At 58.8% G+C, this 55183-nt stretch carries 60 protein-coding genes; 31 read left to right on the plus strand and 29 right to left on the minus strand.

What is annotated here, in order from left to right; genetic code table 11:
* A partial coding sequence (locus QTL94_RS23975) for a cbb3-type cytochrome c oxidase subunit II (RefSeq protein ID WP_289803278.1) occupies window positions 1–135 on the minus strand: 135 nt, incomplete at its 3' end.
* A gap of 8 nt (window positions 136–143) precedes the next feature.
* Window positions 144–1766 carry a cytochrome-c oxidase, cbb3-type subunit I gene (gene ccoN, locus QTL94_RS23980; RefSeq protein WP_289803271.1) on the minus strand — a complete coding sequence of 541 codons (1623 nt, stop codon included), beginning with the start codon at window positions 1764–1766 and terminating at the stop codon, window positions 144–146.
* Window positions 1767–1999: 233 nt separating this feature from the next.
* On the opposite strand from ccoN, the gene QTL94_RS23985 reads away from it, so the two are divergent.
* The 7 genes from QTL94_RS23985 to QTL94_RS24015 all read left to right on the plus strand — a co-directional run bounded on the left by QTL94_RS23985 (window position 2000) and on the right by QTL94_RS24015 (window position 8692).
* Window positions 2000–2725, plus strand: a complete 726-nt coding sequence (locus tag QTL94_RS23985) for a cyclic nucleotide-binding domain-containing protein (RefSeq protein ID WP_065691370.1) — start codon at window positions 2000–2002, stop codon at window positions 2723–2725.
* A gap of 14 nt (window positions 2726–2739) precedes the next feature.
* Window positions 2740–4662 (plus strand): hybrid sensor histidine kinase/response regulator, encoded by a 1923-nt coding sequence (locus QTL94_RS23990; protein ID WP_065691369.1) that lies wholly within the window; start codon window positions 2740–2742, stop codon window positions 4660–4662.
* A 129-nt stretch (window positions 4663–4791) separates the two neighbouring features.
* Entirely contained in the window at window positions 4792–5100 is a 309-nt protein-coding gene (locus tag QTL94_RS23995; protein ID WP_065691368.1) for a hypothetical protein, read from the plus strand.
* A 634-nt stretch (window positions 5101–5734) separates the two neighbouring features.
* A complete protein-coding gene (locus tag QTL94_RS24000) occupies window positions 5735–6178 on the plus strand; it encodes a pseudoazurin (RefSeq protein WP_065691366.1) in 444 nt (147 codons plus the stop codon).
* Window positions 6179–6232: 54 nt separating this feature from the next.
* Window positions 6233–6760: a YcnI family copper-binding membrane protein gene (locus QTL94_RS24005; RefSeq protein WP_065691365.1), complete on the plus strand. Its 528-nt coding sequence runs from the start codon at window positions 6233–6235 to the stop codon at window positions 6758–6760.
* A 53-nt stretch (window positions 6761–6813) separates the two neighbouring features.
* Complete coding sequence (locus QTL94_RS24010; protein WP_141683940.1) at window positions 6814–8448, plus strand: copper resistance CopC/CopD family protein; 1635 nt, start codon at window positions 6814–6816, stop codon at window positions 8446–8448.
* Window positions 8449–8458: 10 nt separating this feature from the next.
* Complete coding sequence (locus QTL94_RS24015) at window positions 8459–8692, plus strand: hypothetical protein (RefSeq protein WP_065691364.1); 234 nt, start codon at window positions 8459–8461, stop codon at window positions 8690–8692.
* A 366-nt stretch (window positions 8693–9058) separates the two neighbouring features.
* Here the strand turns inward: QTL94_RS24015 and QTL94_RS24020 are convergent, their stop codons facing one another.
* The 14 genes from QTL94_RS24020 to QTL94_RS24085 form a co-directional block, all read right to left on the minus strand.
* Window positions 9059–9940, minus strand: coding sequence for a cytochrome c1 (locus QTL94_RS24020; RefSeq protein ID WP_065691363.1), 882 nt, complete (start codon window positions 9938–9940; stop codon window positions 9059–9061).
* Window positions 9941–9943: 3 nt separating this feature from the next.
* Window positions 9944–11239 carry a cytochrome b gene (locus QTL94_RS24025; protein ID WP_289803272.1) on the minus strand — a complete coding sequence of 432 codons (1296 nt, stop codon included), beginning with the start codon at window positions 11237–11239 and terminating at the stop codon, window positions 9944–9946.
* 13 nt (window positions 11240–11252) lie between these two features.
* Entirely contained in the window at window positions 11253–11825 is a 573-nt protein-coding gene (gene petA, locus QTL94_RS24030) for a ubiquinol-cytochrome c reductase iron-sulfur subunit (protein WP_065692419.1), read from the minus strand.
* A 471-nt stretch (window positions 11826–12296) separates the two neighbouring features.
* Window positions 12297–14183: a nitric oxide reductase activation protein NorD gene (locus tag QTL94_RS24035; RefSeq protein ID WP_065692418.1), complete on the minus strand. Its 1887-nt coding sequence runs from the start codon at window positions 14181–14183 to the stop codon at window positions 12297–12299.
* 9 nt (window positions 14184–14192) lie between these two features.
* The gene (locus tag QTL94_RS24040) at window positions 14193–15005 is read right to left on the minus strand and encodes a CbbQ/NirQ/NorQ/GpvN family protein (protein WP_065692417.1); all 813 of its coding nucleotides are present in this window, start codon (window positions 15003–15005) and stop codon (window positions 14193–14195) included.
* A gap of 28 nt (window positions 15006–15033) precedes the next feature.
* Entirely contained in the window at window positions 15034–16374 is a 1341-nt protein-coding gene (locus QTL94_RS24045) for a cbb3-type cytochrome c oxidase subunit I (RefSeq protein WP_065692416.1), read from the minus strand.
* Window positions 16375–16396: 22 nt separating this feature from the next.
* Entirely contained in the window at window positions 16397–16849 is a 453-nt protein-coding gene (locus QTL94_RS24050; protein WP_065692415.1) for a c-type cytochrome, read from the minus strand.
* A 314-nt stretch (window positions 16850–17163) separates the two neighbouring features.
* Window positions 17164–17976 carry a c-type cytochrome gene (locus QTL94_RS24055; protein WP_065692414.1) on the minus strand — a complete coding sequence of 271 codons (813 nt, stop codon included), beginning with the start codon at window positions 17974–17976 and terminating at the stop codon, window positions 17164–17166.
* A complete protein-coding gene (locus tag QTL94_RS24060; protein ID WP_065692413.1) occupies window positions 17976–19598 on the minus strand; it encodes a b(o/a)3-type cytochrome-c oxidase subunit 1 in 1623 nt (540 codons plus the stop codon). Before QTL94_RS24060 ends, QTL94_RS24055 begins: the two co-directional genes overlap by 1 nt.
* The gene (locus QTL94_RS24065; protein WP_065692412.1) at window positions 19588–20142 is read right to left on the minus strand and encodes a cupredoxin domain-containing protein; all 555 of its coding nucleotides are present in this window, start codon (window positions 20140–20142) and stop codon (window positions 19588–19590) included. Before QTL94_RS24065 ends, QTL94_RS24060 begins: the two co-directional genes overlap by 11 nt.
* A complete protein-coding gene (locus QTL94_RS24070) occupies window positions 20142–20309 on the minus strand; it encodes a hypothetical protein (protein WP_198928719.1) in 168 nt (55 codons plus the stop codon). The genes QTL94_RS24065 and QTL94_RS24070 overlap by 1 nt, the downstream gene beginning before the upstream one ends.
* Before the next feature lie 8 nt (window positions 20310–20317).
* Window positions 20318–21583 (minus strand): c-type cytochrome, encoded by a 1266-nt coding sequence (locus QTL94_RS24075; RefSeq protein ID WP_065692411.1) that lies wholly within the window; start codon window positions 21581–21583, stop codon window positions 20318–20320.
* On the minus strand, window positions 21583–22293 hold the full coding sequence (locus QTL94_RS24080; protein WP_065692410.1) for a c-type cytochrome: 711 nt from the start codon (window positions 22291–22293) through the stop codon (window positions 21583–21585). Before QTL94_RS24080 ends, QTL94_RS24075 begins: the two co-directional genes overlap by 1 nt.
* Window positions 22294–22875: 582 nt before the next feature.
* A complete protein-coding gene (locus QTL94_RS24085) occupies window positions 22876–23253 on the minus strand; it encodes a cytochrome c oxidase subunit 3 (RefSeq protein ID WP_354666075.1) in 378 nt (125 codons plus the stop codon).
* Window positions 23254–23680: 427 nt separating this feature from the next.
* On the opposite strand from QTL94_RS24085, the gene QTL94_RS24090 reads away from it, so the two are divergent.
* The 4 genes from QTL94_RS24090 (at window position 23681) to QTL94_RS24105 (ending at window position 25861) form a co-directional block, all read left to right on the plus strand.
* Complete coding sequence (locus QTL94_RS24090) at window positions 23681–23836, plus strand: hypothetical protein (RefSeq protein ID WP_198928718.1); 156 nt, start codon at window positions 23681–23683, stop codon at window positions 23834–23836.
* A 3-nt stretch (window positions 23837–23839) separates the two neighbouring features.
* Window positions 23840–24334: a hypothetical protein gene (locus QTL94_RS24095; protein WP_065692407.1), complete on the plus strand. Its 495-nt coding sequence runs from the start codon at window positions 23840–23842 to the stop codon at window positions 24332–24334.
* 10 nt (window positions 24335–24344) lie between these two features.
* Window positions 24345–25373: a uroporphyrinogen decarboxylase gene (hemE, locus tag QTL94_RS24100; protein WP_289803273.1), complete on the plus strand. Its 1029-nt coding sequence runs from the start codon at window positions 24345–24347 to the stop codon at window positions 25371–25373.
* 218 nt (window positions 25374–25591) lie between these two features.
* Window positions 25592–25861, plus strand: coding sequence for a BON domain-containing protein (locus QTL94_RS24105; protein ID WP_083199500.1), 270 nt, complete (start codon window positions 25592–25594; stop codon window positions 25859–25861).
* A gap of 504 nt (window positions 25862–26365) precedes the next feature.
* On the opposite strand, the gene hemN is transcribed toward QTL94_RS24105, so the two are convergent.
* The gene (gene hemN / locus QTL94_RS24110; RefSeq protein WP_065692421.1) at window positions 26366–27718 is read right to left on the minus strand and encodes an oxygen-independent coproporphyrinogen III oxidase; all 1353 of its coding nucleotides are present in this window, start codon (window positions 27716–27718) and stop codon (window positions 26366–26368) included.
* A 226-nt stretch (window positions 27719–27944) separates the two neighbouring features.
* On the opposite strand from hemN, the gene QTL94_RS24115 reads away from it, so the two are divergent.
* Genes QTL94_RS24115 through QTL94_RS24135 form a run of 5 tightly spaced genes read left to right on the plus strand, consistent with a single transcriptional unit; the run spans window position 27945 to window position 30681 of the window.
* A complete protein-coding gene (locus QTL94_RS24115) occupies window positions 27945–28229 on the plus strand; it encodes a DUF2249 domain-containing protein (RefSeq protein ID WP_065692405.1) in 285 nt (94 codons plus the stop codon).
* Window positions 28230–28244: 15 nt separating this feature from the next.
* Window positions 28245–29618, plus strand: coding sequence for a hypothetical protein (locus tag QTL94_RS24120; RefSeq protein WP_065692404.1), 1374 nt, complete (start codon window positions 28245–28247; stop codon window positions 29616–29618).
* Complete coding sequence (locus tag QTL94_RS24125) at window positions 29602–30117, plus strand: DUF2249 domain-containing protein (RefSeq protein WP_065692403.1); 516 nt, start codon at window positions 29602–29604, stop codon at window positions 30115–30117. The genes QTL94_RS24120 and QTL94_RS24125 overlap by 17 nt, the downstream gene beginning before the upstream one ends.
* Window positions 30104–30415, plus strand: coding sequence for a metal-sulfur cluster assembly factor (locus QTL94_RS24130; protein WP_065692402.1), 312 nt, complete (start codon window positions 30104–30106; stop codon window positions 30413–30415). The genes QTL94_RS24125 and QTL94_RS24130 overlap by 14 nt, the downstream gene beginning before the upstream one ends.
* Before the next feature lie 11 nt (window positions 30416–30426).
* Entirely contained in the window at window positions 30427–30681 is a 255-nt protein-coding gene (locus QTL94_RS24135; RefSeq protein WP_065692401.1) for a DUF6522 family protein, read from the plus strand.
* A gap of 144 nt (window positions 30682–30825) precedes the next feature.
* On the opposite strand, the gene QTL94_RS24140 is transcribed toward QTL94_RS24135, so the two are convergent.
* The gene (locus QTL94_RS24140) at window positions 30826–31206 is read right to left on the minus strand and encodes a LysE family translocator (RefSeq protein WP_244499520.1); all 381 of its coding nucleotides are present in this window, start codon (window positions 31204–31206) and stop codon (window positions 30826–30828) included.
* A gap of 269 nt (window positions 31207–31475) precedes the next feature.
* Between QTL94_RS24140 and QTL94_RS24145 the strand changes: the two genes are divergently transcribed.
* From QTL94_RS24145 to QTL94_RS24155, 3 genes are read left to right on the plus strand one after another with little or no spacing between them, the layout of a single operon-like run.
* A complete protein-coding gene (locus QTL94_RS24145; protein WP_065692400.1) occupies window positions 31476–31994 on the plus strand; it encodes a DUF4142 domain-containing protein in 519 nt (172 codons plus the stop codon).
* Between the two features lie 31 nt (window positions 31995–32025).
* Window positions 32026–32325 (plus strand): cupredoxin domain-containing protein, encoded by a 300-nt coding sequence (locus QTL94_RS24150; protein WP_083199498.1) that lies wholly within the window; start codon window positions 32026–32028, stop codon window positions 32323–32325.
* Window positions 32326–32359: 34 nt separating this feature from the next.
* Window positions 32360–33082: an RNA polymerase sigma factor gene (locus QTL94_RS24155; protein ID WP_065692398.1), complete on the plus strand. Its 723-nt coding sequence runs from the start codon at window positions 32360–32362 to the stop codon at window positions 33080–33082.
* Between the two features lie 154 nt (window positions 33083–33236).
* Here QTL94_RS24155 and QTL94_RS24160 read toward each other — a convergent pair whose 3' ends face one another.
* Entirely contained in the window at window positions 33237–34451 is a 1215-nt protein-coding gene (locus QTL94_RS24160; RefSeq protein WP_065692420.1) for an NnrS family protein, read from the minus strand.
* A 201-nt stretch (window positions 34452–34652) separates the two neighbouring features.
* Between QTL94_RS24160 and nirK the strand changes: the two genes are divergently transcribed.
* The 4 genes from nirK (at window position 34653) to QTL94_RS24180 (ending at window position 37896) form a co-directional block, all read left to right on the plus strand.
* Complete coding sequence (gene nirK / locus QTL94_RS24165; RefSeq protein WP_289803274.1) at window positions 34653–35801, plus strand: copper-containing nitrite reductase; 1149 nt, start codon at window positions 34653–34655, stop codon at window positions 35799–35801.
* Window positions 35802–35877: 76 nt separating this feature from the next.
* On the plus strand, window positions 35878–36840 hold the full coding sequence (locus QTL94_RS24170; RefSeq protein WP_065692396.1) for an SUMF1/EgtB/PvdO family nonheme iron enzyme: 963 nt from the start codon (window positions 35878–35880) through the stop codon (window positions 36838–36840).
* Window positions 36830–37525, plus strand: a complete 696-nt coding sequence (locus QTL94_RS24175; RefSeq protein WP_065692395.1) for a Crp/Fnr family transcriptional regulator — start codon at window positions 36830–36832, stop codon at window positions 37523–37525. The genes QTL94_RS24170 and QTL94_RS24175 overlap by 11 nt, the downstream gene beginning before the upstream one ends.
* Before the next feature lie 11 nt (window positions 37526–37536).
* Window positions 37537–37896, plus strand: coding sequence for an RrF2 family transcriptional regulator (locus QTL94_RS24180; protein ID WP_065692394.1), 360 nt, complete (start codon window positions 37537–37539; stop codon window positions 37894–37896).
* Window positions 37897–38370: 474 nt separating this feature from the next.
* Here the strand turns inward: QTL94_RS24180 and QTL94_RS24185 are convergent, their stop codons facing one another.
* Window positions 38371–38658: a hypothetical protein gene (locus QTL94_RS24185; RefSeq protein ID WP_065692393.1), complete on the minus strand. Its 288-nt coding sequence runs from the start codon at window positions 38656–38658 to the stop codon at window positions 38371–38373.
* A 120-nt stretch (window positions 38659–38778) separates the two neighbouring features.
* Here QTL94_RS24185 and QTL94_RS24190 point away from each other — a divergent pair, with 120 nt between their 5' ends.
* Window positions 38779–39132 (plus strand): YbaN family protein, encoded by a 354-nt coding sequence (locus QTL94_RS24190; RefSeq protein ID WP_065692392.1) that lies wholly within the window; start codon window positions 38779–38781, stop codon window positions 39130–39132.
* Window positions 39133–39299: 167 nt separating this feature from the next.
* On the opposite strand, the gene QTL94_RS24195 is transcribed toward QTL94_RS24190, so the two are convergent.
* The 4 genes from QTL94_RS24195 to QTL94_RS24210 form a co-directional block, all read right to left on the minus strand.
* Window positions 39300–40598, minus strand: a complete 1299-nt coding sequence (locus tag QTL94_RS24195) for a 4Fe-4S binding protein (RefSeq protein WP_289803275.1) — start codon at window positions 40596–40598, stop codon at window positions 39300–39302.
* Between the two features lie 80 nt (window positions 40599–40678).
* Complete coding sequence (locus QTL94_RS24200; protein WP_065692390.1) at window positions 40679–41533, minus strand: FTR1 family protein; 855 nt, start codon at window positions 41531–41533, stop codon at window positions 40679–40681.
* Window positions 41530–41871, minus strand: coding sequence for a cupredoxin domain-containing protein (locus QTL94_RS24205; protein WP_065692389.1), 342 nt, complete (start codon window positions 41869–41871; stop codon window positions 41530–41532). Before QTL94_RS24205 ends, QTL94_RS24200 begins: the two co-directional genes overlap by 4 nt.
* Window positions 41871–42413: an iron transporter gene (locus QTL94_RS24210; RefSeq protein WP_065692388.1), complete on the minus strand. Its 543-nt coding sequence runs from the start codon at window positions 42411–42413 to the stop codon at window positions 41871–41873. Before QTL94_RS24210 ends, QTL94_RS24205 begins: the two co-directional genes overlap by 1 nt.
* Before the next feature lie 217 nt (window positions 42414–42630).
* Here QTL94_RS24210 and QTL94_RS24215 point away from each other — a divergent pair, with 217 nt between their 5' ends.
* Window positions 42631–43311, plus strand: coding sequence for an NnrU family protein (locus QTL94_RS24215; protein ID WP_065692387.1), 681 nt, complete (start codon window positions 42631–42633; stop codon window positions 43309–43311).
* On the opposite strand, the gene QTL94_RS24220 is transcribed toward QTL94_RS24215, so the two are convergent.
* Entirely contained in the window at window positions 43266–43904 is a 639-nt protein-coding gene (locus QTL94_RS24220) for a UbiX family flavin prenyltransferase (protein ID WP_065692386.1), read from the minus strand. The two genes, QTL94_RS24215 and QTL94_RS24220, sit on opposite strands and share 46 nt — an antisense overlap.
* Window positions 43888–45396, minus strand: a complete 1509-nt coding sequence (locus QTL94_RS24225; RefSeq protein ID WP_065692385.1) for a UbiD family decarboxylase — start codon at window positions 45394–45396, stop codon at window positions 43888–43890. Before QTL94_RS24225 ends, QTL94_RS24220 begins: the two co-directional genes overlap by 17 nt.
* A gap of 102 nt (window positions 45397–45498) precedes the next feature.
* On the opposite strand from QTL94_RS24225, the gene ubiT reads away from it, so the two are divergent.
* From ubiT to QTL94_RS24250, 5 genes are all read left to right on the plus strand, one after another.
* Window positions 45499–46005, plus strand: a complete 507-nt coding sequence (ubiT, locus tag QTL94_RS24230) for a ubiquinone anaerobic biosynthesis accessory factor UbiT (protein WP_065692384.1) — start codon at window positions 45499–45501, stop codon at window positions 46003–46005.
* A complete protein-coding gene (gene ubiU, locus QTL94_RS24235) occupies window positions 45996–46973 on the plus strand; it encodes a ubiquinone anaerobic biosynthesis protein UbiU (RefSeq protein ID WP_065692383.1) in 978 nt (325 codons plus the stop codon). Before ubiT ends, ubiU begins: the two co-directional genes overlap by 10 nt.
* Window positions 46970–47905 (plus strand): ubiquinone anaerobic biosynthesis protein UbiV, encoded by a 936-nt coding sequence (gene ubiV, locus QTL94_RS24240; protein WP_502944178.1) that lies wholly within the window; start codon window positions 46970–46972, stop codon window positions 47903–47905. Before ubiU ends, ubiV begins: the two co-directional genes overlap by 4 nt.
* On the plus strand, window positions 47863–48315 hold the full coding sequence (locus QTL94_RS24245) for a hypothetical protein (RefSeq protein ID WP_289803276.1): 453 nt from the start codon (window positions 47863–47865) through the stop codon (window positions 48313–48315). Before ubiV ends, QTL94_RS24245 begins: the two co-directional genes overlap by 43 nt.
* A gap of 438 nt (window positions 48316–48753) precedes the next feature.
* Window positions 48754–48933 carry a twin-arginine translocase TatA/TatE family subunit gene (locus QTL94_RS24250; protein ID WP_065692380.1) on the plus strand — a complete coding sequence of 60 codons (180 nt, stop codon included), beginning with the start codon at window positions 48754–48756 and terminating at the stop codon, window positions 48931–48933.
* 484 nt (window positions 48934–49417) lie between these two features.
* Here QTL94_RS24250 and QTL94_RS24255 read toward each other — a convergent pair whose 3' ends face one another.
* Window positions 49418–49936, minus strand: a complete 519-nt coding sequence (locus tag QTL94_RS24255) for an LLM class oxidoreductase (protein WP_244499517.1) — start codon at window positions 49934–49936, stop codon at window positions 49418–49420.
* 341 nt (window positions 49937–50277) lie between these two features.
* Between QTL94_RS24255 and QTL94_RS24260 the strand changes: the two genes are divergently transcribed.
* Window positions 50278–52149 carry an adenylate/guanylate cyclase domain-containing protein gene (locus tag QTL94_RS24260; protein ID WP_065692377.1) on the plus strand — a complete coding sequence of 624 codons (1872 nt, stop codon included), beginning with the start codon at window positions 50278–50280 and terminating at the stop codon, window positions 52147–52149.
* A gap of 232 nt (window positions 52150–52381) precedes the next feature.
* Here QTL94_RS24260 and QTL94_RS24265 read toward each other — a convergent pair whose 3' ends face one another.
* Together QTL94_RS24265 and QTL94_RS28405 are read right to left on the minus strand one after the other, a co-directional pair.
* Complete coding sequence (locus tag QTL94_RS24265) at window positions 52382–52651, minus strand: hypothetical protein (protein WP_065692376.1); 270 nt, start codon at window positions 52649–52651, stop codon at window positions 52382–52384.
* Between the two features lie 1184 nt (window positions 52652–53835).
* Complete coding sequence (locus QTL94_RS28405) at window positions 53836–53991, minus strand: DUF982 domain-containing protein (protein WP_083199496.1); 156 nt, start codon at window positions 53989–53991, stop codon at window positions 53836–53838.
* Between the last annotated feature and the right edge of the window lie 1192 nt (window positions 53992–55183).

The following is a 55183-nucleotide window of genomic DNA, read 5'->3' on the forward strand; positions in this document are numbered from 1 at the left end:
CTCGATGGTGTTTTGGAGATAGAACAGCGGAGCAATCTCGACGATGCCGCCGATGCTGACGACGAGCAGCGAGCCGACCAGAAGCAGCGTGGCGTTCTTCTCGAGGATATGATGTTTGTCTAGTATCGATGCCATGTCTCACCTCACTCGGCAGGCTGTGCCTGGGGCACATATGCGGTCGGAATAGCGGCTTCCGCACGCTGGTGACCCTTGATCGTCATGAACACGTTCCAGGCCATGACGAGCCCGCCCGCCAGGTAGAGCGCTCCACCCACCGTGCGCAGTACGTAGTAGGGGAACATGGCGGCGACGGTCTCGGCGAAGGAATAGACGAGGAAGCCCTGCGAATTGTATTCGCGCCACATCAGGCCCTGCTGGATACCGGCGACCCAGAGAACGGCCGCGTAGATGACGATGCCGAGCGTGGCGAGCCAGAAATGCCAGTTGACCATGCGCAGGCTGTAGAGGCGTTCGCGCCCCCAAAGCTTCGGCGTCAGGTAGTAGACTGCACCGAAGGTGATCATGCCGACCCATCCAAGCGCGCCCGAGTGAACGTGGCCGATGGTCCATTCCGTGTAGTGGCTGAGCGAGTTCACCGTCTTCACCGACATCATCGGGCCTTCGAAGGTCGACATGCCGTAGAATGCGATGGCGATGACCATCATGCGGATGATCGGATCGGTGCGGATCTTGTCCCACGCGCCCGACAGCGTCATCAGGCCGTTGATCATGCCGCCCCAAGACGGCATCCACAGCATGACCGAGAAGACCATGCCGAGCGTCTGGGCCCAGTCCGGCAGCGCGGTGTAGTGCAGGTGATGCGGGCCCGCCCAGATGTACATGAAGATCAGTGCCCAGAAGTGGATGATCGACAGGCGGTACGAATAGACAGGGCGGTTCGCCTGCTTCGGCACGAAGTAGTACATCATGCCGAGGAACCCGGCAGTCAGGAAGAAGCCGACGGCGTTATGGCCGTACCACCATTGCGTCAGCGCATCCTGGACACCCGAGAAGACCGAATAGCTCTTCGAACCCAGGAAGGAGACCGGGACTGCCAGGTTGTTCACAACATGCAGCATGGCGATCGTCACGATGAAGGCGAGATAGAACCAGTTCGCGACGTAGATGTGCGGTTCCTTGCGCTTCAGGATCGTGCCCAGATACACCGCGAGATAGGCGACCCAGACGACCGTGAGCCAGAGGTCGACGTACCATTCCGGTTCCGCATATTCGCGGCCCTGCGAGATGCCGAGAAGATAGCCGGTCGCCGCCATGATGATGAACAGCTGGTAGCCCCAGAACACGAACCAGGCCAAGCTACCGCCGAACAAGCGAGCGCGGCAGGTACGCTGGACCACATAGAACGACGTCATGATCAGCGCGTTGCCGCCGAAGGCGAAGATCACCGCCGAGGTGTGGACCGGGCGCAGGCGGCCAAAATTGAACCAGGGCGCGATGTTCAGGTCTGGACATGCCAGCTGGGCGGCGGCGACCACTCCGACGAGGAAGCCCACAACGCCCCACCCCACAGTGGCGATCAGTCCGTAGCGAATGACTTCGTCGAAGTAACCTGAGGCCTCGACCTTCGGCAACCGCCCGGCCGGCGAGAAGTCGATCCGCCGTACGAGCAGTACCGTACCAGCGGTCAGGCAAAAACAGAGGATGCCCATATGGACAGCAAAAAGATGGTCATGGGCAAGCCCTGCCCCGACCAAGGCCAGAAACGCAGCCGCCGCGACCAAGATTGTTTCAATTGTGTAATTCATGACTGAGTCCCCGTGCGCAGACGACTGGCGAACAGCCGCCTGCTCGTACTTTGAGGGTACGACTGTCATGGGGCCGACAACGGCTCCTTGATCTACATCAACGAAATCACACAAAGACGGCGAGGCCCAAGCCGTTACAAACTGTTACAAAAACGCACCAAATCGCACGCCGCGCTCATCGTGGTGTGACTCGCGCAGTTTCTATTGGGTTCACTCAACGAGGGGACACGACGATGCTGATGCAGGGCAAAAACGCTTTCACGAATGCACAACCAACCAAACACGCGGTTGCTACTCGGCCCCTTTCTTCGATCTTTCATGCCAGCGCGCTGGAATCGATCGCCGCTGGCGACGCCATCTGTTGGGAAGGCGACGATGCTACGCACCTGTTCCAGGTGGTCGAAGGTGTGGTCCGGCTTCATCGAATCATCGGTGAAGGTCGGCGGGCAATCACAGCTTTCCACTTTGCCGGTGACGTGATCGGCGCTTCCCTCATGGAGACTTTCTCCTTTACCGCCGAGGCCGTTAGCGACTGCAAGATTCGTCGCGTCTCGCGTCGCAGCTTCCAGCAGGAAGTGTCGCGTTGCGACGATATTCGTCCTGCGTATATCGAACTTCTCTGCCGCGAGAACGCAGCAGCCAACGACCAGATGGTACTCCTTTCCAAGAAGAACGCCGAGGAACGTCTCTGCAGCTTCATCATCAAGCTTGCCTCATGGCCTGGGACGCGCCGCATGAATGTTCTGAGTGTTCCGATGAACCGGCAGGACATTGCGGACTATCTCGGCCTGACCATCGAAACCGTGTCTCGGACGATAACAAAGCTTGCCGCACGCGCTGTCCTGGCCGCCGAAGGACGCCACGACCTGAAGATCATCAGCATGGACAAGCTCGTCCGGCTTTCCGGCGGGTCTGATGATTTTTCTGAGAAAACCTGCCATAGGGTCAATCTACACTGATCCAAGGAGCGGCCATGCCCCATCGTCTAATCTCGCCGCGCACCGCGTCTTCGCAGGAACTTGACGCGCTCGTGCATGTTCTTGATGGGGCGGACATCATCATACACCGGCTCGAAGGCGCGATCACCCACTGGTCAATCGGCTGCGAGAACATGTACGGGTGGACGCGCGAGGAGGCGGTCGATGAACCGATCTTCGATCTCCTCGCAACGCGCTACCCAGCACCGCGAGAGGAAATCCTGGCTCAGTTGAAGACACGCGGCTTCTGGCAGGGCGAGGTCGTCCATCGTCACAAGAACGGCCATGACGTGGACGTGGCGTCCCGGTGCGTCCTCGTGAATCTGCCAGACGGACAGATGGCCGTCATCCAGGCGAACAGCGACATTAGTGCATTGAAGAAGGCGGAACGAGCTGTCAAATCCCGCGAGGCTCATCTGAGTTCCATCCTTGAGACCGTTCCGGACGCGATGATCGTCATCGACCAAAAGGGCATCGTGATGTCCTTTAGCAAGGCGGCCGAAGAACTCTTCGGGATGAGCGCGGATCGGATCTGCGGGAAGAATGTCAGCAACCTGATGCCGAATCCCTATCGGGATGCCCACGACGGCTATATCGACCATTATCTCGATACCGGCGAGAAGCGCATTATCGGTTATGGCCGCGTCGTCACGGGCCAGCGGGCCGACGGATCTCATTTCCCGATGGAACTACATGTCGGCGAGGCAACGGCAAATGGCGAACGTATCTTCACCGGGTTCGTCCGCGATCTGACCAGCCGCCTGAAAGTCGAAGAAGATTTGCGCCAGGCGCAAAAGATGGAAGCGGTCGGCCAGTTGACCGGCGGACTGGCACACGACTTCAACAATCTCCTGACCGTCATCAGCGGTAATCTGGAGATGGTGGAGGACAAGCTACCGGAAGGCTCACTGCGCGACATGCTCCGCGAGGCGCAGGATGCCGCCGACGACGGCGCGAAGCTTACCGGACAATTGCTCGCCTTCGGGAGACGGCAACCCCTCAGCCCGAAACAGGTGGATCTCGGCGGTCTTGTGACCGGCTTTTCGGACCTTCTGCGCCGTACTCTCGGCGAGAACATCAAGCTCTCCACTATCCTCACAGGCTCGCATTTCGAAGCGCTCGTTGATGGTTCGCAGCTCCAGAACGCCATCTTGAACATCGCGCTCAATGCCCGCGACGCCATGCCGAAAGGCGGCAGCCTGACTACGGAGGTTTCGCGCGTGCGCCTGGACGCGGACTACGCGAAGATGTACCCCGAAGTTCGCAGCGGTCATTTCGTATTGATTTCAATGACGGATACCGGTTCTGGAATGTCCGAAGAAGTCAAGAAACGTGCGGTCGAACCATTCTTCACCACCAAGGACGTTGGATCCGGTACCGGTCTCGGTCTCAGTATGGTGTACGGTTTCGTCAAGCAGTCGGGCGGTCATCTCCAGATCTACAGCGAGTTGGGTCACGGCACGACCGTTCGCATCTACTTGCCCGCTCTTGCCGAACCGAAAGCCGCTCAAACGGTTGCGACGGAAGCTGCCGAGACTCCGCTACCCCGCGGGACTGAGCTCGTGCTCGTGGTCGAAGACGACCCACGAGTGAGAAAGGTGGCGGTCGCCAGGTTGAAGGACATGGGCTACGGCGTGCTAGAAGCAGACAACGGGCGCACGGCGCTGGAAGTGCTTGCGGGGCATCCCGATGTCGCCCTGCTGTTCTCCGATATCGTCATGCCCGGCGGAATGACTGGCGATGAGATGGCAACGGAAGCGATCCGACAGCGTCCCGATCTGCGTGTACTTTTCACATCCGGTTATTCGGAACCCGCCCTAGCCTCCAAGGACGTTATCCCCGGCGCCCAGTGGCTTCGCAAGCCCTACACCGCGAAGGAGCTGGCAGGAAAGATCCGCGATCTTCTTGACCGAGTTTGAGCGCGAAGGAGACACTGACTTTTTCGCCTACGCTAATTCGTTAGCCCTTTGTTAATCCTGTTGCCCCATTTTGGGGGTCGCGTGGAAGAGGATAAGCTTCCCGCGACCCAAAAGAACAGGACGCTCTCCATGCAATCCCGCTCGAATTCGACCGCCGAGGTTCCCTACGACCAGCTTGCAAGGCGCGTGGAGGTACTGGAGGAGCGAATGCGCGCCCACTTCAGCGTCATCGCAATCCTGGGAGCCGCCGTCGCGGAATCGCCAAACAAACTCTTGGAAATGCTCACTGCATATCGGGATCGCCATCTTCCAGGCGAAAACCAGCAGACTCCCCCTCTCTGGTCGGATGTTGTGGTCGCCAATGAGGTGAACGCCATCATGAACGTCATCACTGCCCAGCAAGCTGGCCTTCGTGCGATCAAAGGCGGGATCGCGTAGTCACTCAAGCCGGCGAGTTTTGATAGGAACAATCCCGCCGCTTCGCCGCGTTCGAGTAAGCGGGATTCGCGAGCGCCCAGCACTAGCGCTTCTATATTGCGGTAGGGGGCGCGACGGGGCGCTGCACGTCGTGCTGTCCTGGTGCAGCGACCACAAGCCGCTTCGGGATTACTCGTGGACGTGGAGCCAAGGCGACGGCGATCCGAGTGGACGTGAGCGGGTTAAACCCAAGTCAGAATTACAAGAAGCTTTGAACCGTCATGCATGGCCAGGTCGCGATAGGAGAGGCAAACTTGGGAAGCGAATTGATGGCTGTACTTGATCGAAAGCAAATTCCCGCGTTTGGTTTTCGCGCTGAACATCGCTCGCGAAACTGCGGAGTGAGAGGAGCCCGAGGGTCGCGTCCTCGTCTACCTTATCGAGGCATCCAATGAGGCCAAAGAAAAAGCCCTGCGAAGTGGGTTGGCCGTCCAAATCTATCAGGGCCTGCTTCACCCCTTCTATCTCAACAAAGTGGGCGCGGGTTATTCTCAACTCTTTCGTGCGAATTTGACGCTTGTCAAAGAGCGGCGGTTTTGTATCGCATAGAACACTCCTCGAGGCCAAGGTTGGCCCGGTAACACAGGAGAATGCAATGCGTTTCAATATCGGTCTGATCACTGCAACCGCGGTTCTGATCGCATCGGCTGCGCCGCTGATGGCGGCCGACCATGAAGTTCACATGCTCAACAAGGGCGCAGACGGTGTGATGGTCTTCGAACCGGGCTTCGTCAAGGTCGCCCCTGGCGACACCGTCACCTTCATCCCGACCGACAAGAGCCACAATGTGGAGACCTACAAGGGTCTGATCCCGGAAGGCGCGGCTGATTTCAAGTCCAAGCCGAGCGAACAGTACCAGGCCAAGTTCGACGTCCCCGGCGCCTACGTCGTCAAGTGCACACCGCATGCTGGAATGGGCATGGTCGCGCTGATCCAGGTGGGCGACGCTCCGGCCAATCTCGACGCAATCAAGACAGCGAAGGTACCGAACCCGGTTCGCAAGCGTCTCGACGCCGATCTCGCACAGGTCACCCAGTAAATCTTAAGGCCGATGGCGGCCTCCCCAAGGGGCCGCCCCGCCAAGGAGACATTCATGTTCAAGCATGCCTCGATCGCAGTAGTCGCCGCCCTTTTCACCGTCGGGACCGCCTACGCACATGCCACCCTCGAGCAGACGCAGGCCAACCCGGGCAAGGCCTATAAGGCCGTCGTGCGCATTGGACACGGCTGCGAAGGCAAGCCGACAATCAAGGTTCGGATCAAGGTTCCAGAGGGCCTCCTCTCCGCGAAGCCGATGCCCAAGCCGGGCTGGACGATCGAAAAGATCAAGGGATCCTATGCCAAGACGTACGAGCTCTGGGGCGAGGCTGTTAAGGACGGCACGACTGAGATCGTTTTCTCGGGCAACAGCCTGCCTGATGACGAATACGACGAGTTTGTATTCCGAGGTACGGTGGCCAAGGAACTTCCCGTCGGTACCCGCGTATACGTCCCTATCGTTCAGGAGTGCACCGATGGTGCCGCCGAACGCTGGATAGAAATCCCCGCTGCGGGAAAAACGTCTGACGATTATGAAACGCCGGCGCCGTTCTTCGACGTCGTTGAGCAGCCCCGATCCTGAAAAAGGGAATGCCGCTCATGTGGCCTATCGCACGTGCGTGGGCGGCCCTCCCCATGCAAGCAGCAGTCCTGCTGGTCCTGCTGCTTTCAGCCCTTGTCCCAGCCTACGCATACGCTCACGCGGTGCTCCTCAACTCCTCTCCCGCAAACAATCAGATAGTGAACGAGGCGCCAGCGGAGATCCAGCTCCACTTCAACGAGCCCGTCAAAATTGTCCGCGCGAGTGCCCGGCTCGCTAACGACAAAAGCGTTGACCTCGAGTCTTCGGGCAGAGGCGCGGACATATCGCTTCGCCTTCCCTCGCTTGCCCGCGGTACCGTGATCGCCAGCTATCGCGTCGTGTCGGAGGATGGTCATCCCGTCGGGGGCGCCGTTGTTTTCCACGTCGGAGCGGCTTCAGCGGCTCCCGCCGGCCCGTCTGAAACACCTTCGGTCGTCCTTGGTGCGGTCATCTGGTTCGTTCACGTCGCATCAATCCTCCTTGTCGCGCACGTCGTCGGCGGAAGGCTGTTCTCCGCGCTCTTCAATCCGTCGGACGTTCGCGCGAAGAGACCACTGACGATGATCTCAGTGGGATCCGTTCTTCTTGCTTCGGGTCTCTATCTCCAGGGACTCGACGAGATTGGCGTGGGCTTCACGTTCGCCGGGGCAACGCCGCTGTCGACCGCCATTGGGGGCAATGTTGCAGTTGCCAACGGATTGTTTTTGATTACCCTCATTCTTGCCATTCTGCCGCCATTCAGAACCCGGTCGCTCACTGTGTCGACTGCAGTAATCGCCATGACGATCGCGTCGGCAGCATTCACATTCACCGGGCACAGCGCACTTGCCACCCCTCCGTGGCTGGCGAAGACCTGCATCTTTTTCCACGGCGGAATACTTCTGTTCTGGATCGGGAGTCTGCCGCCGCTCTGGCGTTTAAGCCGCCATCCCTCTCGGCAGATGTCCCTGAAAGCCTTTTCCGCAGCAATACCAGCTCCGTTCGTCGCGATGTTGGTCGCTGGCCTTACTCTTGCTGCCCTTGAGCTTCCCGACCTGGGTTCGATACTGGATTCGATTTACGGCCGCGTGCTTGTCGTCAAGATCGGCCTGGTAGCGTTGCTGTGCTTTCTCGCGGCCTATAACCGGTTCTGGCTTACCGCCCCGGCCATACAGGGGGACGTCGCGGCCCGCGGGCGACTTCGGACCAGCATATCGGCAGAAATCGTGCTTGCTGTCGCCATTGTAGGCACCGCCTCTCTATGGCGCTTCGCAGGCCCTGACCAGTTCCAGTACGCTCCTCTGCACCCTGTCTCGATCCACATTCATACCGACAGGGCGATGGCCGAGTTCGAATTGAAGCCGAAATCTCATGACGCCGCGAGCGTGCATGTCACGATCCTCGCATCTGACTTCGCACCGATGCATCCTAAGGCCGTCACACTACGGCTTTGGAACCCCGCTGCAGGTGTCGAACCGATAAAGTACGAGCTAGCTGAATCCAAGGATGGCGGATGGGAAACTGAGGATGTCCCCTTCCGAGCCCCCGACGGATGGAAGGTCGACGTGCAGGTCCTGATAGACGATTTCACTACCGCGCATCTCGAAGCTGATCTAGACGAGGGCGTAGAAGCAGCGGACTCCAATGATGCGGGCGCAGATCCTGAATTTCCCAAGGCTGAAGCTTCATCGACGGCCTATGAAAGATAGGTCGGGCGAAATGGATAACTATTTGCTTTTTGTGCTTTCCGTTCTCGACAATGGCGACGAGCGAACCTTCGTGACGGACGAGGTTCGGCTCGTAGGCGACAACCTTGTGGCGCTCCTGGGCGAGACGGCGCAGTCCTTCAAAATGGGCGATGTCGTGGACCTCGCCCTCGTTGACCTCGCCGCGGTCCACTGTCGAAGCGAACCTCCCCGATCAAGTCGAGACCAACCGCCATCAGACCCGTGATCGCACGCGCGGTTATCGCCGTAGCTGCCTCCCCCCGCGGTAAGTTCTGCAGCTCGAGGTGGGCTTTGCGACCGTTGGGCAGGCGAGCTCCACTCTGACCGTGTCGGACCGACCAGTGCACTGAGTGCCGAAGTCCGCCGAATTGCCCCTGCTTTCGGCGCAGGTCAAAGCGGGCTGTAGCTCAAATCGTTAGCAGGCGGCGGCGTTAGCCGGACGCGCCAGTGTTGCGACTGCGGTGAAATAAAAGGGCTACGCAGGTGATCTTGCACATCGGTTCCGGATCCTTTGAAGACTTCCTCTCATCATGAAGGGAGACGCCGGCGGCTGCTTGCGCCGGCGCAATGAAGAGACATTTGTGAGCGCGCTTCAACTTTTGCCGGAATAGACCGAGCGCTTCGTCAAATAAATGAGGCCGGAGAAAATTATCAGGAATACCATTACCATTAAGCCAGTTCGCTTACGCTCCTCGAGATGCGGTTCGGCAGCCCACATGAGGAAGGCGGACACATCACGAGCGTACTGGTCGACCGTCTGGGGCGATCCGTCGTCGTACGTGACCTGATCGTCGGAGATCGGCTTTGGCATGGCGAGTGCTGCCGCGTGAGCGAAATAGGGATTGTAGTTTGTCCCGTCCGCAATTTCGAGGCCCGCCGGAGGCGTTTCGTCATATCCCGTCAGTAGCGAGTAGATGTAGTCAGGCCCCCCTTCCTGATATCCGCCGACGCCCGGTAACATGTCGATAACAAACTGTGGGAAGCCGCGAGTAATGCCTCGCGCCTTGGCAATCAGCGAAAAGTCGGGCGGAGGAGCACCGTTGTTAGCAGCGGCGGCGGCCTCGGTGTTCGCAAATGGTGAAGGGAAGTGGTCGGAGGGTACCGCTTTGCGGGTGAACATCTCACCGTTGGCATCCGGGCCGTCCTGCATCTCGTAATTCGCAGCGAAAGCCTTTACCTGCTCGTCGTTGTAGCCCAGATCCGCGAGCGAGCGAAAGGGCACCATCTTCATTGAGTGGCAGGCAGAACAGACTTCGGTGTAGACCTTCAAACCGCGCTGGAGTTGAGCCTTGTCGTAGTGACCCGTGAAGCCCGCAAACGACCAATCGATCTCTTTTGGATGCCTCAGGGGATAATGCGGTGTCGTCCCTTCCGCATGAAGCGCGGCCGGTTGGTGGGGCGCCTCTTCGGAGCGGACGGATTGCGCGAGCAGCGCCACGGCCGCGGTGACGATCGCCGAAATCAATTTGATCATGTGTCAGTTCCTGTCAAACGCCTGATGGTTCGCAGCCTTAGCCGAGGCAGTCTTGTTGCGCTTTTCAAGCACGGCTTCCGTGATCGAGTTCGGCACACGGCGCGGCGTCTCGACGAGACCCAGCACCGGCATGACGACCAGGAAGAAGGCGAAGTAAAGCAGCGTACAGATCTGCGAGATCGTGGTGTAAAGGCCTTCCGCCGGCTGCGAACCGAGCCAGCCGAGGATGATCGCGTTGATCACGAACAGCCAGTAAGCCATCTTGTACCACGGACGATAAACCGCCGAACGAACCTTCGAGGTGTCGAGCCACGGCAGGAAGAACAGCACGATGATCGCACCGAACATCACGAGAACGCCTGCAAGCTTCGAGTCGATCGGGCCGACGTTGAAGGTGATCGAGCGCAGCATCGCGTAGAACGGCAGGAAGTACCATTCCGGAACGATGTGAGCCGGCGTCTTCAACGGGTCAGCCGGGATGTAGTTGTCGGCGTGACCGAGGAAGTTCGGCAGGTAGAAGACGAAGTAGGCATAGACGAGCAGGAAGATCGAAACGCCGAGCGCATCCTTGAGCGTTGCGTAAGGCGTGAAACGAACCGTGTCCGTCTTCGTCTTGACTTCGACGCCCGTCGGGTTCGTCTGGCCGGTAACGTGCAGCGCCCAGATGTGCAGGACGACGACGCCGGCAATGACGAACGGCAGCAGGTAGTGCAGCGAGAAGAAGCGGTTCAGCGTCGGATTGTCGACGGCAAAGCCGCCGAGCAGAAACTGCTGCACCCATTCACCGACCAGCGGGAATGCCGAGAAGAAGCCGGTGATAACCGTTGCACCCCAGAAGGACATCTGACCCCAGGGCAGAACGTAGCCCATGAAGCCGGTCGCCATCATCAGGAGATAGATGAGAACGCCGAGGATCCAGAGGATTTCGCGCGGTGCCTTGTACGAGCCGTAGTAAAGGCCGCGGGCAATGTGGAGATAGACGGCAACGAAGAAGAAGGACGCGCCGTTGGCATGCATGTAGCGCAGCAGCCAACCGTGGTTGACGTCGCGCATGATCTTTTCGACCGAGTTGAATGCAACCGTCGTTTCGGCTGCATAGTGCATCGCGAGCACGACGCCGGTCAGGATCTGAACGATCAGCATGACCGACAGCATGGCGCCGAAGGTGTAGGCATAGTTCAGGTTACGCGGAACCGGGTAGGCGACGAAGCTGTCATAGACGAGACGAGGCAGCGGCAGGCGTGCATCGATCCACTTCTCAAGGCCGGTTGATGGCTGATATTCGGATTCACCACTCATCGTCCTGCTCCGATCATCCAATCTTGACGACGCCATCGCTGACGAACTCGTGCGGCGGGATGGGAAGGTTCTCAGGAGCCGGCCCCTTGCGGATGCGGCCGGCCGTGTCGTAGACCGAGCCATGGCAAGGGCAGAACCAACCGTTGTATTCGCCGGCCTGACCGAGCGGGACACAGCCGAGATGTGTGCATGAGCCAATCATGACGATCCAGTTTTCTTTGCCCTCCCCTGCAGACCTATCGGCCCCCGTGGCCTGGGCATCGGCGGGAAGATTGGCGTTGCGCGCGACCGGATCCTTGAGATCTGTTAGGGGCGTTTCCGCAGCCGCTTTCACCTCCTCCGGCGTGCGATTGCGGATGAACACGGGCTTGCCTCGCCACTTGGCTGTCAGTGACATCCCAGGTTCCAAGCTGGAGACGTCGACCTCAATCGACGCTAGCGCCAGCGTCGACGCATCGGGGCGCATCTGGTCGACGAACGGCCAGGCGACGGTCGCCGCTCCGACAGCCCCCGCCATGCCGGTTGTCAGGTAGAGAAAATCACGGCGGGTCGGCCCACCTGTCTCGTCTTCCTCGCTGCCAGTCATTACGCATATTTCCTTCGAATTATGTTGCACATGACCGGCCCAAGGCTGGAACGGCCAGCCGGTTCTCTACGATCAACTTCGTCAAGCCTGTTTGCGCTAGATCAATGACGCCGTCGTGTTTGACTATGCGCACGGAGCGATCCGGCCGTATTCGCCGGGAGCGATCGGAACGATAGCGACTACGGCTCCATTCTCGGTAGCGGTCTCGAATCGCGAGGCGCCCTCACATTCGCGATGTGGGACGATCCTAACTCCGTGCACAGGGGCCGCGGAGATCGCGGCCTCCAGGTTTGGCAGTAGCTAGCCGGCGGTCTCCCTTACCAGGGTCTGCCCCGATCGAACGTTGAAGAAAAAGCGGGTTGTGCAGTCGACCGACATTGAAGCTGCTCTTCTCGAGGTTTTTGCTTTCCCGTCATCCACCAACAGACGTCGCTGCGTGCTTTGATCTGAACCAGCGTGCCGCGGCGCTCGTCAGGCGGTCAAATTTCTGTAGATCGCGGGAAGCGCGCTGGGCAGCTTGGCGATGTTCGAGACCAGCGCGTATCCCTGGCGGCCGAAGATGGCAGGCAGATAGTCCTCCGCGTAACGGTCGACCGTAACGGCGAACACCGCCTGACCGCGGGCGCGCGCTTCGATAACGGCGCGCCTGCAGTCCTCAAGGGCGAACCGTCCTTCATAGTTATCGACGTCGTTCGGTTTGCCGTCGGTTAGGATCATCAGCAACTTCTTGCGGGTCGGCTGCTTGTCGAGCTGTCTCGAAACGTGGCGGATGGCGGCGCCCATTCGGGTGTAGTAGCCTGGCTTCAGGCTTCCGATGCGGCGGGCGGTCGTGGCGGTAAACTTCTCGTCGAAACGCTTGATAGTCTCTATGCGGACCCAGTCGCGGCGGCGCGAGGTGAAGGTCTCCACTGAGAACCGGTCTCCGCAGGCGTCAAGACCGCGGGCCAATACATCAAGAGCCTGCATCTCCACGTCGAGCACCCGGCGATTGTCTACCCATGAGTCGGTCGACAGGGAGACGTCGACGAGTATCGATGTCGCGAGCTCGTGCGTGGCAGGACGCGCGCTTTCGTAGATGTGGTCGCTCGGCTGCCCTGTGACCAAAAGGTCGATACGCGAACGGATGACGGCATCCATGTCCAGGTCGTTACCGTCCAATTGGGCGCGCCGGACTTCCCTTTTGGGGCGAAGGGTTTCGAATTGTTTTCTGATCTTGCGCACCACCGAATGGTCGGTAGTCAGCGCTCCTGCAGCGGCGCTCTCTGCGGTTCTCACCAAGACGCGGCAATGATCCTCGAGATACTCATTTTTCCTGAAGTTCCATTCCGGATAAACAAATTCCGCCTCAATCCGCGAGGTGTCCGCAGCCTCTGGCGATAGGTCCAGATCGAAATGGAACTTGGACTTCGGCTTCTCCTTCGTCTGGCTCAGCACCACGTCGTCAAGCTCTTCGGCAGCCGAAGGTTCGTCATCTTCACGATCGTCAGTCGGCCGATCGACGTTGACCATCTCGGCCATCGCCAAGATTTTTTCGAACCTGTTCAGAATGAAGGGATCGCGCTTGCGATCGTCGGAGTCCTTCTGCCGCTTGGCCTCGTGTGTGTTCTTCTCGCCGCCTTCGCGTTCAGCGGCGTCCGATGGGAGATCGTAGCGTTCAACGGCCTTTAGCTCGGCCTTTCCGTGAAAGTCTGGCCAAAGCGGAATGGAGAGCATGGGAAGATAGCCTGGAGGGGCGCCGCGGACGCTTGGTCTTGCCTCCTCGGGAAGTTCGTATTCGATCGGGAAGGAAAGAGCGGTCATGGCAAACGTTTCGACGCCGGCCTCGACAAACGGGAGTTTTCCTCGACGGCGGCATGCCGATAGGGCATGCGCGAGCCGGACGTATCGGACGGCCATCCCTGGAAACGTTCGGACGACCTGCCTGCTGTTCCGCCTCCCTGCATCTATGCGCGCCAAGTCCGCCATCGCCGGGTCGTTAGGAATCGTCTCGGTGATCGCGACCGCAACATAGCTGGCCAGCCAGAAATAGAGGTCTCGATTGAGTTCGCTGTCATTGAAGACGTCAATGACAGCCGGAAGATGCAGGGCGGAATCGTCCCACGTAGGATGATCGGTGCGCTCCTCGCCAAGGCCTACGACTTGCCGCAGCTTCAGCCGATGAGAACTTGTCTTCTGCCGGGATTTCTGGATCTGAAGAGTTGCTTCGCCGCCGAACGCGCGGAAGCAGACAGAGAGCTGCGGCCTGACGTCCGCGAGACGCACAGCCTTGTCAGGATGGTGCGGCCAGGAGCTCGTCTCCCCGACGATGCGGTGCCAGGCTCGGCCAACGGTCTCTTCGAGTTCCAGAAATTCCAGCATGATCAGATCCTATGCAAACGTCGCCTTGGCCACTTCCAGAAGTGCGGCCTTCACGTCCGCCTCGTCCGTAAGCGGCTCCACAATGGCGGCGCGAACGGCGTCGGCGACCGGCATTCCGGCGTCGATCAAAGTCGCGCAGTAGATGAGAAGGCGGGTCGAGACGCCCTCTTCGATGTCTTGTCCCTTCAGTGCGCGTAGCCGCCGCGCGAGATCGACCAGCGGCGCGACATTGTCTTCCGAAAGACCGCTTTCGATGGCAACGGTGGCGATCTCCTTGTCCCGAGGGAGGAAGTCGAACTCGATCGAGACGAATCTCTGTCGCGTGCTAGGCTTCAGAGCCTTCATCATGTTCTGATAGCCGGGATTGTAGGAGACGACGACCATGAAAGCCGGCTGCGCTTCCAGGATCTCACCCGTCCGTTCCAGAGGAAGGATTCGGCGGTCGTCCGTGAGAGGATGGAGAACGACGGCGACGTCCTTTCGCGCCTCGACGATCTCGTCGAGGTAGCAAATTCCACCGTTTCGGACCGCCTTTGTCAGCGGACCGTCGACCCAGACCGTCTCTCCACCCTTCAGGAGATAGCGACCCGTAAGATCAGCCGCGGTAAGGTCGTCGTGGCAGGAGACCGTCGACACTGGAAGCCCCAGCTTTGCTGCCATGTGCTGGACGAAGCGGGTTTTGCCGCAGCCGGTCGGCCCTTTCAAAAGCACCGGCAATTGCCGGGTCCATGCGCTCTCGAAAAGAGCGCACTCGTTGCCCTGCGGCGAGTAGTGTGGAATCTCCGATTTCGGCGTCAGCGGAAAGTTCAGAGCTATTGTCATTTCCAGTCTCCTGTGGGGGAAGGCCCGCCTATTCGGCGGGCTGAGCTGCGATGTTTGGAACGCGGGTGCGGCCTGGAACCAGCACCGACCAGATGAACATGATCGCGCTGATGAAGACGAAGGCTCCCGAGCCAAGTCTGATCCAGTAGAACAGGGCGAGTTGGTCCTGGACGTCCATGTAGGCTTCGCCCAGCACGCGCTGCAGATGAACCTGGATGACGCCCGCGAACGTCAGTGCGAATGTCATGACCGACATGGCGCCGCACATGATCCAGAAACTGCTGATCGAGAGCCACTGATTGTAGGGCGCGCGACCGCGGATCTGGGGAATGGCGTAGGCCATCGCGGCGAGGTTCAGCATGACGTAGGCACCGAAGAAGGCGAGATGGCCATGAGCTGCGGTAACCTGCGTGCCGTGGGTGTAGTAGTTCACCGACGACAGCGTATGCAGGAAGCCCCAGACGCCAGCGCCGAAGAACGCCATGACCGAGCAACCGATCGACCAGAGAATGGCGGCCTTGTTCTCATGCTTACGGCCGGCGCGCCAGGTCATGACGAATGTAAAGACGACCATGGTGAAGAATGGCGCGACTTCCAGTGTGGAGAAGAGCGAGCCGATCCATTGCCAGTAGCCAGGAGCGCCAATCCAGTAGAAGTGGTGGCCCGTGCCGAGAATGCCTGAAAACAGGGCGAGACCGACGATGACATAGAGCCACTTTTCGATGACTTCGCGATCGATGCCGTTCAGCTTGATCATCAGGTAGGCCAAAACGGACGCCATGATCAGTTCCCACACGCCCTCGACCCAGAGATGGACGACGTACCACCAGTACATCTTGTCCAGCGCGAGGTTGACCGGATTGTAGAAGGCGAACAGGAAGAAGATCGCCACGCCCCAAAGCCCGAAGAGCAGGATGTTGGTGATCGTCGTCTTGCGGCCCTTGAGCGCGGTCATGGTGATGTTGAACAGGAACATCAGCGCGACGATTACGATGCCGACCTTAATAGCGAACGGCTGTTCGAGGAATTCGCGGCCTTCATGGATGTGGAATAGGTAGCCGACGACGGCGACTGCTGCCGCCACCAAAAAGATCCAGAACTGAGCGATCGCGAGCTTCGGGCTGTAGAGTTCGGTCTCGCACTCCTCCGGAATAAGGAAGTATGTCGTCCCCATGAAGCCCATCAAAAGCCAGACGATCAGTGCGTTCGTATGGATCATGCGGACGATGTTGAAGGGAAGGACGACGGAAAGTGTGTTCGGAAGCACGTAGATCGTGCCCGCGATGACGCCGAAAAGTAGCTGCGCCATGAAAAGGCCGAGTGCTCCATAGAAGTAGAGCATGGCCACGCTTTGAGTCTTGTATTTCATCTTGATTGTCCCTCTGCTTCACTCAGCCGGCCTGGTTCGGCGGCCAGTTCTGCGTCTTGGTCTTGCTGACCCATTCGAGGAAGTCGGCGAGATCGTTTACTTCCTGGTCCGTCAGTTTGAACTGCGGCATCTGGCGGCGGCCCTCGATGCCAGAAGGCTGGGCGGCCATCCACGCATGGAGAGCTTCACGGGCGCTGACGGGATCCTTGTCGCCGCCCCATCGTATCCACACGTTCGACAGCTCCGGCGCAAAGTAGGCGCCCTCGCCATCAAGGGTGTGGCAGTTGATGCAAGCGTTTTTTTCCCAAATGCGCTTTCCGCGTGCCACGCCCTCGGTAAGGGTCGTCTCGTCGGTCGACACGGTGCGGATGTAGTAGTGACTGTGGGCCGTGAGACCCAGGAAGATTGCGAAGAAGAATGCGGAGCCGCCGTAGAACACGTTTCGGGCCGCGGTTTTTGTCAGGCGTTCAGCCATCGATCATCCTTTCATGTCATTGGCGGAACCGCCTTGACGTCGGAAATCGAGCACAATGGCTCGTCGTCACGAGATGAGCGATTTTCGGCAGGGGGTCTTTGTGGATTCGCAATCAGCGAAACGATTGAGCGGCCCGTGTTTGCGGAGAGTCCACCGCGTCTTTCGAAGCGGTCCTTGCGAGCTGCACTAGACAGGCAGAGTCTGCAGAATTGACCGGCAGATACTCACGACTGAACGTAGCGAGTCCCGCAGCTTAGACATATTGACGTCGTGCGGCGTTCGCGAAATGCTGGTGTGGGTCGATTATGCTCGTTCTATTCGGTTGCCTGCTCCGGTAACGGCTTGTTTGCGTAATATTTCGCCGCCGCCTCGATTTCCTCTGGCGTCATCGCGCGAGCGACATTTCGCATTTGACCGGTGATGTCGTTCTCACGCGCACCTGAGGCGAATGCGGCGAGCTGAGTCTTCAGGTACAGCTCGGACTGACCTTCGAGCCAAGGGCTGCCCAGTTTGTTTTCGATACTCCCGTGACAGGACCCGCACGGAGCGATGCCCCTGATAGGCGCGCCGCTTGCCACGATACGAGGAACAGGGTTTCCTCCAGTCGGATGAAAGCCTGGCAATCTCGGTAGATACGCGTAATAGGCGGCCAGATCGTGCATGTCCCGCTCGGAAAGATTCGCCGCAAAGGGGGACATGACCGCGTTGACCCGGACACCGTCCTTAAAGTCCCTGAGCTGCTTGTAGATCACGCTAGCATACTGCCCCGCGAGGTTCGGAGAGTCGGCCCGGCTTATGCCCGTTGGTCCGTGGCAGATCGCGCATTGCTGCGCCAGCGTGGCACCACGACCGATCGCGGCGTCGTCGCGGATTCCGGATACCGCGGATGCGATCTTTACCAGAGACGTCTTGTACTCGGCTTTCACCGTTTCGCCCGTCTGGCTAGCGCGGGGCACACCAGCCGCACGACAGATCGAATCCCAGAGGCTCGCGCCCTGGTGCCCTGCCTCGAGTTTCGGAAGCAACACGAACCCTAGGGCCACTGACATGAGAAGGATTCCGGCGGTCACCGCAACGCTGTTAAAGGTCCACCTGCTGTTGATCTTTCCGAGGTCCGGCTCGGCCATCACTTCGCTCCAACGTAGACGGCGGGCACCGAGGTGTCGCTTCTGACAGCGAGCTGCAAGATCGGGTACCCGTAGTTAGTGACGGTTAGGCCGATCATCAGCGCCACCCACAGTCCGTAGCTGTTAAGAAGAGCCGGTACTCTGGTAGGTGGATGGACTGCGAGCGCGAACCGGTACTCTTCCGCAGGTGCCGAAGACCGAAACTGTGAGCGCAATAGCACCGTGATGAACAGGAGGCCCGAAACGACGAGGATGAAACCACCAATCGCTGAGAAGACCACAGTGATTGCTTCGTTGGCCAGGGCTGGCTCGGTGAAGTCGAAGTACGCCATCCGACGCGGCATCCCTAGGATACCGACATAATGCCATGGAAAAGTTGTGACTATCATCCCGATAAACCAAAGCCAGAGCTGCAGCCGAACCGTGCTCAGATTGACGAGAGGACGGCCGGTTAGATGGGGCCAAAGATCGTAGGCGATCGCGAAATACATGATCACAATCGCTCCCCCGAAAATCAGGTGGAAGTGTCCGGTAATCCACTGCGTGTTGTGGATCGTTGTGTCGAGCTGGTAGCTCATGTTGATGAGACCGCCTGCCCCGCCGAACCCCAGCATCACGAATGAGAAGGTTACGGCGAGCATCATCGGATTGCGCCAAGGAAGCGCCTTGATCCAACCGAATGGCCCCGTACCACCGCGCGCCCGCGCCGCGATCTCTACCGAGGCACAGATGGTGAAAACGGTAAGCAACGTTGGCAGCGCGACCATCGCGGTAAATGCCGAGTGGACGAACTTGAAGCCGGCTCCAACCTGCGGATCCGCGAAGGCATGATGGATGCCGATAGGCATCGCCACGATAAGGAAGAGAATGAACGAGATGCGGGCCATGGTATCGCTATAGACCCGGCCGCCGATCGCTCTCGGCACTATCGTGTAGTACGCGATGTAGGTCGGCATCAGCCAAAAGTACACGATCGCGTGCAGCGTCCAAGAGAAGAAGACGCGGGCCAGACCGGCGTCGATCGTATTCTTGACGCCCAATGCCACCGGCAGGATCTGCAGCAGCAACTCCAGGGCCGCCCCGACGGCCGTCCAAGCCCAAAGGTAGGAGCCAGCGACGTTGGCGAACATGGGAAGCGGAACCGGCACTCCCGGATTGGCCTTCTTCCAGATCCGAAGGTTGACCGACATTAAGGCCACCCAGATCCATGAACCCACTACGACCATCACGACGCCGAGGTAGTAGAAGGGACTGCCGATCAGAGGGGGATAGAAGGTGTACAGGACCGACGCGAGGCCCAGAGCGACGGGAACCATTGCGACTAACGCGCCAACTGCGATAAGCCAGAAGCCGATCCATGCCCATCGAGCGCCGACGAGCTTTTGCTTGAGCGATGACTCGCTGATCGCGTAACCAAAACCCATGGCGACCAAGGTTGGGAACACATACCCCATCACGGTGCCGTGCGCGGTAAGCGAACGGTAGTACCATTCGGGATTGCTCACCCAGTTGGAAAGCGGACTGCGGACGTACATCTGCCAGGCACCGAGAAGAAGCGCCGCGCCGAATGCTGCAAAAGCCAGCCAGAAGTGCGCCAGGATGAGTTTGCGGTTAAAGAGCACAGGACAATCTCCTCTTGTCGGCGATTTCGGCGAGGAACTCCTGTTTGTCTACTACCTTGACTTTGCCCCACATTCCCTCATGGCCGACGCTGCAGAATTCCTGACAAGGCATCAAATGTTCGCCCGGCGACGAGAACGACGCTTGCAGAACAGACACGTAGCCGGGAACCAACATGGTGTTGATGTTGGTACCCTGCACCAGAAGCCCGTGCACGACGTCGGCGCTTGTAGCTCTCAATGTGATTGGAGTCCCGGCCGGGACTACGAGACAGGGTGGTGAGAAGGAATATTGCTGACCCACCGCTCGAACCGTTACCGATCCGTCGCTCTCGACTGCGCTCCCAAGATTGGCTTCGATGAACTCGCCCTGCAGATGGATCGTGGTCGGATCGACAGTCTCTACGGTTCTCTGCGGCATCGTTGCCTGATGAATTCCCGCGAAGGCGGCCATTCCCGCGAGGAAGGCGATCAGCAATACCGAGATCGCGGCCCATCTCCGCTCAACCCGTGCCGCGACGTCGGCTCCATTTCCGTTCGTTTCCATTAGTATCCGCTCCGGGGCACGAAAACGAGAACATAGAAGAGCAGCCACATGAGTAGCACGAGTGCGGTAGCAACACCGGCAACCCAGATCGCTCCTATCGGGCCTCGAGCCACTATCGCTTCGACGGCCTTGTCATCCGGCGCAGCGCCGGGATCGGAATTCAGCATCGTATCCCTCATTCCAGTGGTGCTGATCTAAGTCTATTGGCGTCTGCGGCGGTCACGGGCGTGCCTCTGTTGCCCCATGCTGTCCGGATGTACGACACGACGGCCGCGACTTCGTCGTCGGAGAGCGTGACAGCAAACGGCGGCATGCCGTGAGGCATAGGATTTCTCAACGTCGCTGGTGGATAGCCTCCGTTGAGAACCATACGGATTCCGTTGACCGCCGACTCCATCTGAATCGACTGGTTGCCCGCGAGCGGCGGATAGTGTGGCGGTTTCCCTTCGCCTTTCGCGCCGTGACAGCTCGCGCAGTCGCGATCGTAGACTGTCTTCCCGAGCGCGGTCAGCAGACTCGCCTCTTCAGTTCGGACATCGGAGCGCGGGGGCTCGGGCGCGTCCTGCGCGATGCTCTTCAGATAGATGGCCATGGCACGTGTATCGTCGTCCGTCATGTACTGGAGGCTGTTGTAGACGACTTCGGCCATGGGCCCATAGACGGCTCCGCGCGTGGAAACACCTTTCTGGAGCAGGTCGGAGATTTCCTCGATCGACCAGTCGCCGAGGCCCGCTTCCTTGTTCGACGTTAGCGAGGGGGCATACCAGTCCTGCATGGGTATCAGACCGCCTTGGAAGGCCTTCGATTCCGACGTTCCACCGAGTGCGTTGATCGGGCTGTGGCACATGCCGCAGTGACCAAGCCCTTCGACCAGGTAGGCACCGCGGTTCCATTCGTCAGACTGTTGCGAGTTCGGCTTGAACTCGCCTTCATTGAAGAAGAGCGTGCGCCAACCCAGGATGAGGGACCGATTGTTGTAAGGGAAGCTAAGGTCATGCGGCCTGTTTGGCTGCCGGATCGGAGAAAGCGACTTCAGGTACTCGAATATCGCATCGCTGTCCTCGCGGGTGACCTTCGTATAGGATGGAAACGGCATCGCTGGGTAGATCAGGCCGCCGTCCGGGAAGCGCCCGTTGTGCATCGCCCCGTAGAACTCATCGGCGGACCATTTGCCGATACCCGTCTCCGCATCAGGAGTGATGTTTGAGGCGAATAGCGTTCCAAACGGTGTCGGCATCGCCCGTCCGCCCGCGAACACCTTTCCCTCGGGCGCCGTGTGACAGGCTACGCAATCGCCAGCGCGTGCGAGATACTCACCCTTTTTTACGACGTCGGAGCGCAGGTCGCTCGCCGGGTCTTGTGCGGCTGCAGGAGCGAGGGCCAGCACGAGGGCAGCCGACGCGCCAAACAGGATCGTCTTTGCGTCGAACTTTGGGTTCATTATTGCTTCCCCCCGTCAGGCTGGCTTCCGCATGCAAAGGGAAGAGCGAACGAACCGGCGGGGGACGGAGCCGCACTGGCCGGCTGTGCTAACGTCGCAAGGTAGGCGGCAACGGCGCGCACGTCGTCTTCCGTAAGATGTCCTGCGACTATCTGCATACAGTCGGGAGCCTTCGCGGTTCTGGTGCCATAGCGCCATGCGCCTAGCTGCGCGCTTATGTAGCTTGAGCGGAGGCCAAGAAGCCCCGGAATTCCAGGTGCCTGTCCAGTTAAGCCCCCCCCGTGACAGCCGACACACGCGGGAATCGAACGGTCGAGATCACCCTGCGTCACGAGCGCGTGGCCGTGATCGAGAAGCTCCTTGCTAACATCCGGTGGGTTTTGCTTCGGAAGCTCGGGCCGCTGGCCGCTGAAATATTCGGCGAACTGCCGCAGATAGTTATCTGTCAGGTAGGCAAGCAGGTAATTCATGGGCGGGTATTTACGACGCCCGTTCTTGAAGGCCTCAAGCTGGTTATACAGATAGCCGGCGGGCTTGCCGCCCAGGCGTGGAAAGTAAGGATCGTTGGTGCCGCGGCCCTGAAGCCCGTGACAAGGAGTGCAGGCCTGCACCCTTTCTGCCATGTCGGGAGGGTAGGTCTGCGCTTGTTGAGCTGCCGCCGTCGCGAGCCCCCAGATCAAAAGACAGAGCGACAACACGACAATCCGCATGCCCCACTTCCTCCTCGAACACGCCGTCGTTACCGATTGTGATCGCTGTTAAAAGTGGCGCGTCAGGCTTCCCAGTCAATCGCAAAATCGAAGTTTTTCTAGACTCGGCTTATGCCGCCGCGGTCATGCGCTCTCGGTATGTGAAGGCGAAGAGCCGCAGCGTTGAAAAACTGCATGAGGAGATGAAGGTAATCGCTATCTTTGGATAGCAAAAATCAAACTGCGCGCTATCTCAATAGTGTACTTCGCAACCGGAACCGCGTGTTCCAAGCGAGATCGTCGCTAGGCCGTGCCGGTTGCCACTTGCGCTCTAGGACGAAAGGAACCTCTGGGCCAATGCTACTAGCAACAGGATCGCTCCCCAGCCATTAATCGCGACGAACATCGTGGCTTGGCCGTTGCGTAAACCGAGGAAATCGAGAGAGACGACCCTTACTTTGCAGGCGGCGATGGTTGCTATCGCTACGGCGAGGGCAAGACCGCCGCGCCCAAATGCGAGTGTCAGTACGACTGTGCACGCGCTTAGGGCAAGAAGGATGACGAGCGCCTGCGTGGTCGCTCGCTTCGATAGGAAGCGGCATTTCATATGAGGTACACGATCGGAAACATGACGAGCCAGACGATGTCGATGACATGCCACAGCGTCGTCATGAGGTGGACGTTCTGGGGGGATGGAAAGCGGGCCAGCAGCGCCAGCACCAGCGAACCGAAAAGGACGTGAACGAGATGAAATCCCGTCATCAGAACATAGAGGGTCGAAATAGCGTCGTCCGAAAGCAGCGACGCACCTTCCAGACTGTATTCGTATAACTTTAGGGCAACGAATAGCAGTCCTCCTGCCGATGCCGCACCCAGTGCGATCCTTCTCTTGATCAGTGGCAGTGGCGTCGCAGCGATCGCCGCTGCCCATCCGCTAAGCAGGAGGACGGCAGTGTTAACAGCGGGAACGACAAGCGTCATTCGAGCTCGTCCCGCTGCCACTTCCTCTGGATGAAGCCAAGAGACAACAACGAAAGCGATTAGGAGCGCGCCAAACGCGGCAAGCTCGCTCCAGGCGAGGATCCAGACGAGAAGATCGTCGCCGGCCCCCGCGTCTTCAATGTTCTGAGGAGTATTGGCAAGGATGGTCATGACGAATGAAATAAGAGGGTCGTGAGCGCCCGTCTTTGCCAAAAGGCAAACGCGGACGATCGTAATCGTCTCTTAACTGCAAGCTGCGAAAATGATCATGCCCTGGAGGTGACATGCCCGAAGAGTTACGGGCCGGCCAGTGTTCAGAGTAGCCGGTCCCGTTATCTTCCACTTGCGGCCATTCCGTCATCTCTTTGATCGATCTCAAAGAAAGGTGTCGCGCACCGTTTTATGGTCTCCGGAAAAGGAGACTGTCATGACCGACGCTCAGATCGGACTGTCGATCGCAACCCCTGTAATAGTGATCTTCGCCATCACGCTCTATCGCATGGGCGTATTGCAACGAACCGGCGTCGTCTCAGCGGTTATCGCCGCGGGCGCTATCGCTGCCAGCCTCTTTCTTCAGAGGTGAGACATGGAAAATCTACAAATGCGCCGCTTCGCTGATCTCGAGGCCTGCTACGGTCAGCTCATGTCATGGTGCGATCTGTTGGAGGCGATTGCCGACTTTCTCCCATGTCATCTCGACGGGAGGCTTTGCGATACCCTGACACTCGGTCTCGTCCCTCTCTTACAGGAAACGCATCGCCTGGAGGAACAGGTATTGTCGGAGGGCCTATGCCACATCATGACAGACGCGGAGCGGTCCGACGCGGAGGAGCAACGGCGGCGTGAGCGTATCAGCGATCTTGAGAGCGCATGCGAAGTGGTGGATGTCCTCATTTCGCTCAGGGATGGCGGCTGCCGCCTTCCTTGGGACGCCATCGGATATCTGCTGAGGTCGTTCTTCTGCGCGATGCGGAAGCACATAAGGGCGGAACGGCAGTTTGTCCTTTTGATAAAGAAGGCGATGGCTCAGCAACAGATAGCTGTCAATGATACCACAGCAGCCACCGTGCAAGCGGCGTAAGGTAGTGAGCATGCGTAGAAACCTCGTTCGTGTTCTTGACGGCGAAACTCTCTCACCACCCCCGATCTGGCTGATGAGGCAGGCGGGTCGGTATCTTCCCGAGTATCTCGAAACGCGTGCGCACGCGGGAAGCTTCCTTCAGTTATGCTACAACCCTGAACTCGCGACGGAGGTCACCCTCCAGCCGATACGGCGGTTCGGGTTCGACGCAGCGATCCTCTTTTCCGACATCCTCGTCATTCCGGATGCGTTGAAGCGCAATGTTCGTTTCAACGAGGGGCACGGACCGGTAATGGACCCGATCGACGAGGACAGCATCAAGGCGCTCGACGCCGAAAACGTCTTCGCTCACCTGAGCCCGGTACTTCAGACGGTCGAGAAACTCCGGACCAAGCTTCCTGCACCGACCGCCCTGCTCGGCTTCTGTGGAGCGCCCTGGACGGTGGCGACCTATATGGTCGCTGGGAGGGCCACTCCGGATCAGGCCCCGGCCCGTCTTTTCGCCTATCGATATCCGAAGGCCTTCGAACATCTCCTCTTGTTGTTGGCCGATGTTTCTGCCGAGTATCTCGTAGCTCAGCTCGACGCGGGCGCCGATGCAGTCCAGATCTTCGACTCTTGGGCGGGCGTTCTCGGTGAACCGGAGTTCGAAGCGTATGCGGTCAAGCCGGTCGCGCGGATGATCGAGTTCATTAGGTCCAGGCGGCCATCGGCGAAGATCATAGCCTTTCCCAAAGGAGCAGGATGCTTGCTAAAAGACTATCGCCGCAAGACCGGAGCGCACGCCATCGGTCTTGACTGGACCGTCCCACTCGACTTGGCCTGCGAGCTGCAGAAGGACGGACCCATCCAGGGCAATCTTGATCCCATGCGGCTTGCAGCGGGGGGAAATACGCTTGATGAAGGCGTAGACGCGATTTTGCAGCGCCTAGGCAACGGCCCGCTAATCTTCAACCTAGGCCACGGGATCATTCCCCAGGTAGCTCCCGAAAACGTCCGGCGCCTGATCGACCGCGTAAGGAACAGACCTGAATCATAGCTCTTTTGCGACACTTCTAGGAGGCTTCGCGGCATCGCCCCGCCTCGGCGAGATCTCACGCCTGAACGATACGCTTATAAACCACACCCGGCTGGTATTGAAAGCCTCCGATAATCGGACGCGAGCGGACCGTCCCTATCGTTCGCTTGCTTGATTTGCATCAACGCTCCGCATCCACTCCTCATGTTTGATGACAAGGAACAATGGAGGTAGCAACGATGTACGCGAATGACATCATCCCAATTGGCGACGACGCTCTATCGACAGCGGTCAGGAGCCGTCTGCAACTCGAACTCGGGCTGACCCATCAGGAAGTGAAGGCGACCGTTTCAAAGGGAGTCGTGACGCTGCGCGGCAAGCTTGGAAGCTCTTCCAGACGGGAAGCCGCGAAGGTCTCAGCAGAAAGCGTGCACGGGGTGAGAAGAGTCGTAAACGACATCTCAACCGCCTACCATATGGTTGCCGGCGGACGCGGCTTAGCGTTTTGAACGAGATGGTCGGCCGTCACGCCAAACAGCGGACGACCTTCGGCTAGTTCAGCGTGGTGAGAGTTCCCGATAAAGATCTTTGGCGGCATAAGCGGATCAAAGCCTGTTCGCCTTTGGAAGCTCAGCCCGACACTGGGAGATCAGGATCCTGGCGCCGCATGAGCTTCTCCTCCCCTCAGACTTCCGTGCCTTCCAGCAGTATCTTGGTTCATTGGGTTTTAGGCCGGAGCACCAGTAGAGCGGCTTAGCGGTGTCCCGCCCTATAGAGGTTGCCTCCAGCCCTCGCTGCCGACGACGTCGTGTCGAAAGTCGGTCGGTAGCGCCGTTTCCTTCGAGCCTCGCATTCTCAATCGTACCAAAAGCCGCCCTCACCCCAACGGCGTCGCTATGGCTGGCGCGGAGGAGCTCTCACAACAGGCGAGCAGCGTCAGATGAGCCGAACCCGCAGCGTTAAGAACTGCGGGCCCCGGTCTGTTGACTGAGTGCGAAAATGCACGGCGCGGCTCAGGCCGCTTTGCTATGAGTTCTGCCCGATGCACCCAGGTAGGCGTCGAAGGCAGCAGCAACAGCGCGTACCATGAACCGCGAATCCTTGGTCACGGACACGCGGCCATCGACGGCCACGGCGACACCATCTCGAACGAGTTCATCAAGACGCTCGTTGCGGCCGAGCAGGAACTCGACCTCGTATCCAGCCTTGCTGCTGAGGTTGACGAGGTCTACCTCGAAGTCGCACATCAGGCGCTCGATGACCTTTGCCCGCAACCTGTCTTCGTCGGTAAGCAGGTATCCTTTGGCGGTGGGGAGGATGCCGGCCGCCACCATTTCCGTATAACGACCTATCGCCACATGGTTCTGGTAATAACCTGAGGAGAGACGGCCGATCGAGGACGCGCCCAAGCCAATCAGAGTGTCGCAGTCATCGGTCGTATAGCCCTGGAAGTTCCTGTGGAGCCGGCCCTTCGAGGCTGCGACGGCAAGTTCATCCCCAGGCAATGCGAAGTGGTCCAAGCCGATCCGCACGTAGCCCGCGGCCACGAGTTCCTGAGCGATTGCCTCCGCCTGCTTATTGCGTTCAGACGCGCCCGGAAGCGCGGTTTCGTCGATCAAGCGTTGATGCTTCTTGAAGGCCGGAACATGCGCATAGCCGAAGACTGCGAAGCGCTCTGGACGTAGTTCGACAGCCATCTGAACCGTCTCGATGCAGGACTCGACAGTTTGAAATGGCAGGCCGTAGATTAGGTCGAAGTTGATGCTCGTCACGCCATATGCACGCAAGCCCACCACAGCCGCCTTCGTCTGGTTGAAGGTCTGGATTCTGTTGATCGCCTTCTGAACGACCGGATCGAAGCTCTGGACGCCCAAGCTCGCCCGGTTCACGCCGTTTTCGCCGAGCGCTGCGATCATCTGGCTGTCAAGCGTCCTGGGATCGATCTCCACGGCGATGCCGGCGTCGTCCTCGAAGGCAAAGGATGCCCTGAGCTTTTTCATTAGAGCTGCGAACTCGTGCGGTTTCATGATGGTCGGCGTACCACCACCGAAGTGCACGTTCCGAACGGGAATGCTTCCATCGGCGGCCTTCGCGACCAGTTCGATCTCGCGGCTCATGACGTCCAGATAATCGAGGATCGGAGCGTCCTTCTGGGTGATCGTCGTGTGACAGCCACAGTACCAGCACATCGATCGGCAAAATGGTACGTGGAGATATAGCGACACGGGATCCCCCCGTGCGACGTCCTTTAACGCTGCTGCATATTCCTCGGGGCCGACAGTTTCTCCGAACGCAGGAGCGGTTGGATAGCTCGTATAACGAGGGAGGCGCGCTTCGCCGTATTTGGCCACCAGATACTTCGACATCATCTTGTCCGTTGTTAAGATCATGCCCCCCTTATGGCTTCCTGCGCGAACGTGTTCCTTGTCATATGTCAATGAACGAAACTGAATATTGGCGCAAACCTTCCTGAAGTTTGTTGCCTGTCAAAGTTCGTGAGCTCGTCGGCGGCTATCGTCCGATCCGACATCGTGGCGTGCCGCCGTCCGTCAACTAACCCTAAAGCGGCCATCGAAAGGAAGATTCAGTTTCATGTCCGAGATATCAGATCAATCCACCGGCATCCCCCATATCGACGTTCGCATCCTACCACCTAGCGAACGTCACCCTCGGATCTTTGGCACTCTGCATACACTGACACCGGGCGATCTGCTGCACATCACGAGCGACCATGAACCGCGGCCGCTTCAGTACCAGCTCGAAACCGCGTTACCTGGCAAGTTTTCCTGGGAGTATCTCGAACAGGGGCCGGACGTCTGGCGGGTCGAAATTATCCGTCTTGACGCCGGCTGCGACTGCTGCTGCGGAAGCCACTAGGAAAGGAGAAGCGCGATGATGCCCATGGGGACGAGCCTGTCGCGGTGGACGATGTCCTACTTCGCAGCGGCGCTCTTCTTTCTGCTGCTTTCGGAGGGTCTGTTAGCGGCAGGTTGCTGGGCGCCGTCTCTCAACGTTGCAGAGCCCCGTGCTCTCATCATCGTGCATTCAACCACCATCGGCTGGCTCCTATTGCTGATGATTGGCGCGCTTCTGCAATTCGGACCTGTCCTGACAGGTCTGGATCTGCCTAAAGGCAACCTCGACCTGCTCGTGCTCTGCGGCATCGTAGTCGGCTTGGTCTTGCTGCTTTCGGGTTTCTATCTCATCGATTCCGGTTCCCAATTTGCCGGCCCGGCAATGACCGGAGCAGTCGCAGTACTTGTCCCATCAATTTTGTCGACCGCGTCGGTGCTCTTTCTTTTGCTCTGGCGCGGCCGGCGGGCCCATGAGGCCTCGCCGTACGTCCTCATCGGGATTGCGAGTCTCGCAGCCACTGTAGGCCTGGGATCGCTGTTCGCGCTGGTGGTTTCAGGGGCGGTGGGCGTGCCTTCGCTTGTCACCTACGTTTTGGCGGCAGTGCCACTGCATGCCGGCTTCGGCCTCGTAGGCTGGATGACCTTTGCTGCGGTGGGCGTAAGCTACAAACTTCTGCCGATGTTCCTGCTCTCCGATGACATGAAGCAGTCGAAGACGCTCCGCCGCAGCAGTATCGCGGTCGTTGTCCTGCTCGCGCTTTCCGCTGGCACGCTTGTTATTGACGCCCCTTTCGCCCGCACCCTGGGACTTCTCGCCACTCCCTTCTTTCTGCTGGCGGTCGGCGCCTACATCGTCGAGCTGGTGCATGCCTATAAGACCCGGCGACGGAAGGTGCTCGAGGTGAACACCTTTTGGTCGCTTCCTGCCTTTGCCATGTTCAGCGTAAGCGCGGCGGCTTTCCCTATCGCCATGATGGCAGGCGCCGACGACAAGATCTTCGTGTCGCTGGCCTATCTGTTCGTCTTTGGCTGGCTGACCGGACTTGGACTCGCTCAGCTCTTGAAGATCGTGCCTTTCCTGACATGGATCGAGGCTTTCGGGCCGCTTCTGGGACGTCGCCCGACGCCGAAGCTGGCGGATCTCATCAGCGGCAGCCGCGCCTCGGTCTGGTTCACAGTGTTCTACGGCGCCGTCGTGGTATCGGCTGCTGCGATTCTCTTTGCTCAAGACGGCGTTTTCCGCATCGCCGCCTTCGCTCAAACTCTCTCGACAGGCGCCATCGTCCTGGAACTCGCACTTTCGCGATCCTTGGCGTGCGTCGACGCAGATACAAAGAAAAGTCCATTCAAACACCCGGCCTTCTTCTTCGCCGGCAACCACAGAGGTGACGCCAATGGTTCAGCTTCGTGAACTCGACGTACGACAGATTCTCCGCGACGGAGGCATGCCGTTCCAACTGATCATGGATACTTTTGCCAGCCTGCAGCCTGGTGAGGGCGTCCGCCTACATGCGATTTTCGAGCCCCGGCCGCTAATCCGCCAGCTCACGGACCGCGGCTTCGAACATACCGCCCGGCGCATCGCTGATGACGATTGGGAGATAGATTTTGTCCCAAAGGGCGCGGCCGAAGAGGCCTCGGCACCCGACGCGCTATGGCCTGAGCCTGTTTGGAATCTGGACCTCACCGACCTTCCGCCGCCAGAGCCAATGGAGCGAATACTCGCGAGGCTCGAAATGATGGACAGCGGAGAAGTGCTGTTTGCGCTGCTCAACCGAGAACCCGTCTTTCTATTCAACGAACTGAAGGAGCGCGGTCATGAATGGATCGGTAACTTCGACGAGACGGGCAAGATCTACCGTATCATGATCCGTTGCACGCCGCGGGACGGGGCCAATGCCAAAACCTGAGATAACCTCCGACGTGGTGCGTGATGCTCTCCGAGACATCGAAGACCCCGAGATCGGAACGAACATAGTGGATCTCGGCTTGATATACGACGTCAGCATCGATGTCGATCGGGCGGTCATCGTCAAGATGACCACGACCACTCGCTTCTGTCCCGCCTCTGCCTTTCTGGCAGATGCGGTTAAGACGCGGGTAGAGTCGTTGGAAGGTGTGTCGCAGACTACTGTGGAGCTCGTCTACGAACCGGCTTGGTCACCCGAAATGGCGGAGCTGTTTTCGTTTGGCTCCTCCACCAAATGAGGAGGAATGTGATGCCCGATCAGGTCGAGATGAAGGATTTTACCGTAGACGCCGACTTCCTAGCTAACCGGTTCGGCTTGCCGACCGAGACCCTCCGGCGTCAGATGCAGCAGGGCTTCGTGCGCAGCTTGGTTGAGCAAGGTCAAGGCGACGATGCGGGCAGAACACGACTGACGGTGCGCATCGGCAATCGATCCTGGGTCGCAGTGGTCACTGAAGACGGAACCAAGCTTAGCGAGCGGATGGTGTTCTGCGCAATGAAGTAGCGACTATCCGAAGTTTGATGTTAGCGGGTCCCTGAAGATGGCGTTTTCCGCATTTTTCCTACTTTGATTGTTCGGTTTATTTTTCGTCGGCGTTTGACGCGGCATGATGCTCGAACACCGCCAACTAGACGTGGTGAACTGGCTTTACTTTGCTGCAGATGGCGCGGGCGATGGGGAGCCCGACAACAGAAGTCTAATGCCAAGGCCTACCATTACAATGCCAGTAAAACGCTCCTGCCATGCCAAGAGCTTAGGCCAGCGATTGAGGAAGTGGCCAACCGATCCAGACGCCAAGGCGACGCCGCCCAACGAGAACACGCCGATCAGCTTTTGTATCGAACCCAGAACAAGAAGCTGCAACCAGACCGGACCTGCATTGGGATCGACAAACAGCGGCAAAAACGTGAACATGAACAAGAGAGATTTGCCGAGTGTGTTGCGGCGATCAAGTGAACCCACTATCAAAAGCGGCCACGCTCCTTTGTTGCGCCGGCAGGCTGCCTTTGCGCCAACCGGACATTCCATGGCCATGATGCCGGTGGGAGCTCGGGGCTCTCCAGAATGATCGGTGCACGGCCCCGAGCACACGCTCGGCTGCACGGGCGAGTCCCGCCGAACGACCTCCAACGATGACGATCACTCGATGCCACATCGTCCCTACTAAGCTGTGCTCTCGTTGTGTTCACACTGAGCTACACTTTTTCCACAATCTCTGGAACCTTTTGCCAACACCAGCATCCAATGCTGCATCCGATGAGAATCGGCATCCGAATTCACAGACAAAGGAGACCGTGATGTTCTCGAGATTCTTGACTGCTACCGCACTGGCAACCGCTCTTTCGACCGCAACTTATGCCGCCGACGCCCCCACGGATCCGCAGATCGCCCACATCGCCTACACGGCGGGCGAGATCGACGTCGCCGCTGCAAAGCAGGCTCTTGAGAAGAGCAAAAACGCCGAGGTCCGCCAATTCGCCGAAACGATGGAGCGAGACCACGAGGCCGTAAATCAGCAGGCGCTCGCGCTTCTTAAGAAATTGAAGGTTAAGCCTGAGGAAAATGCCACCAGCAAGTCTCTGGCGTCTGCCGCCAAGACGGAACTCAAGACGCTATCCAAGCTTCACGGGGCGGCGTTCGACAAGGCTTATGTCGACAACGAAGTCGCGTATCACAAACAGGTCAACAGTGCGCTCGAGATGCAGTTGATCCCGTCCGCGCAGAACGCCGAGTTGAAATCGCTCTTGCAGACGGGTCTGGCGCTGTTCAAGGAACATCAGACCCACGCCGAGCATCTTGCATCGATGATCAAGTAGGCTCGCCATGGCCCAGTCGTCGTGGATTTCGATGCCTATCCTCTCTGTTTTCATGGTGAGTGGCAGCTTTCTATCCGCGTCTGCTGCCAACTATGAGGTTTCAATCGCCAAGATGCATTTTGGCGCCGTTCCGACGCTGCATGTTGGCGATGTCGTCACGTGGCGGAATGATGATATGTTCCTTCATAGCGCGACTGCGCGAGATAAGAGCTTCGACATCGATCTCCCTCCGAAAGCGGAGCAACGCATGACCGTAAAGCAGGCAGGCCACGTGGACTTCTACTGCCGATTCCACCCGATGATGACCGGGACGCTCGACGTCCAGCCTTAGGATGCGTCGAGAAGCTGAGATTACTGGAGCAAGCATGGTTGGCATTTCGGTTAAAGCATCGGGTTTCCTGGCGGACATGCTGCAGCTTCCTGACGCCGATCTCCTTGCTCACGTTCGAGCGGGCGACGAGACGGCCGTGCGGATCGTCGTTCAGCGACATAACCGCCGCTTGTTCCGATCCGCACGCGCGGTGGTTGGCAACGATGCAGAGGCGGAGGACGTGGTCCAGGCGGCCTACGTTCAAGCATTCACCCACCTCGATGCCTTCCGCGGCGATGCGCAACTTTCAACCTGGCTCACCCGGATCGTTATCAACGAGGCAGTGGGAAGAGTACGCCGTCGACGAGCCGACGTCGGTTTGGAGGAAATCGACATGACAGCGAGACCAGGATGTGGCGAGGTCCTGCCGTTCCCAACCTCGCTGACAACCGCCGACCCCGAGGCAGAGTTCGCTCGCAGCGAGACCCGGCGCTTGCTTGAGCATGCGGTCGACGAACTGCCCAATGACCTCCGTGTGATTTTCGTTCTGCGCGATGTAGAGGGTCTCAGCACGGAAGAAGCGGCATCCCACCTGGGGATCAAGATCGCCACAGCCAAGACGCGGCTGCATCGCGCCAGGAACATGATGCGGCTTGCGATCGAGAAACAGCTCTCCGGCTCATTCTCCTCGATCTTCCCGTTTGATGGCGCGCGTTGCGCAGGGATGGCCGACCGGATCGTCGAGCAACTCAAAACAACCGGCAAACAACGCTGGTGACGCACATCTCCGATCTGAACGAGCCATCACCATACGTGACCGAAATGGCTCAAGGCTAAAGCCCAGCGCCACAATCGCTAACGCAGGGCCTGCTGTGGGAATCGTTTCACGAGAGTGTCAGCCGCGCTTCAACCATCCCTGATGAAGACCCAGATCAGCTTCCGCGGATTGTCAGCGGCTTCCGCCCCATGCAGAGCATCCCGGTATGCTCGTAGACGAACAGGCCGAACGCCGCAGTCCAACCGATTGCCGCGAGCAACACGATAACGCCGCCGTAGCCCGGAAGAAGTTCGGCCGTGGGTCTCACGAGAGCGACCGCTGCGAGCAAAAAGTAGGATACGTTTGTTATCAGACCTGCCTTCAGCTTTCGCCCTGTGTGGCCGCGGCTAGCGCGCGTCATCACTGCCAGCATCATCAACGACACGCCGCCGATCGCGAAGACATGAAGGACTACAAGCTCAGGCAGTCCCACCGCCTCAAGAGCGATTGCGGCAAAGCCAAGTGGAACGAATGCGAACGCGGCGTGCAGGATGAAGACGATTGGCTCAGGCCATGTCGTCCAACCGCGCCAGCGCACAAGTCGTGCCATGTTAAGCCCGGCGGCAAGTAACCCGAGCGCGCCGCTTACGAAAGACTCAGGTGCGAACGACCAGATCGCAAGTGATATCGCGCCCATGATGATGCTCGTCGCGTCAAAACGATTGTAGGGAACCGGAAAGTCCGTTCGGCCGAACTGGTTTATCCAGTTCCGAGTGAAACTGGGAAGGATCCGGCCGCCCACTATCGTGACTAGCAGAACGTAGGCGCCCAATCCAAGCCGGATGGAGACATCCGGGCCATTGCCGACGATCGCCTGAATATGAAACAGAATGTTGGCGGCAGAAAGCACGACGAGTCCAGCAACCACCTTGAGGTCTTTCCATTTCTTACCCGCCACCACTTCTCGGGCGGACAAGACCAACATCGCAGGCAGAAAGAGCGCGTCAATCGCCGCGGTCGGCGCGACGCCGATCACCCCGGAGCAGAGCATCGCGATGCGACCTAAAGACCAGAGCGCGAACAGGCACATGAGGGGCCGGCCAGCGATAGGTAGACGTCCCGTCCAATTGGGAATGGCAGTAAGGAGAAAGCCTGCCAAAATCGCGGGTGCGAAGCCAAACAGCATTTCATGCGCGTGCCAGTAGAGTGGGCCGTAGTCTGTCGCGACCGGTAGTCCGAGGGTCAGGAAGGCAGCCCATATGTCGATGCTGATGATCGCCCAGATCGCGGCGGCCAGAAAGAATGGCCTGAAGCCGTAAGAGAAGATGACGAGGCCTTCACGAGACATTCCGCGGGGAGCGTTGGCGCTGTCATTCTTTTTGTTCTGCATGATCGTGTCTCCGAAGTTGATCATGCAGTAATGCCGTTATTTGCGGCACAGGTCGTTGAGATTACGCAAATAGCCGGCCGGTCACTTTGCGCTGCAGCAAACAGCAAGTTTGCTCCAACTCAAAGAGCTTCCCACGCGTTTTACTACTCTCCTCTTCGACCGGGCGGGGTTCGCTCGCTCTCGACTATAGGAGATAGGGAAATGAACAATACTCTTCAGATGACCCGACGCACAATGCTGACTGGCGCAGCCGTGGCAGGCGCACTGACGCCCATCCTGGTCGCTGGCACCGCTGCTCATGCGGAAGACGACCACACCGCTCCAAAAGGTGCCAAGAAGCCGCCGGTCGACATTTCGAAGCTCCCTCGCGAGAAGGTCGAACTGGTGAAGCCGCCTTTTGTCCACGTCCATGATCAAAAGGCCAAGGGCGGCCCGAAGATCAAAGAGTTCACGCTCACCATCAAGGAACAGAAGATGGTGCTGGACAAGGACGGGACCGAGGTCAACGCTATGACTTTCGACGGATCGGTTCCAGGGCCGTTGATGGTGGTTCATCAGGACGACTACGTCGAGCTTACCCTCATCAATCCCGAAACCAATACCATGCAGCACAACATCGACTTCCACGCCGCCACCGGCGGCCTTGGCGGCGGTGCGCTGACAGTGATCAACCCCGGCGAAAACACTGTGCTACGCTTCAAGGCGACCAAGGCCGGCGTGTTCGTCTATCATTGCGCACCTCCCGGAATGGTCCCATGGCACGTGACGTCGGGCATGAACGGCGCCATCATGGTCCTGCCTCGCGAAGGCCTGACCGACGGCCATGGCAAGCCGCTCGTCTACGACAAGGTCTACTACGTCGGCGAGCAGGACTTCTACATTCCTCGCGACGAGAAGGGGAAATTTAAGAAGTACGACAGCCCCGGCGAGGCGTATGAAGATACCGTCGAGGTCATGAAGAAGCTCGTTCCCACGCACATCGTCTTCAACGGTGCGGTCGGCGCCCTGACCGGAGAAAACGCCATGACCGCCAAGGTCGGCGAAACTGTGTTGGTCATCCATTCGCAAGCCAATCGAGACACTCGTCCCCATCTGATCGGTGGCCACGGGGAATACGTGTGGGCGACCGGCAAGTTCGCCAACGTGCCGGACGTCGACCAGGAAACTTGGTTCATTCCGGGCGGCACGGCCGGGGCTGCGATCTACACCTTCGCGCAGCCCGGTATCTACGCCTACGTCAACCATAACCTTATCGAGGCATTCGAGCTGGGAGCGGCGGCCCACTTCAAGGTCACCGGCGACTGGAACGACGATCTCATGACGTCGGTCAGAGCGCCGTCGGGCACCTGACATGAAGTGGTGTGGTGCGCGGTGCAAACCGCGCACCAACCTGTTTTTGACGAGAGGCGCGCACTGCGTTTGAAGCATGACCGGTACGGCTGGAACTGACAAGATTTCGGGCATTTCGATCGCCATTCCGCTGGCCCTGCTCATGGTGCTGTCGGGAGCGGTTGCGGTCGAGGCTGGATGGGTCTCGTTCAAGACCGCGGCTCCTCCGCTTGATGAGCCGGAATCGGTCGTGGTGACACCCAGAACATTCGCCTATCGGGACTCGGCGGAATACTTCCGCAAGGGTTTGGCGTTGGACGCGCCTCTCAAGAATATCGACATCCAGACGCCACTGAAAATCATGAAGTTCCAGACCACGCGCGGCGAATATCGTCGTTGCGTCGATGAAGGCGCCTGTATCCCTGCCGACGAGCCGGAAGGCGGAGCAGCGGCCGAAATGCCTTTGACGGGCGTTAGCCACGACGACGCGGTTCGATACGCCGCCTGGCTATCGAACCGGACTGGGCAAACCTGGAGGTTGCCTACGGACTTTGAACTCGCGTACGCTGCCGACGACCGCTTCCCGGACGACGCTCTCGGAGTTGCCGACGACGAGAAGAACCCCGCGGTCCGTTGGCTCGCCGACTACGAACGAGAAGCCCGTCGGGCGGCCTCGGTGAACCCGCGTCCGCAGCCGCGAGGCTCGTTCGGCGTCAGTAAGACCGGTCTCGTCGACTTTGGCGGCAATATTTGGGAGTGGACATCGACCTGCAATACTCGAGTTGATCTTGATCAAGGTGCAATCAAGGAAAAGCCGTCTAGTGTGGACTGCGGCATCTTCATTGCTTCCGGAAAACACCGCGCACCTATGAGCAATTTCGTTCGCAATCCCAAGGGGGGCGGATGCTCGGTTGGCGCGCCACCGGATAATCTGGGATTCCGGCTTGTCCGTGACCCGACGCTCATCGAAAGCGTTACGGACTTCGCAAGAAGAGCCGTGGCCGATCTCGTCGGCCGGCCGAAAGAGGCGCAGATGGAGACTGGCACCAATGAAGGTTGACCGCGCAGTACTGAAGTCGTTGCCGCTCTTCGAGCGCATGACGGATCCTGATTTGGATTCGATGCTCGAACACGCGACACCTCGGAGGGTCCCTCAAGGCGACGCCGTCTTCGAACAAGGTGGAAACGCCAAGTCATTCTTTCTATTGATCCATGGGAGGTTGAAGGTCACCCAGGTCACCCAGGACGGACAGCAGATAATCGTGCGGATGGTGCATCCCGGTGATCTGTTCGGTTTCGCAATGGCTCTGCGTCGAGACGACTACCCTGGTACAGCCCGAGCAGCGGCCGAAAGCCTGATCATCGGCTGGCCTACGGAAATGTGGTCGCGGTTCGTCGAACAGAACCCCCGATTGGCGATGACCGCGATGCAGACAATAGGACAGCGCCTCGAAGAGGCACATACCCGCATTCGCGAGATGTCCACGGAAGAAGTCGAGAAGCGCGTCGCTCACGCCGTTCTGCGCCTTTCGAAGCAGGCGGGAAAAGCCGTTCAGGAAGGGATCCGGATCGACTTTCCGATATCGCGACAGGACATTGCCGAAATGACCGGCACCACCCTTCATACGGTATCGCGAATCCTCAGCGCCTGGGAATCGAAAGGCATCGTCGAGGGCGGGCGTCAGAAGCTCACCGTCACCGACCCGCCGCGACTTTTGAAGCTCGCAGAAGGGGAGCTGGACTGACGGATATGTCCATGCTGCTGGATCTCGGAATTCGACTCTTGGTGCTGGCCGCGGATCGATCTCCAAACAAGGTGACAATTCGGGAGACGGCCGAGACCTGTGCCGCATCCCATGCCCATGTCGCTAAGGCTGCAAACCGGCTTGTTAAAAGTGGCTTCCTGCACAGCTTGAGGGGGAGACGAGGCGGCCTGACGCTCGCCTTGGCTCCCGAGGCAATAGATCTCGGCGCCGTTGTCGATTGTTTGGGCACTTCCCGCACGACAAATCAGGTCTGGGACGAGGTCCTGGTCGGCTGGCGGCGGGTACAGGATGAGGCGGCGTCAGCATATATCCATCATCTCGCGACGAGGACGCTTTCTGACATCCTTTGATTAGACGGCATCGCTTGCTCACCGCATCCGCGAAGTCGTTTGGAAGGATCATCTCGATGCTTGCAAGACGCCTGGGGGTCATCGGACTGCAATAAGGTCTGTGTCAACTGTTCCATAACGCCGGAGATTAGCGTGCTAGATCCTATTTATCGGCAACAAACCGCAAAATGCACGCTTTCGTCATTCCGATCACATTGACCATTGAGCGAACCGATCGTTCCTCACCATCCGCTGCCGTTGGAAAGGAAGATGCTCTGCGTTTTCCCGCTGGGCGGCATGTAGGCTACTCGACCACCGGAATTGTAGAGATTGAGCACTCCGTGCCCCGAGAAGACATAATAGCCGATCACCATCTTATCGGAGGTTATAAGCCGCCTGGAGGTTCGCCCGATGCATCAAACAGGACGCGGATTTGATCCTGCCCCCAACGACGTTGAGTGCTATCGATCTTCCGCGCCTCAATGCGACTGTGCTTCAGTGCAGTTTCGACTGATCAAGCTTCCACGCCGCCACGTCGGACGCGGAAACCGCGATCCGCGAGTGAGGAGACCGACCACCTCTCAGAATCTTTGTCGTCGCGATTTCGCAAATCGCGCCAATGCTCTGTTGAAGTCGGGTCTCATCGGCCCGAGGCGGGTTGGACATCTCACGAAGCGCCTCCTGATCGACGACAATTACGCGGTGTGTCCCGTCATGTTCCATGACCACGACGCCTTGGTTGCCCGACGATTTCAAAAACGCTGTAACGAACTTCGGTAGCATTGCAACCTCCATCAAAATTGGTTCCGATCACACTAAACCGGTCCGCGGCATCGTCTTTGACCAGCATCAAAGAGGTGGATGCTGTGAAGCTCTAAGATCCGCGTAACGCTGGAGATGACAATGCGAATACTGCTATTGACGATTGCTTGGACCTCGATCGCGTTCGGCGTGGTGGGCGTCTTCCTCCCGCTCGTGCCTACGACGCCGTTCCTTCTCCTTTCAGCAGCCATATTCGCCCGTGTCTCGCCGACGTTCGAATCCTGGCTTGTCGATCATCCTGCCTTAGGCCCTTCAGTGAGGGCGTGGCGCGATCGCAGGGCCATAAATCAAAGTGCGAAGATATCAGCGGTCGTCGCAATGACGTGCAGTCTTTGCGTTCTGGTGTGGCTGGACCCTGGCCCGTTACCGCTCGCAATCGTTGCCGCGGTACTGAGTGCATGCGCCGCATTCGTCATTACCCGCCCATCCGCCTAACCCTGGATAATCTCGAAGAGAAAGAAACCATGCAAAAGAAGAAGCCGTTCATCATCGAAATCAAGAAATCGCGTCGAGCGGCATCGCCTGTCACCGCTCAATCAGTGGCGAACAAATTGCCTATTGACCGAAGGCCAGCCGGAAAGATCCGACTGCCTTAAACCCGATTAGGTTCCTAAGAACATAAGCAGCCAAGCTGTGCAGAATACGACAATTGCTATTGCGACAAGTGCGGTCGCCACAATGCGCTGTTGTAGGGACCTGCAGTAGACGCTCGAAATCCTGAAGAATAATTCCACCGACCAAAGCCCCGCGAGAATGACTAGCGCTCCCCGAGCGGCGTCGACGCCGGGCAGGTTGATGCCGTCGGATCGGAGCTGACTTGTCGTAAGTGCGAGGAGGCCGCAAAATAGCGAAGAGCTCGCGAGCGGAATAAGCGCTTGGGCAAGGTGATGGATGAGCTTGCCCGTCCGGCGGAGGATTGCCGCCGCCGCCACAAGCGGGAGCAAAAACAGGATAGAAGAAATGAATGCTCCGAAAGCAACAAGCCCCAGCAGGCTGGCGGCATCGACGACGTTCATCACGTCGTTGACCGATGGATAGTCGGTGAGCATCCACCAGGGGAGTCGGAGCGACAATGGCCACGTCAGGCCCACGTCGACGCACCGTTCCACCAGCCATATTCTGATGATTTGGAATGCGTCACTGGCTGTCCAGTGAAGGGCTGCGGGGACCAGTCCGAGAAGTACTGGCACGATCAGGATGGTGTCCCAGCGAGCGGCCATCCTCCCGGAGCCGAACACAATGTCCGCCGCCGGCTTGCGCCATGCGAGCCGGATCGCGCCTCGATGCCCACTGCAGCGTCCGCACATATGGCAGGCCGAACTCCCCTGCATGGTCTTGATTGGGATGAGCGGCGCGCAGTTCACGCCAGCGGCGTCTGCGTTCGACGAGCGCTTCCAGGCGTCCGGCTCGACCCGAAAATGCAAGGGGGCGATCTTCGAAACGGTGCCGAAGACCCCGCTGACCGGGCACAGAAACCTGCACCACACCCGTTTTGCCTTTCCATAGCGCGCTCCGACTGCCATCGCCACGAGCGTCGATCCGCCCAATAGGAGAGCGGCAGGTTTGGGATATTGGTAGATGCTTGTGAGCTGCCCGTAGATAGTCGTCGAAATGAATGCAACCACCGGCCACCCCGACCATTTCATCCAGCTTGGAATCGCCCTGCCCGCTCCCCGCTCGCTTGCGATTTCCGACAGCGCTCCTTCTGGGCAGAGCAGACCGCACCAAAACCTACCTACCAGGGCCGTTCCCAAGATGACAAAAGGCCACCAGACACCCCAGAAGACAAACTGGACAAAACGCGCCAGGTTGTTCCAGATGTAGTCGCTGCTTCCGGGCAGCGGAAGCGTCAGTGGAGCAACGAGCAGCGCAACGTAGGCGGCGACCATCACCCACTGCATTCGGCGGATCCCGGACTGATGCCTCAGGAGGGCGTCGCCCAATCCGCTGACGAACCTCCCCCTGAAACTTCGCGCCGCGGTCATGCGTGGGCCTTGTCACCGAGGGGCGAAGCATATGCCAACAAGGCCATCGTCCAGTAGACGCCCAAAGCAAGCAGAGGAAGGAGTTCAGGCCGGGCACGGTAGCCAGTTAGCCCTGATATGAACGCGCCGGGCCCGGTCGCATCGTCCAGGAGCCAGCCTGTATCCCACAGGGGAGAGGTCATCGTTGAGACGAAATCAAGTGAAACGGCTTTGTCCACCGCGGTCATCAACAAGCCGCTTCCCAGTACCAAGAGCAGAACCTGGCTGAATGTCGAAACTGCCTTTTTGGAAAAAGCGGAGGCACCTGACCGGAAGGCCAACAGGGTGATGAGCGCCGCCGCCAGCCCCAATGCGCCGGATCCAGCGATGAGACCTGCGCTTTCCAGACTCGACCCGGACAGCATCCCGAACAGAAAGACCACAGTCTCGGCGCCTTCTCTAGCGACCGCAAGTGCGGCGAGCAGGCCGAGGGCGGTCCAGTTGCCGGTCCTGCCCAGTCCCGCGGCGCGTGATTTCATGTCCCTTGAAGCTCCGCGTGCCGAGCCTCGCATCCAGAACACCATGCGGAGCATAAGCACGGACGCCGTCGCAGCCAGAACGAGTTGAAGGACATCTTCGCGGTCTCCGCTGAGAAAATCGGAAGCCTCGCCCATCAAATAGGCAAGTCCGACGGCGGCCAGCATTCCGATCGCCGCGCCGCCGGTAATCGACCTGGCTGCCCGCCGCCGGATCTCCACGTTCTCGTGCACCGTCCACGCCTGTAGGATGGCGATAACGAGCAGCGCTTCAAAGGATTCGCGCCACACGACGGAGGCGATCCTGAAGGATTCAAGAAGGGTTTGGGATGTCATTTTGCGATCAGCCTGGCCGGCGGCATGTCGAGGTGGAAATCGTCGAAGAAGGCGTAGTCGCCAGCTTGCAACGAGCGGAAGACGAGAAAGCTCGATGCTCCCGGAGCAAGCACCTTTTCCTTTCGGAGGGGAATGCTCTCGAACTCAATCGGCGTCGAGCCGTCGTTGTAAAGCTCGATCTTGAACCGCGTATCTGCAGGAACTTCGAGGATAGACGGAGATATCACGCCATTGCTGAAGTGCACGGCGTAAACAGGGTCTTCGTCCTCAGCAACCGCCGGGGATGCCAGGCAGGCAAAAAGCAATGACAGGACGGTCAGTGGCGTGGCGGCGCGCATCAGTAGCCACCCTTCTTTCCAACCCCCGCGAAAACGAAGTCGTAGTTGAGAGAAAATTCATCGGGCCATGGGGCAACGCCGGTTTCCTTGTCGACGTGTCGGCCAAAGCTCATCATGCCATGACCGCCGGGGTGAACTGTGATCTCGACCACGTAGCGACCGGGACCCGACAGTTTGACGTTGTCACCGTAGTGCGGGCCATCGCTCGCAACCATTGGTTCGAGAGCGCCAACCTCTTCAGCGCCGTTGTCGAGGTTCTTCAGCTTGTATTCGACGTGAAGGTTGGGAACCCAGTCTCCTTCCGCAAAGCCGTTCGCGTTCTCACTCGTCGCGTGAATGTCCGCCTCGAGATGAACGTCGGATTCCGCTGCCGGCCGCATCATACCGGGCGGGTCCATCTCGATCGGCTGCAGGTACACCGCGGCGACTTCCATGCCCCCCGCTACCTGAGGTGCGCCTATCGGATACTCTGCGGCATGTAGGACAAGCGGCACGGCAGCAAGAGCGACAGGTGCAAGGCAGAGAGAACGAACGCGCAGCATAATAGTAACCCCTAAAGATGAGTGATGAAATCATATTTAGAGAAGGGAAAGAGTTCGTTCTTTGCGCTGGCGCAAAGAAGCTAAGACTGGCGTTTCGTCGTGCGAAGACCAAGCCGACCCTTCGTGCGACCCCGTGGCTTCCATGATGCGGGATAATTGACGACGATCAAACTGCATATCTACTGATGATGCTAGGTGGAGCTCCAAGGAGTCCTCAATGATCTCGTTTCTCTCTGCCTTCGCAACTTTCCTGTTACTACACTCAATCCCAGCGCTGCCGGCACTGCGTGCGGGTATCATTGGCCGCCTTGGACGGCCTGCGTACCTTGTCGGCTATTCCGCAGCGTCCGTCGCCGCGCTCGTGTGGCTGTTCTCAGCCGCGCTCTCCCTCGACTACATTCCGCTTTGGGATCTCCGGCCATGGCAAGCCGCCGTGACTTTTGTCCTTGCACCGTTCGGAGGCTTTCTCGTAGTCGCAGGGCTCCTAAGCAGGAACCCATTGTCAATCACTATCCGTTCTTCCGACGAAGTTGGAGCGGTTGCGCGCATAACGAGACACCCGGTCCTTTGGGGCTTTGCCATTTGGGCGTCCGGGCACATCGTGGCAAACGGAGATCTCCGGTCCCTGTTGCTGTTCGGCGGCTTCGCTCTGTTTGCTCTCGGGGCGATCCCTATGACAGAAAAGCGTGCCCGGCGACGCTTAGGCGATCGCTGGTCGGCTCTTTCGCAAAGTACGGGGATCATCCCATTCGCGGCATTGGCCAAGGGACACCGCCTTGCGATTGACGGAGCCATGGTCGTCGCTTTCGCTGTCACCGCCGCCTTGGCCTGCTGGCTCCTGCTCGGAGGTGGTCACGCGATGCTCTTCGGTGCCGATCCAATCGCGATCTTCGGCTGATCAAAGGACGCTTCTCCGTTCCATGCCCGAGACTGGTGAGGCAGGGACAAGCCAAGGAGATCGATCGCTCGAGCAGCTAGGTGATCGATGATATCCTCGACGAACTTCGGTCGATTGTAGAAGGCAGGTACCGGCGGCATCACGATCGCCCCCATCTCGGTTACGGTCGTCATGTTCCTGAGGTGGCCTAGGTGAAGGGGCGTCTCGCGCGTGAGCAGCACGAGGCGGCGGCGCTCCTTGAGTTGGACGTCTGCGGCACGAGCAAGGAGGTTTTCCGAAAGGCCAGTCGCTACGGCCGCGAGCGTCTTCATGGAGCATGGAGCCACTATCATCCCGGCGACGGGAAACGACCCGCTTGCGATTGCCGCGCCGATATCATGGTCGTCGTAGCAACGGTATGCCTTGAGCAGCAGCCGTCCGTGTGCCTCCGACCCAGCCTCGTGTGCCAATGTCCGCTTCGCGGCGTCGGTGACGACGATGTGGACCCTAATACCGGCGGCCGTTAGACGATCCACCACAGCAACGGCGAGAGCCGCGCCGGATGCACCACTCACCCCCACGACGACGTCGTGGCCGTCAGCGTGCGAATGCATGCCTCGTCCTTTCCCAGATTTCGGTCGCCCGCCGCGACAGCTCTTCAGGCATATGAAGTTCCAATCCCCATTCCCGTTCGGTTTCGCCGCCGATTTTGTTCGTCGCGTCGATCCCCATCTTGGTTCCAAGTCCGGCTCTGGGCGATGCAAAGTCGAGGTAATCGATCGGTGTGTTCTCGAGAACTACGAGATCGCGCCCCGCGTCGAAACGGGTGGAGATTGCCCACAGCACGTCGTCCCAGCGGCGGACGGAGATGCTGGAATCAACGACGATCACTAGCTTCGTATAGTTGAACTGCGGAAGCATCGACCACAGACCCATCATCACCCTACGAGCCTGCCCCGGATATCGCTTGTCGATAGCAACGACTGCCGCACGATAGGAGCAGGCTTCCGGGGGAAGCCAAATGTCGGTGATCTCCGGAAACTGCCGTTTCGCGATCGGAACGAAAAGTTCGGTCATCGCCTCTCCGAGGACGGACGGCTCGTCCGGTGGCCGTCCCGTATACGTAGTTAGATAGACGGGCGCACGCCTGCTGGTCATCGCACTCAAGCGAACCACAGGGAAGGATTCGACCGAGTTATAGTAGCCCGTGTGGTCTCCATACGGCCCCTCGGGCGCGGTCGCATCCTTCGAGACGTAGCCTTCCAGAACAATCTCAGCGTTCGATGGCACATTGAGTGCGTGCGTTTTGCACCGCGTCACTTGCGTTCTTGAACCGCGGAGCAGACCCGAGAAATTCAGCTCGCTCATCCCCTCGGGAAGCGGAATGACTCCCGCCAGGATCGTCGCTGGATCCACCCCGATGACGACCGCCACCGGCATGTCCAGCCCCTTCCGCTGCCACTGCCTGAAGTGCTTCGCGCCCCCGCGATGGGCCAGCCAGCGAACAATGAGGGATCGATGGTCAAGCAATTGCATACGGTAGATGCCGACGTTGACGTCGTCGGGGTCGTCCGGGCTGCAGGTTATGACGAGCGGCCATGTGACGAGCGGCGCCGGCTCTCCGGGCCAGCACCATTGAATGGGTAGGCGCCCAAGATCGATCTCGTCGCCTTGAAGGATGACCTCCTGGCACGGAGCCTTCCTTGAATACCGCGGCCGCATCGACGCAGCGGCCTTGAGAAGAGGAAGCTTGCCCCAGGCGTCGCAAAGCGATCTCGGAGGTGTCGGCCGCTGCAGTTCCGCAAGATCTTCCGCAAGACGTGATAACCCACCAGGACCAAGCCCCAAGCCGAGTTCGATCCGCTCCCTCGTCCCGAAAAGATTGACGACCACCGGGATATTGGAGATGCGTCCTTCCACATCGACAGGTCGCTTCAGCATCAGCGCTGGGCCGCCTTCGAGCAAGACAGTCCGATGAAGCGCCGTGACCTCGTGAACGAGCGAGACGGGCTCTTCAACCTCGACCAGCAGTCCTCGGGTCGCGAGATCTGAGAGAAAACTCTGTAGGTCGGCATGTCGTTGAATGTTTCTGTTGTCTTTGAGCATCGGCCAGCAATGGCATTGCAAATCCGTCCCCGTCTTTGTTCGGGATCAAACAGCATACCGGCGGACGAAACTAAGATGGCCCGTCAAATTTAAGAGGCCCCGATGTTTGCTCCATCTCGCTTGCTGGGAACTGCTCGGTTTGTTCCGCTGCCTATCGCGGCGCGGATCGCCGATCTTCTCCTGAAGCAAGTCCTTCGTGTCCACCCGAAGCTTTTCGACCGCCTTGGTGATTATGGAGGCGCTCGCTTTGCATTCGTTCCTACGGACTTTCCGTTCTCTTTCTCAATTCAGCCCAACGAACGTACGCTTGCAACGTCGCGGGGAGGAAGCGCAACGAAGGCCGATGCCACGATTACGGGCCCCTTGGTACTCATGCTCGCTCTTGCCGAGGGGCGTGTCGACGGGGATGCCCTGTTCTTCGCGCGCAGACTCCTTGTGTCCGGTGACATGGAAGCCGTGCTGGCCCTTCGCAATGCTCTCGACGACAGCGAGATCGATCTCGTTAAATCCATCACCGAGCTGACGGGCCCGATGCGCGGGCTGGCTGCCATGGCGCTGGAAGGGATGAGGCGTGACGCACTCAGATCGCAGGGTCTGCAATGGAACTGATCTGCCCAGCAGGAACTCCTGCCTCCTACCGTGAAGCCGTCGACGCTGGTGCGGACGCCGTCTACTGCGGCTTCCGTGACGAAACGAACGCTCGGAACTTTCCGGGCTTGAACTTCGACGTCTCCGAGCTTCGCGCATCGATCGCATACGGGCGCTCACGCAACGTCAAGACTTTCGTCGCCTTGAACACGTTTATGACGGCCGGGAAGGAAGACCTTTGGTACCAGCGCGCCGCGGAGGCGACAGAGGCAGGAGCCGACGCCCTGATCGTTGCCGACTTCGGTCTGATGGCGCATGTCGCCGAACATCACCCGCGCCAACGGCTTCATATTTCGGTACAGGCGTCGGCCTCAAATCCAGACGCATTGGCCTATCTCGTGGAGAGCTTCGGCGCCGCTCGCGTGGTGCTCCCCAGGACCCTGACGATCGACGACATTGCCAAAATCGCCCGCCGCGCGGCTTGCGAACTGGAGGTTTTCGTCTTCGGCGGACTTTGCGTCATGGCGGAAGGCCGGTGTTCGCTCTCGTCCTACGCGACCGGAAAGTCCCCGAACATGAACGGCGTCTGCTCGCCAGCAAGCCACGTCCGCTACAGACAATCTGGGACCGACATGGTTTCCGACCTTGGAGGCTTTACCATCAACCGTTTCGAGGCGGGCGAAGCGACGGGCTATCCGACGCTTTGCAAGGGCCGTTTCGAGATCGGCGATAGTAAAACCTACGCCTTCGAAGATCCCGTGTCGCTTGACGTGATGGATCAGCTTGACGAGCTTCGAGCCGCGGGCGTCAAGGCGCTGAAGGTTGAAGGCCGCCAGCGTGGAAAGGCCTACATTGCCGAAGTTGTGTCGACCCTGAGGGCGACGTTGAACGCCGCTCCGGCGGAGCGAGTTCGGCTAATGGAACGTCTTCGCACGTTGAGCGAGGGGCAGCAGACCACGCGCGGCGCCTACGAGAAGCGCTGGAGATGACGATGCCAGATAGATTTCGACTGACGCTCGGACCGCTGCTCTACCTATGGCGGACGGAAAAATGGCGCGACTTCTACTACAGGATCGCTGACGAGGCGCCTGTGGACGTCGTCGTTCTCGGGGAGACGATTTGCTCGAAGCGGCTCCATTTCATGGAAGGCGAGATGGCCGGCGTCGTTGAACGCCTGGAGGCGGCAGGCAAAACCGTGCGGTACTCTACGCTCGCTCTCGTCACGCTTGATCGCGAGGCGAAGTACCAACGAACAATGGCTGGCGACGACCTCCACCTGGTAGAAGCAAACGACCTGTCGGCGCTTCAACTCCTGAAGGGACGACCACATGCGATTGGCCCGTTCGTAAATGTATACAATGGTGCCACCGCCCGGCTTCTCGCCCGACACGGCGCGACATCTATATGTCTTCCGCCCGAGATCCCAGCAACCTCCATCGTGGAGATTACAAGGGCCTGCCCCGGACCGGAGTTCGAACTCTTCGCATTCGGGCGAATTCCTCTTGCCATCTCCGCTCGCTGCGCGCACGCGCGTTCCAAGGGGAAGACGAAAGACAACTGCCAGTTCGTGTGCCAGGAGGAGCCCGATGGCCTCGCGGTCAACACGCTCTCCGGCCAACCGTTCCTCGCTCTGAACGGCGTACAAACGGTGTCGCACGCGTGCCAAGCTTTGCTGGAAGAACCCGAGGACCTTTTGTCGCTCGGCATCACGTCGCTACGACTTTCCCCGCAGGACTGCGACATGGCGAGTGTAGCTGAAGTCTTTGCAGAACTTAGTCGGAGGAAAATCCACTCCGAGGAAGCCGAGGCTTCATTGAGGGGCATCTATCCTGCGGCACCGCTCTCGAACGGCTTTCACCACGCCCGTTCTGGAGCGGAATGGATATCGAGGCTGAAAAACTCCCAGGAACACCAACGATGACGAGAGTGAGGGAAATGCCTAGAAGCAGAAAAATGGGGCTGTCGGCGCTACGGCAGATCAAGGCTTTCGCAAAAAAGCCTGAAATGGACTGCGGCTGCGCGACGGTCGTGGGTGAGGTTCTCACCAATCTCGCTCCGGTCGAGCGGGCGGCCGTAGCAACGGATATCTTTGCAGCGGCGATCCGGCAGAGAGCCAAGGCGCAAACTCTTCTGGAACTGCTTCAGGAGTTTGACCAGTTCGGCGCCGCCACGGACATCGGCGAACTGGAGGAAGCCGCGTTGCTCTTCGATGATCTGGCCGAGCAGGCCAGACTGGGCTCTCAGCTACTCCGCGTCTTCACCTTCAACAGGTGCGACCTCCGCAGCATTCCGGAAAAGGCGCCAGAGTGGACTATGGGAGTGGAAAGTTGAGACTCTCGCGCGACCAAGATCTTCATACGGATATCTTGGAGCTCGTAAGTTCTGGCGCGTCCTTGGGAGGCGAGGCACAGACTACTTTGGAGACATATCTCATAGCGACACGAGCCCCTTTACATCCGCAGTCGCATCAGACGACCTCCGGCTCTCCGCCCAAGAGAATCTTCAGGAAAAGCGCCGGCTTCCATCGAAATCGATGCTCGAAAATTGACTAGGAGGCTTCATATCGTCGTGCCGCACCTGCGCCCGAGGTGGAAATCACGGCCCGAGGGGTCGCGCCCGTCGCAGACCGGCGGGATCCCTCTGGAAGGCCTCAGAAACCGGGACGACCAGTGAGGAAATCCCTGCTGACTTTGTTTCTGCTTGATCTCGAACAAACGAGAATTTGCCCGCTGCCGCTAGTGTACGCACGTTCTATTAAAGGAGAAATACATGGGAAGCTTCAGCGCTTGGCACTGGATCATCGTACTCGCAGTGATCCTGCTCTTTTTCGGAAAGGGAAAGGTGCCTGAACTAATGGGCGATGTCGCACACGGGATCAAGGCCTTCAAAAAGGGCCTCAGGGACGACGATCTACCCAAGATTGAGTCCGACCCACACAACGGTCAATGATCCGGAATGCGGGGCGAAAGCACCCGCGGGACTTTCAGCACTTGCGCCGGTCAATGAGCGTCGATCACCAAATGAGCAGACTATTTCGATCTGGGGAAGGAAGGTGCGATGCCGAAAGATAAGATGGCTCCAGTTATCGTTCATGTCGCACTCGATGCGCGTGAGCGATCCGGCCGGATCGAGTTTCGCATGGAGGGGCGCGCCGGGGTTGTCGTCGTGTCTAGAAGAGCATTGTTATCGGTGGCGTCCCCTCCTCGCTCAACGGAAGAGCGGCTCTGGAGCTACGCTTCGATGTTCTGCCAAATGGCGATTGCCCACTCGAGACTCGTCGGCTTCGATCAAGACGTTCTTCTGGTGACAGCAAACGACGTTACGAATTGGCTTAAAGGATGGCGGCTCACCGAGCGGCAGCTGGTGTTTCCCTCTCACGCTCGGCCACAAAAGCATCTAGCTGCTAGCGCATTCCCCCGTTTGGTGTGGAGTACTAGCGAAGCTGTCTAGGCGCTGTATCGCGCTTGGATACCGAACCAGAAGTGAGAGGAGTGCCACGTGATGTGCAACTCCGGTACGACAAGTTCCGCAAAGTCCGAGCGGAGCCAACAACCTGCCAATGCCCACGGGCCCCGGCCACGCGCTGATACAATTGACGCAATGTTAGGTTTTCGCGAGCCGCCAGCTCCAGAAAGCGCGCTCTGCGACTCTTGCCGCCCTCGGTTTCCGGGAGGTCGGCAATCAATGCGTCGACCGGCATGGTCCTGATGTCCTCGACGCCAGCAAGGTCAGCGAGCATATCCAACCCCACTAACGGCTCTAAAAGGCTTTGCAACTGCTCGAACTTGTCACTGGCCTCCTGCCTGGTCCTCCCAACGACCGGGAACACCCTGGGCAGGATTTTCAGGCCGCCAGTAGAGCGGGCATATTTCGAGAGACGACCCTTCAGATCGGAGTAGAAAGCGATCGAACCTTCCAGCGTCTGCTGCGCGGTGAAGACGGCCTCGGCCATGCGAGCGGCAACCGCACAGAACCTAAGGGGACTGGCAAAACTCAGACCACCAAGGCCACCATACGGCGTCATCGCCGCATAAAAGCGGCTAGGAAGGATACCCTGCGCGAAAGTGCGGGACAGACAACCGATCCTCCTCACCGGAGAACCGCTGAAACAGCCCGATGAATAGTTAATTGGCCGAGTTTTTCAACGATATCCGCCAAAAGGAGACGTCAAGCAGCTGTTGTCTCGCACTGTCAGCAGGAGCGTTCGTCCGTCGTACGCGACGTTGACAACGGATACGCTGAGGTCAATCCTCAGCGTCGGGAGGGCCGAAGTTTCGGCCAGTAGGATTGTCGATGGATCGCAAGCTTGCAGCCATCCTTGCAGCTGATGTCGTAGGATATTCCGCGATGATGGAGCGCGATGAGACGGGGACGCATGAGCGCCTCCAGGCTGGATTGCGGGAGGTGTTCGAACCCATCATTGCGAAGCATCACGGCACCATCTTCAAGCTGATGGGCGACGGGTTGTTGGCGGAGTTCAGCTCGGTCGTCGAGGCTGTCGAATGCGCCGTCGTTCTTCAACAGTCGCTTACCCAACGCAATCAAGATGTCCCTCAGCAACAGCAAATTCGGGTGCGGATCGGCGTGAATCTTGGCGAGGTCATCGTTGAGGGACAGGATAGGTTCGGCGAAGGCGTCAACATAGCTGCCCGTCTTGAGCAGCTCTCCGAGCCTGGCGGCATCTGGGTGTCCGGAAAGGTCGCCAAGGAGGTCGAGAAGAAGCTCGCCTTCGGTTTCGAATCCATGGGCGCACAGAAGGTCAAGAACATCTCCGAGCCGGTGGACTGCTACCGCGTGACATTGGCCTGTCGAGCGACAAGGCGGCAGCCAGCCAAGCGCCAAAGCGCTTCCGCCAACGTTCTGGTTGGTGCTTTCGCAATCGTCGTCATTTGCGGCCTAGCATTGTGGGCGTTGCCGCTGGCCGGTCTCACCATTCCCGGCATATCGACGACGACCGAGCGATCGGGCGTGCCGATGATTGCCGTTCTACCGTTCCAGAACATGAGCGGCGATTCCAAACTAGACTATTTCAGCGACGGAATAACCAACGATCTGATCTCGATGCTGACCGGGGTATCGGAGCTCAAGGTTCTGTCCGGTAGCGCGACCTACCCGTACAAAGACAAGAAGACAGACATTCGCAACATAGGCAAAGAGCTTGGCGTCGCCTATGTGATCGAGGGCGGGGTATGGAAGGACTCCGACAGGCTCCGGATCACCGGCCAGCTCACCGACGCGCAGACCGGGGAGCATGTGTGGGCGGAAAAGCTCGACGAGAAGGGAACTGATCCTCTTGCCCTTCAGGATCGGATTGTGGAACGCATCGTCGCGTCGCTCGGCGGCCAACGCGGCAAGATGTACGAGAGTGAATACCGAAAAGTCTGGGAAAAGGACACGCCAAAACTTGAGGAATATGATTACTTTCTGCGCTCAAACTTCTATTTCCAGCAATACACCCCCCAGAGTTTGCTCAAGGCTCGAGAGATCATCGAAGAAGGCCTCAAGAAATTTCCGGATTCCGCGCTGCTGAAGTGCGGTCTCGCTTGGGACAATGTGCTTGCCGCCAACTACGGTTACGACACGACGCCGGACGAGCACTGGCGTGAGGCTTCAGAGATATTAAACGAGACGCTGGTGCGTCCCAGTCTTGGGCCAGATGCGAAAAAGAGCGGCCTTTGGTCCTTCAGCTATGTCAGCGCCCACGGGGGCAACTTCGACAAATCGCTTCAAAGCGCACAGGAGGTGATGGCGCTTTCACCGGGGGACGCCTTTCTGATCGGCGACCTTTCTAGCGCCTACCGTTGGCATGGTATGACTGACAAGGCGATCGAGCTGGCTGACTTTGCATTGAGGAACGACCCTAACAACGCTCCTTACTACCTGAGCATGAAGGCGTTCGTGTTCACCGATATGGGACGTTACGGGGAGTCGGCGAAGCTGATCGATGGCACTGCCGATTTCTTCATCGGCATCCCACTTCTCCGTGCAATCAACTTCGTGCATCTGGGAAAACCCTACGACGCTCGCAAGGAGATCGACAAGGTGCTGGCGGTGCAGCCCTGGTACACTGCCGCGCGCTGGCGGGACATGACTTTTAATATCAAGCCGGATGTCATCGACATGCAGGTCGCCGACCTAGTAAAGGCGGGGTTGCCGGAAAAGTAGTAAGCCGTTCGGGTGTGCTGACGCCATCTTCGCAATCGCCAACTGACGACACATACGTAGGGTGCTGTGGTGCGCCAGAAAGAGACATTCGTTTGGTCGCCTCAGATTGACCGGTAAGCTGTATTGCTGTCCCGTTGTCTTTAAAAGGGGCCGAAAGCTGCAGCGCTAAGGTCTTTCGGTCGGACGGAGGAGCAGAATGAACAAGCTACTCCGGATCACTCGTGGCGCTAGGCTAGCCACGTTCATCGGCCCATCGATTAACGGCTTCCAGCCGCACCTGCCGGGGAGTGGCACCTTCCACTGCACTTTTCCCTCGGGCGTTGAGGGCATCGACAAGATCCTCTTCGGAATCAATTCCGCTTTGAAACAGCTTCAGGACGAACTGCGCCGCATACTGTGTGTCGCTGGTATCCACCAGAGATGCATAGTAGCCCGCGCGTTCCAGCACACGTTCAAGCATCTTCACGTCGGCTATCTCAAGATATTCATGGTTGGAAGACATGATAGTCCTCCTTTTGTTGGGGCGAAGGCATTGAGCCTTTACGCGACGGCGCCCGCTTCGAATGCCATCGACTGGATGAGACTGCGCCGTAAATGTCCACTAAGCAAGTCGTTTGTCGCTTGCGAAATTGGAACATCCTCTCCCCCTCCTAGTGTGGGGGACGCATCTCGATCTGCGTTAACGACCCGTTATTATCGGACCATGTTCCGCACAAGGCGCAGACCAGATCCGAAAGCCGCCCCGGCAGCGACCAAGGTTGTTCGTGCGCGCATAGTGACTATCTCGGACGAACCGGAACTGGGAATATTATCGATCTTGGCGGACCAAGGCCCTGTGCGCGGCTGATCGACAGGGATCATGCGCACGAGCTGATGGAAGAGTGCCTGACGCTACTGGGTTATCCCGCCACTGCGGACTGACTGCGAGCCAACTTTTACTCCCTCGCAGGGTGCCATCTTAACCCCGTGAGTTTTCGGTCTGCCACACTGCGTGCAGACACGAAGTCCGGTGCATGGCTCGATCTGGAAATTGTGGCTACCCGCTGGTGGATACCCGATTGCTCGCTTCTGACTGGCCTGCACAGCCGCCGTCGTTCCAGGGCTTTCCCTCATCTTCCAATAGCCCTAAGTCGCTGAGTTTCTTCCGAACTCTAAGCCGTAAGGTAGAGGCATCCTGGCGGCTGACAAGCCTCTTTAAGTCGTCTGCCTGTCCGCGCCCCGACAAATGGAGAATTCCGAGGTTGTCCATCATCCGTTCGCATCACGTCTGGCGACACCCCACCGCCCGTTCAGAATATGATGGCATCTACTCGTCCCGTAGTCGAAAATATTCCTCGCGGCTTAGAGCAGCCTGGAGCACTGCATCAACGTGAGGGAGAAACAACCGCCACGCTGGCACACCCTCAATCCTGGTGTCTTCAGGAAGGTCACTCAATCGACATAGAGCGCGAGCAGCTAACTCGCGCGGGCTCTTCGTTTCCATGCGCTTGCTCCAGAACCAAGGCGATGAACCATAATATAGCCACGTCAGCCCAGAACAAAACGCGGACCGTGGTTGGCACAGCGTCCGACAAATCTGCTCAGGGTGGCGACGTAGAGAACAGGCCGGGATCAGATCGGGAAACTTGCAAGCGAGCGGCAGCCCAACATTCCAGCCGGGCTGCCGCTTTGATGGTGCAGGCGGGCTCAGTCCAATATCGACGCAGCGATCGCTGCGGTGACGAATGCCTCTCTTGCATCTACGAGCGAGGCGTAACCGTCCGCAGCAAGCTTGCAGGCGCTTTTCGCTCTTTCGTAAGAGGGGCTTCGTTCGTCTGGCCACCTTGTTTCAAGGTAGATCAGGGCCTCATCGGGCTATCGATGGTTTCAGATACTCCGTCACCGATCTTCAGATAGACGGGAATCTCCTAGAGGGGGAGAATGGGGAACTGACGATCACCAGCGCTCATCCTTTTTCTCCTTCCGCTCTTCAGTCGGACGAGCAATTTTTATATGGCCCGCTTATTATATTTCAATAAACAATATTAAGTGCAGCGCACCATTTAATGCATGCCCATCATCCCGCTCGACAGGCAAGAACCTCAGCCATCGCAGACCAAATCGGCCTTGGTTTCGCGGGCGGAGCCTGGGCGGTCCGAAGCGCACGAAGTTCTTGCGCGCACGGGTCGCGGTCAACGTTATAAATCACCCCGGCGATGCCGAGGCAGGCCAGACACACGAGTACGCACGTCCAAACGAAGTTTCGTCGCATGCGCTCTGTCCAGTTGTTTCGCCCCCCACTGTACGCCCTTGCGGCGAATTAACCACCCCACGGCCCGCAGAGAGCGTGTTAGGATGCGCCTTAATCTACGTTGACGACCATTTATTATCAGACCATGTTCCGCAGAAGGCTCCGAATACCCACTACGAAGAAAGACCCGGTTGCGACCAAGGTTGTTCGCGCGCATATAGCGACGATCTCGGACAACCCGGAACTGGGAATGTTATCGATTTCGACAGACCAAGGCCCTGTGCGCCTCCTGATCGACAAGGATCGTGCCTACGAACTTATGGACGAGTGCCTGAAGCATCCTCCCACTATGGACTGACTGCGCGCCAACGTTACCCCCCCCCCGCAAGCCAGCATTCTAACACGGTGCGTTTTTGCCTTACCGCACCGCGCGCAGACAAAAAGTCCAGAATACGGTTCGAGCTGGAAGTCGTGGCCATTTGCTGGTGGTCGCGTGTTTGCCTGCATTTGGCTGACAAGCACGGTCGCAGTCTTTTCAAGGCTTTCTCCCATTGGTTTAGGACCCCTAAGTCGGTGAGTACTTGGGATAAAGTAGCGGCGGCGGCGCGGCCGACAAGCCTGCCAGAGACGTCTGCTTCCCCAGCGCCCGCAGTGAATTTGGTGGGATTGCCTACCTCGGAACAGCTGCGATGGCTTCCGAATGTTGATTCCCATTGAGAGCTGACCCGGCGTTTCCACCGAGAAGTGACCCGCTTTTAGGTATCGTTTGTGTTAGTCGTAGTGGTCAAGTTCCTGCGTTTCTCC

This window comes from Rhizobium sp. S96 (assembly GCF_030382195.1).
Lineage (GTDB): Bacteria > Pseudomonadota > Alphaproteobacteria > Rhizobiales > Rhizobiaceae > Rhizobium.

Bases quoted from the DNA above. Each gene is read 5' to 3' on its own strand.
- ccoN (WP_289803271.1), bottom strand. From the start codon at position 1,766: ATGAATTACACAATTGAAACAATCTTGGTCGCGGCGGCTGCGTTTCTG.
- QTL94_RS23985 (WP_065691370.1), top strand. From the start codon at position 2,000: ATGCTGATGCAGGGCAAAAACGCTTTCACGAATGCACAACCAACCAAA.
- QTL94_RS23990 (WP_065691369.1), top strand. From the start codon at position 2,740: ATGCCCCATCGTCTAATCTCGCCGCGCACCGCGTCTTCGCAGGAACTT.
- QTL94_RS23995 (WP_065691368.1), top strand. From the start codon at position 4,792: ATGCAATCCCGCTCGAATTCGACCGCCGAGGTTCCCTACGACCAGCTT.
- QTL94_RS24000 (WP_065691366.1), top strand. From the start codon at position 5,735: ATGCGTTTCAATATCGGTCTGATCACTGCAACCGCGGTTCTGATCGCA.
- QTL94_RS24005 (WP_065691365.1), top strand. From the start codon at position 6,233: ATGTTCAAGCATGCCTCGATCGCAGTAGTCGCCGCCCTTTTCACCGTC.
- QTL94_RS24010 (WP_141683940.1), top strand. From the start codon at position 6,814: ATGCAAGCAGCAGTCCTGCTGGTCCTGCTGCTTTCAGCCCTTGTCCCA.
- QTL94_RS24015 (WP_065691364.1), top strand. From the start codon at position 8,459: ATGGATAACTATTTGCTTTTTGTGCTTTCCGTTCTCGACAATGGCGAC.
- QTL94_RS24020 (WP_065691363.1), bottom strand. From the start codon at position 9,940: ATGATCAAATTGATTTCGGCGATCGTCACCGCGGCCGTGGCGCTGCTC.
- QTL94_RS24025 (WP_289803272.1), bottom strand. From the start codon at position 11,239: ATGAGTGGTGAATCCGAATATCAGCCATCAACCGGCCTTGAGAAGTGG.
- petA (WP_065692419.1), bottom strand. From the start codon at position 11,825: ATGACTGGCAGCGAGGAAGACGAGACAGGTGGGCCGACCCGCCGTGAT.
- QTL94_RS24035 (WP_065692418.1), bottom strand. From the start codon at position 14,183: ATGCTGGAATTTCTGGAACTCGAAGAGACCGTTGGCCGAGCCTGGCAC.
- QTL94_RS24040 (WP_065692417.1), bottom strand. From the start codon at position 15,005: ATGACAATAGCTCTGAACTTTCCGCTGACGCCGAAATCGGAGATTCCA.
- QTL94_RS24045 (WP_065692416.1), bottom strand. From the start codon at position 16,374: ATGAAATACAAGACTCAAAGCGTGGCCATGCTCTACTTCTATGGAGCA.
- QTL94_RS24050 (WP_065692415.1), bottom strand. From the start codon at position 16,849: ATGGCTGAACGCCTGACAAAAACCGCGGCCCGAAACGTGTTCTACGGC.
- QTL94_RS24055 (WP_065692414.1), bottom strand. From the start codon at position 17,976: ATGGCCGAGCCGGACCTCGGAAAGATCAACAGCAGGTGGACCTTTAAC.
- QTL94_RS24065 (WP_065692412.1), bottom strand. From the start codon at position 20,142: ATGGAAACGAACGGAAATGGAGCCGACGTCGCGGCACGGGTTGAGCGG.
- QTL94_RS24070 (WP_198928719.1), bottom strand. From the start codon at position 20,309: ATGCTGAATTCCGATCCCGGCGCTGCGCCGGATGACAAGGCCGTCGAA.
- QTL94_RS24075 (WP_065692411.1), bottom strand. From the start codon at position 21,583: ATGAACCCAAAGTTCGACGCAAAGACGATCCTGTTTGGCGCGTCGGCT.
- QTL94_RS24080 (WP_065692410.1), bottom strand. From the start codon at position 22,293: ATGCGGATTGTCGTGTTGTCGCTCTGTCTTTTGATCTGGGGGCTCGCG.
- QTL94_RS24085 (WP_354666075.1), bottom strand. From the start codon at position 23,253: ATGACGCTTGTCGTTCCCGCTGTTAACACTGCCGTCCTCCTGCTTAGC.
- QTL94_RS24090 (WP_198928718.1), top strand. From the start codon at position 23,681: ATGACCGACGCTCAGATCGGACTGTCGATCGCAACCCCTGTAATAGTG.
- QTL94_RS24095 (WP_065692407.1), top strand. From the start codon at position 23,840: ATGGAAAATCTACAAATGCGCCGCTTCGCTGATCTCGAGGCCTGCTAC.
- hemE (WP_289803273.1), top strand. From the start codon at position 24,345: ATGCGTAGAAACCTCGTTCGTGTTCTTGACGGCGAAACTCTCTCACCA.
- QTL94_RS24105 (WP_083199500.1), top strand. From the start codon at position 25,592: ATGTACGCGAATGACATCATCCCAATTGGCGACGACGCTCTATCGACA.
- hemN (WP_065692421.1), bottom strand. From the start codon at position 27,718: ATGTCGAAGTATCTGGTGGCCAAATACGGCGAAGCGCGCCTCCCTCGT.
- QTL94_RS24115 (WP_065692405.1), top strand. From the start codon at position 27,945: ATGTCCGAGATATCAGATCAATCCACCGGCATCCCCCATATCGACGTT.
- QTL94_RS24120 (WP_065692404.1), top strand. From the start codon at position 28,245: ATGATGCCCATGGGGACGAGCCTGTCGCGGTGGACGATGTCCTACTTC.
- QTL94_RS24125 (WP_065692403.1), top strand. From the start codon at position 29,602: ATGGTTCAGCTTCGTGAACTCGACGTACGACAGATTCTCCGCGACGGA.
- QTL94_RS24130 (WP_065692402.1), top strand. From the start codon at position 30,104: ATGCCAAAACCTGAGATAACCTCCGACGTGGTGCGTGATGCTCTCCGA.
- QTL94_RS24135 (WP_065692401.1), top strand. From the start codon at position 30,427: ATGCCCGATCAGGTCGAGATGAAGGATTTTACCGTAGACGCCGACTTC.
- QTL94_RS24140 (WP_244499520.1), bottom strand. From the start codon at position 31,206: ATGGAATGTCCGGTTGGCGCAAAGGCAGCCTGCCGGCGCAACAAAGGA.
- QTL94_RS24145 (WP_065692400.1), top strand. From the start codon at position 31,476: ATGTTCTCGAGATTCTTGACTGCTACCGCACTGGCAACCGCTCTTTCG.
- QTL94_RS24150 (WP_083199498.1), top strand. From the start codon at position 32,026: ATGCCTATCCTCTCTGTTTTCATGGTGAGTGGCAGCTTTCTATCCGCG.
- QTL94_RS24155 (WP_065692398.1), top strand. From the start codon at position 32,360: ATGGTTGGCATTTCGGTTAAAGCATCGGGTTTCCTGGCGGACATGCTG.
- QTL94_RS24160 (WP_065692420.1), bottom strand. From the start codon at position 34,451: ATGCAGAACAAAAAGAATGACAGCGCCAACGCTCCCCGCGGAATGTCT.
- nirK (WP_289803274.1), top strand. From the start codon at position 34,653: ATGAACAATACTCTTCAGATGACCCGACGCACAATGCTGACTGGCGCA.
- QTL94_RS24170 (WP_065692396.1), top strand. From the start codon at position 35,878: ATGACCGGTACGGCTGGAACTGACAAGATTTCGGGCATTTCGATCGCC.
- QTL94_RS24175 (WP_065692395.1), top strand. From the start codon at position 36,830: ATGAAGGTTGACCGCGCAGTACTGAAGTCGTTGCCGCTCTTCGAGCGC.
- QTL94_RS24180 (WP_065692394.1), top strand. From the start codon at position 37,537: ATGCTGCTGGATCTCGGAATTCGACTCTTGGTGCTGGCCGCGGATCGA.
- QTL94_RS24185 (WP_065692393.1), bottom strand. From the start codon at position 38,658: ATGCTACCGAAGTTCGTTACAGCGTTTTTGAAATCGTCGGGCAACCAA.
- QTL94_RS24190 (WP_065692392.1), top strand. From the start codon at position 38,779: ATGCGAATACTGCTATTGACGATTGCTTGGACCTCGATCGCGTTCGGC.
- QTL94_RS24195 (WP_289803275.1), bottom strand. From the start codon at position 40,598: ATGCAGTGGGTGATGGTCGCCGCCTACGTTGCGCTGCTCGTTGCTCCA.
- QTL94_RS24200 (WP_065692390.1), bottom strand. From the start codon at position 41,533: ATGACATCCCAAACCCTTCTTGAATCCTTCAGGATCGCCTCCGTCGTG.
- QTL94_RS24205 (WP_065692389.1), bottom strand. From the start codon at position 41,871: ATGCGCGCCGCCACGCCACTGACCGTCCTGTCATTGCTTTTTGCCTGC.
- QTL94_RS24210 (WP_065692388.1), bottom strand. From the start codon at position 42,413: ATGCTGCGCGTTCGTTCTCTCTGCCTTGCACCTGTCGCTCTTGCTGCC.
- QTL94_RS24215 (WP_065692387.1), top strand. From the start codon at position 42,631: ATGATCTCGTTTCTCTCTGCCTTCGCAACTTTCCTGTTACTACACTCA.
- QTL94_RS24220 (WP_065692386.1), bottom strand. From the start codon at position 43,904: ATGCATTCGCACGCTGACGGCCACGACGTCGTCGTGGGGGTGAGTGGT.
- QTL94_RS24225 (WP_065692385.1), bottom strand. From the start codon at position 45,396: ATGCTCAAAGACAACAGAAACATTCAACGACATGCCGACCTACAGAGT.
- ubiT (WP_065692384.1), top strand. From the start codon at position 45,499: ATGTTTGCTCCATCTCGCTTGCTGGGAACTGCTCGGTTTGTTCCGCTG.
- ubiU (WP_065692383.1), top strand. From the start codon at position 45,996: ATGGAACTGATCTGCCCAGCAGGAACTCCTGCCTCCTACCGTGAAGCC.
- ubiV (WP_502944178.1), top strand. From the start codon at position 46,970: ATGACGATGCCAGATAGATTTCGACTGACGCTCGGACCGCTGCTCTAC.
- QTL94_RS24245 (WP_289803276.1), top strand. From the start codon at position 47,863: ATGGATATCGAGGCTGAAAAACTCCCAGGAACACCAACGATGACGAGA.
- QTL94_RS24250 (WP_065692380.1), top strand. From the start codon at position 48,754: ATGGGAAGCTTCAGCGCTTGGCACTGGATCATCGTACTCGCAGTGATC.
- QTL94_RS24255 (WP_244499517.1), bottom strand. From the start codon at position 49,936: ATGGCCGAGGCCGTCTTCACCGCGCAGCAGACGCTGGAAGGTTCGATC.
- QTL94_RS24260 (WP_065692377.1), top strand. From the start codon at position 50,278: ATGGATCGCAAGCTTGCAGCCATCCTTGCAGCTGATGTCGTAGGATAT.
- QTL94_RS24265 (WP_065692376.1), bottom strand. From the start codon at position 52,651: ATGTCTTCCAACCATGAATATCTTGAGATAGCCGACGTGAAGATGCTT.